Genomic DNA, 57,671 nt, shown 5'->3' on the forward strand with positions numbered 1-57,671 from the left:
TTTTCTTTGCTACAAATCAGGTCGGCACAATTTTCATGGTTGCGGATGAAAGGGGTAATGAGGTAAAGCGAATTATAAATGATTCGTTTGGAAATCTATTGCTCGATAGCGGAGTCAGTTTGGATATATGCTTAGGGTTTGCCGCAGGACTGGCAGATAAAGATACCGGACTTGTACACCTTGGATATCGTGAATACGATCCCGCAATCGGAAGATTCACCACACCCGACCCGCTAGGATTTGCGGGTGGTGACGTAGATGTTTACGGGTACTGTCTCGATGACCCGATTAATTTTCATGATCGGACGGGGCTTGCGGGGAAGAGTGAAGGGAAAGAAGACAAAAAGAATACTCTAGATGAAGACTCTAAAATAAAAAATTTACAACATGATACCCCAAAAAAGACTGTTAAACATGCTGGATCAGGTATGGATTTAGAAAGCTCTGAAAAGATATCGCCAAAAGAAAAAACAAAACTTGAGCAAGATAATAAATCTAAATTTTCTCTCAAAGACCTTGGAAAAGGAGCTTTCAAAGGAATAAGATCCGGAATTCCAGCAGGAATGACTATTGGCAGCGCACTTGGGCCATTAGGAATAACAGCAGGAGCTATTACTGGCGGCTTTACGGGAGCATCAGTTGGCATGCTTTATTCAATAGGATCAAAAGCAATTTCTGACACATTCGGAATAGATGAAGATACTCAAAAAACTATTCGCAAGGCCATGGGGTATATGACCTCTAAAAAAGGGAAAAAATGATTAGTTATTTTATATCAGCAATATTAAGCGCTCTTATAATCACATGGTTATTTCGTTCTAAGAAATGTTTTTCATGCCCTAGATGTGGCGAGAGATTTGAAAGAATTCCCAATAGAGCTATGGGAATTACGTACTTGTTGTTAGCAGTTGTGATGATTGTAACGGGTATAGTAAATGGGAGGAATTACCCTTCTGTATTTGATTATCTAGTTGGTTCTTCTGGAATTTATTATCTTCTTAAAAAAGAAAAAAAGAAGTGCCCCAAATGTAAAAATGAAATTGTTTAATAGCATTAAATTATTTTTCCTTATTTTAAGAATAGCGAAGAATTATTTTTATAACTAGATTGCGTATAATTTATTAACAGCCTCGACTTCGGTCGGGGCTTTCTCGTATCAATCATTCCCACTCGGATTTGCTGGCGGAGACGTGGATGTTTACGGCAATTGTCTTGATGATCCGGTTAATTTTCATGATCGGACGGGGCTTGCTGGGAAGAGTGAGGAGAAAGAGGAAGGAACTTTTTCTAAGATAGTCTCAGGATTATATGAGGCTGCTACTGCAATACCTAAAGGACTTGAAAAAACTGCTGATAAAAGTAGCGAAGGTATTAAAAAAGCGACAATCGAAGGTGGAAAAGCGGCTTCCAAGGCTATAGTGAAAGGAAGTCATGTAGCCAAAGAAACAATTGAAAAGGCTGCCGACGAGTTTTAAAATAATAAAGAATTGCAAAAATATACCGGAATAGCTCTTGGGCTGGAGCAGTTCCTATTGCTTTAGCAGGAGGGGCGGCTGTAGCACCTGTAGTTGAAAGTATGATATCGCCTGTATGGGAGTACTGCGAATGGAATAACTCGCAACGCTGTCGCTAAAATACTTAGCACTGCAAGTGGTGAAAAAATTGCCAAAAACACCTACGATTTTGTAACCGCTTTCAATGCTGGAGAGCTACCCGCTCAAAGTTACGGAGGAGGCGCTGGAGGAATAATAGCTGGCTGGAAGGACCTACGAGATAATATAAAAAAAACGCATAACTATTTAATTAATAAAAATTGATAATAAGAATAATGAAAATAAAAAAAATCATTAAACATATTCAATGGCTTCCAATTTTTTTAGGGACAGTCATGGTGTTCGCAAGTAGAGCCTTTGATGGTTCCTTTATTGCACTCTTTCGAGGTGTTCCGCTTACAGGAATAACTCGATGGCTAATGACTATCACAGGAATATTTTTTATTTTTTATGGCCTTATATCTAAAGATGCCAGTAAAGAATTACAAGAAGCTACAGTCTGTCCTAAATGCCAAACGCCTTTCGGTGTTGGGCTTGGACTCGGCCTTGGTGTTAAGAAGGATTCCCAGCATGAATTTTGTCCTCAGTGTAAAGTTAAACTAGAACCGCTAAATGGTTTTTATAAAAGGCACCCAGAATTAAAAGAAACTGAAATTGATACCTCAATGGAAGAGACCAAAGAATAATTGAATCACAGCACCGACTTCTGTCGGGGCTTTCTCTTATCAATTAATTTTCATGATCGGACGGGGTTTGCTGGGAAGAGTGAGGGGGAAAGAGCAAGGAGTCCCTGCCAAAGTGATCAAAAGAACTGGGCGAGCCTTATGGGAAATAGGCAGTCTTGCTGGTAGATCCGGATTGAAACTAGCAGGGGATGCAGGCTACGAGGCTTTTAAAAAAATCAGCCCTCTGGCCCACCCTGAAACAAAGAATGAAGCTGCGAAGTATGCCAAAAAAGTAATCCTTGGCGAAACATCTTTGGGACAGGAGCTTGTTAAATCAGGTCCGAAAATAGCCAAATCAACTAAAGAAGCTTGGAATAGCATGGTTGAAAAAGAAAAAGACGCTGAAAAGCATCAGAATGAAATCAACCATAAAGTTTACTCAGGCAAATGGAGTGATCTATACAGTAAAAACTCAACCCTTCGCAAACAACGAGCAAAGGCTATTCAGGATGCTGTGAGTCCATCTTTAAAGGGAATAGCTAAAGCCTATTTAGACACTCCTGATGATAGGGTCACGCCACTCACTAAGTATCTAGATAAATTAGATCAAGTTAGGCGTAAGGATCGTAAATAAATTTAAAAAATCCTGCAGCAGCATTTTTGTGCTGTTGTAGGTATAACCTACTATTATGATTTATTTAAAAAATATTTTTCCTGATTTTAAAAATATCGTTGCAAAAAATTATATTACCTTATTAATTTTTTGCTTATATTTAGCAGCAAGTTACCTAAATAGAGACTCTGGATATGGCGAGTATTATTTTTCGTGTCTAGCAATCTCTCTAGTACTGGTTAGAATAGGCGTGAAAGAAATGGATATTAAATTTTTAAGATTTAATGCCTTGTTTAGAGTTGTACTGGTATATTTTATACTCTTATTAGTTACAAAATTATCAATCAAAATTACGACCTTAATGAACTATAATCTTATTAGTCTTAAAAGTTATATAGAGATTTTAATCCTTAAAATCAGACCTGAAATTGATTATAAATTTTATTTTGATGGTCCTTTCTTTGCCATAGCAGAAGCGTTTCTCTACTCGCTAATTTCACCTTTTATTTATTGCTTGGTGTGTCGGAGCTTTTCATTTAAAAAAATATTCTCAATATCAACTAAAGAATTTTTATTAGGCATTATGGTATTCGTTTTTATAGGAATGACACTTGCTGTCTTTATTTTATCCACATTCGGACTTTTCGATTCATACATATATATTCCTATTTTTTCATTATATTATGTAGTGCTTACGGTACTTTGCTATGTAGTTGGTAAGAATTCTTTTTCAGAAAATTATATAGAGCAAGATCTCGCACAATAAGTACTGACAATTAAATGTTAAAGATACTGATTGATGCAAGTGAACATTTGAGCTCTCAGCAGTATTTCATGACAAGAATCTCAGCCCAACTTTTTAAGCGTCCACGAATATTATCCTATTATCGGCAGATTCATCACACCCGATCCGCTTGGATTTGCGGGCGGAGACGTAGATGTTTACGGGTACTGTCTCGATGATCCTATTAATTTTCATGATCGGACTAGGCTTGCAGGGAAGAGTGAGGGGAAAGAGCAAGGAACTTATTCTAAAATCGCCTCAGGATTACATAAAGCTGCGACTGCAATACCTAAAGGACTTGAAAAGGCTGCTGATAAAAGTACTGAAGGTATTAAAAAAGCGACAACCGAAGGTGGAAAAGCTGCTTCCAAGGCTATTGTTAAGGGAAGTCATGCAGCCAAAGAAGCTGTAGGAAAGACTGCCGATGAGTTTAAAAATAATAAAGAATTGCAAAAATATACCGGAATAGCTCTTGGGTCTGGAGCAGTTCCTATTGCTTTAGCAGGAGGGGCGGCTATAGCTCCTGTAGTTTCAGATGCTGCAGCGTCTACTTTAACACAGATCGCAGAAGTTCCTATAGCGCAAACAGCGTTAAATTTTGCAAAGGGGCTCAACCCTTTTAGTGGAGAAGCTCCAAATCCTAAGACACCGAGTGAAGCGGCAGGAATCATTGCTCCATATTTAATTAAAGAATTTGATAAGTTAGGAGTTTGGGATAAAATTGGTGATCAGTATAATAAAAATTTAAAAACTAGATCAGACGAACATTTTAATTATGATAAAAATAAAATATTACCTTCTCGAACTAGTGTTGGCAACCATCGCTCTAAACATCACAATAAGTCTTCTAAAATTTAAGTAATTGATTTGTTAGTATTCGGAAAAAGAAAAAATGAAAAATAAAACAATTAAAAAAAAGAACTCTTCTGTTTTTATCAGGTTAGTTCTTTTCCTGGGTGGCATATATGGAATATTCGCAGCAGCTCCGTGGAATAAAGAAATAATTCTTTATCATCGGGGAGGATATCCAACTGACACAACCGCACGCTGGGCAATTACTGTTTTTTGCATCATCGCTATAGTATATGCAGTACTGGATAAATCCACTATAAAAGATAGGGGGCTTGGGCTTTATGAAGATCACATTTGCCCTAAATGTGAACGAGTCTTTCTTCGTGGTGAAAAGACAGAAGAAAATATATGTCCTGACTGCAAAGTTCTCTTGGAGCCTTTGGAAGGATTTTACGATCGCTATCCTGAATTAAAAAATGTTAAAGAAAAATTACCTAAAAATCTAAAAGATTTTAAATAAGTTACATCTGCCCCGACTTCGGTCGGGGCTTTCTCTTATCTATCACTCCCGTTCTGAGAGGTTTCGCAGGCTGAGATGTGGACGTTTATGGATACTTCCTTGATGATCCTATTAATTTTCATGATCGGACGGGGTTTGCTGGGAAGAGTGAGGGGAAAGAGCAAGGAACTTATTCTAAAATCGCCTCAGGATTACATAAAGCTGCTATTGCGATACCTAAAGGACTTGAGAAAACTGCTGATAAAAGTACTGAAGGTATTAAAAAAGCGACAATCGAAGATGGAAAAGCGGCTTCCAAGGCTATAGTGAAAGGAAGTCATGTAGCCAAAGAAGCAATTGAAAAGGCTGCCGATGAGTTTAAAAACAATAAGGAATTGCAAAAATATACCGGAATAGCTCTTGGGGCTGGAGCAGTTCCTATTGCTTTAGCAGGAGGGGCGGCTGTAGCTAGTACAGAAGCTGGAGCGGCTATTGGGGAAATGGCATATTCAACAGGGAAAAAAGCTCTTAAAGAATCAAAAACTATTTTTCGGGATGCAGAAAAAATTGGGAAAAAAGTTTTTAAGGCTTCTGATAAAAAACTGTATCATGGATTAGATAAAATAGAACAAAGCGTTGGCACCGAAAACGTAAAAGATTTTATCTCAGCTTTTAATGCAGGAGAATTACCATCGGTAACAAGTTGGGGAGGAGGTATTGGAGGAATCCTTGCCGGTAAAGATGAATTGCACGAAAATACGAATAAACTTATTAAATATCTTAAATCAAAAAAATAAATATGAAAAAATATCTTAAAAAATTTAAGTGGGGACCTATTTTATTTGGAATAGTTGCAATCGAGGAAAGTCACCCCTTTTCCATGTCTTTTCCGACTTATACAAGGGGAGTTTTGCTCAGCGAGAAAGCCCGTATAATAATGATTGTTGCAGGATTATTATGCATAATTTATGGTATTTTCTCCCAAAAGACCAATAATGAATTACAAGAAGCTACAATCTGTCCTAAATGCCAAACGCCTTTCGGTGTTGGACTTGGCCTTGGTGTTAAGAAGGATTTCCAGCATGAATTTTGTCCTCAGTGTAAAGTTAAGTTAGAACCGCTAAATGGTTTTTATAAAAGGCACCCAGAATTAAAAAATGCTGAAATTAATACCTCAATAGAAGAGACCAAAGAATAATTAATAGCCCCGACTTCGGTCGGGGCTTTCTCTTATCTATCACACCCGACCCGCTAGGATTTGCGGGTGGTGACGTAGATGTTTACGGGTACTGTCTCGATGATCCTATTAATTTTTATGATCGGACTGGGCTTGCAGGGAAGAGTGAGGGGAAAAACCACGAAGAAAGCAATCTAAATGTAGGTTCTGAAATAGACGATAAGCATCATGAAACGGCAAACAAGCCAGTTAAACCTGAGGAGAATAAACGGAATTACGAAGAGTCAAAAAAAGCATTAGCAAAAGAAAAGCCAAAACTTAAGCAAGATAATAAATCAAAATTTACTCTTAAAAACCTGAGAAAAAGTACTATCAAAGGGATTATGGCTGGAATTCCTATTGGTGCAACTGCAGGTATTCCATTGGGACCATTAGGTGTTGTTGCAGGTGGAATTACAGGAGCGATTACAGGACCTTCAGTTGAAATGCTTTATGAAGTTGGCTCAAAAGTAATATCTGACACTTTCGGTATAGATGAAGATATACAAGAACAAATTCGTGACGCAATGGGGAATATAATTACTAAAAGGGAAAAACGTGATTAGCGACTTTATATTTATACTATTTGCTTGTTTTTTAACTATAGGTTTAATGCATTATAAAAAAAACATTATCTGTAACAACTGCGGTGAACGGTTTAAAGTAATACCAAATAAATATATTGGAATAATGTGGGTGCTTTTATTTTGTGCAATGGCTCTAGATAATATTCTTAATTACAGCTGTAATTTCTCTATACTAGATTTTATAGTTGGCGCTTCTGGAGTTTATTACCTTCTTAAAAAAGATAAAAAGAAGTGCCCCAAATGTAAAAATGAAATTGTTTAATAGAATTAAATTATCTTTTCTTATTTTAAGAATAGCGAAGAATTGTTTTTATAACTAGATTGCGTATAATTTATTAACAGCCTCGACTTCTGTCGGGGCTTTCCATTATCTATCACACCAGCCCCTTTCGCAAAATCTCCAGTAAAATATTGAGTCCTTGTAACAGCTCATCTGTCGTACGCGTCCCGCTGAGTGAAATCCTTGCCATTGCAGGCACAACGCTATCACCCACTGCAAATTTCTCAGCACCGAATATATTAACTCCTGACTCACGGGCGCGAGCTTCAAAAGTATATCCACGCCATGGCTCAGGCAATTGAAGCCAGATGAAAAGCCCCGTGGGCTTACCAAAGTAAGTAAGTCCAGAAAGTAAATCTTTAATCACTGAAAACCTTTTCTCGGCTTCATTCTGCTTAAGTTTGATAACTCTGTCTGCGGTTCCGTCCTTTATCCATTCTGTAGCAAGCTCTGCATTAAGTGGTGGAGTCATCCAGACTGTATTTAAAATTGCATGGGACAGTTTGTCCCGCAGACTTTTAGGGGAAGACATAAAAGCCACCCGTAATCCAACAGCCAGTGACTTGGAAAGCCCTGCAATGTGGACACTGTTTTCAGGTGCCAAGGAAGAAACAGGCGACAGCGAACTCTGTACGGTCAAAGCATAGGCATCGTCTTCAATAATGATAAGACCGTGTTTGCGTGCGATTAAAGCAATTGTTTCACGACGGAAAGCAGACATACACGCCGTAGTCGGATTCTGGAATTCAGGCATAAGATAAAGCCCGGTAATTTTCTCTCTGCGACAGACAGCATCCAGCGCATCAGGGAGCATGCCTTCCTTATCCATTGCAACAGGAACTAACCGGATGCCGAGCATCGCTGCCAGAGTCTTCAAACCCGGGTAAATAAGTGAATCAGTAGCAATACGATCCCCGGCACGAAACAATCCCGTCAGGCAACAGGTAAGCGCGTGCTGCGCCCCTGAACAAATTAGAACATCGTCAGGAGTGACTTCAAACCTGTACCGCTTGCACCACTCAGCCCCAATCGCTCGATGTTCAGGCAACCCGCGCGGATCTGTATACCGCATAAATACATTTGAATTTTTCCTGCGGATAAGCCTTTTCATCCCTTCCTGAATATCAGGGTCCAGCTCATAAAAGCTGTTAGCAGGGCCGAGTTCAATTAGACCGGGAGCATGAGGTTCAAACGAAACCATGGATGAAGAAACCCGCGCGTCCGAAGCCACAAATGTTCCGCGCCCGACTGTTCCGGATATCAACCCGCGACGCTCAGCCTCTACATAACCGCGGGTAACCGTACTTACATTTATCTCAAGCTCATCAGCAAGTTCGCGATGCGTGGGGAGTTTATCACCCGGTTTAAGCTTACCGGAAAAAATATCACGCTCAATAGCATCAGCCAACGCGCGAAACTTCGGACCTTCTTCGCCTTCTAATATGGGATTCCATTTTGTCATGCATACAATAATTCCATTGACTGCATACAATGTCAAGAATACCTATACAATCATAAAAATTACACCACACAATTAATACAGGAAAATATTATGCATGATCACTATTGGCCTTTTTTACTCTTTGTCATTGTCATGACCGGAACACCCGGACCGGGCAATCTGGCGATGCTGGCACTCGGGCAAACCGTAGGTTTCAAGAAATCCATACCTTTCCTGATAGGAATGGTTACAGGCGCCACAGCCGTGGGATTGCTTGTTTCTTTGGGTCTTGGAGAACTATATATTAATTCACCGCGTACTGCCTCGGTTTTTAAAATTGTAAGTATCGCATATATCCTTTACCTTGCATTAAAAGTAATGCGAATGAACGTACAGCCGCCGGAACAGGTTAAACCGTTCACGATATACGACGGGCTTATGCTCCATCCGCTTAACCCTAAAGCATGGGCAATGAGCATCTCAGCATTCAGTCAGTTTGCAGACCCTACCGCCCCTCGCTTTTTTGAAATCAGCGTATTTGTGCTGACATTTACCTATATGGGTGTATTATCTCACAGCTTTTGGGGGCTGACCGGATCATCACTGCTTCGCATAATGCGCGCACCTAAACTCAGATTATGCCTTAACACTTCAATGGTGGTGCTTATGGTCGGGGCAACTTTATACGCTCTCTATAACTAAAATACATAACAGAACTTCTACATCAGAAGGTTTTAGTTTTATCATTATTAAGATATAAAATTCTGAATGCTTCCTTTCAGGGAAGTTTGAATCTAAGATTTATGTACAGTAGAAATACTAATTTATATGAGGATCATGATTATGAGTAAAAAAATCGGATGGATTGGAACAGGCGTGATGGGAAGCTCAATGTGCATGCATCTTGTAAAAGCAGGACACGAAGCTTTTATCTACAATCGTACAAAAGCCAAAGCTGCTGATCTTATTGAAGCAGGAGCAACATGGTGCGACTCCCCGGCAGCAGTCGCTAAAAAAGCGGATATTATCTTCACCATAGTTGGCTACCCAACCGATGTTGAGCAGACAATTCTCGGATCTGAAGGCGTGCTTGCCAATGCCGATGCCGGAAAAATTATAATCGATATGACAACTTCCGAGCCTGCATTAGCGGAACTTATCCACGCCGCAGCCGCCGATAAAAATGTCGGATCGCTTGATGCTCCGGTTTCCGGTGGCGATCTGGGTGCGCGCAATGCAACGCTTGCAATCATGGTCGGCGGGGAAGAAAAAGTTTTTAATAAGGTCAAAGATCTTTTCGATATAATGGGGCAAAATGTTCAGCTCATGGGTAAAGCAGGAGCCGGGCAGCATACCAAAATGTGCAATCAGATTCTAATCGCCGGAACTATGATCGGAGTTGTGGAATCACTGCTTTATGCTCAAAAAGCAAACATGAATCTTGATGAAGTAATTGATGTTATCGGATCAGGCGCAGCAGGGTCATGGTCCATAAACAACTTAGGCCGCAGAATTGCCTCCAGCGATTTCAACCCCGGCTTTTTCATCAAACATTTTGTAAAAGACATGGGCATTGCTCTTGATGAAGCAAAACGTATGAAGCTGGCTCTACCAGGACTGGCACTCGTAAACCAATTCTATATTGCTGCAATGGCAATGGGATATGAAGAGCTTGGAACGCAGGGCCTTTATAAAGTTCTCGAAAAAATGAATGCTATTTAAATTTGCTTTCAACTGAAGCTGCGAAAAAAGCAGCTTCAGTTGTTTTTAAGGTCTCTTAAACCCGAACCTTTCAAGAAATCTCTGAGCAGAATCACTCTGCAATCCCTTGAAAAGATCATCTCCGGAACTGTTTTTATCTATTACTACACCATAGTATTGTGCTTTTACGCTGAGATTATCAGGTAAATCCATAATCTGAATATCTTCCATCCTGTCTGCAAGATCCATTGCAGTTGTCCGGTAACCCAGAAACAGATCAACTTTATCTTCAGCAAACAAGCCATACACCGGAGAATGAGGCCCAGCCGATTTGGGAGATTTTTTACCCCCCACCAAAGTCATGGCCTTACTTCTCAAAAGATCACGGCTTCCGTCCTGAACACTCTCTGCCCTGTCGAACACGGAAAAAGCATAATCCCCTCCCGGGTCATCAATGGGCGTTGATGTTCCAAGTCTGTTTTCAGGATTAAGCATATTTTGCAAAACATCACCGCCTTGCAGAGCAGCCGGACGCCCGAATAAACATAGTGAATTTTCGGCAAAAATTTTCGGTGCAGAGCAAAGTCCCATATCCGCAAGAATCTGACCATGCTTTAAATTAGCAGAAAGAAACAACGCAGGTCTTTCTCCCTGTGCTATCCGCTCTCTTAAAACCCCGGAAGGACCAAAGACAGGATTTATTGAAATACCAACCAGTTCCGCCATAGCCGGCAAAACTTTACGCAAACTTCCGGCAGCAAAAACAAGTGTTGTCTCAGTCATTTCACACCGTTCCACCTTTTAATTTATGCGTTTTATGTATTTTTCCAGATTACGTTGCCCGTGCAATACAAACTTTCTCCCCGGCTTCAAGAGTAAAGACATCAACAGGCAGCCCATACAAATTGCTGAGCTTTTCAGAGCTGAGAATATTTTCAGTCATACCGTACCCTTGCATTTTACCGTCTGCAATCAACACAGTCCTTTCTGAAAAGCCGAGAGCATGGTCCGGATAATGAGTAGTCATTACAACAGCCAATCCCTGATCTGCCAGCTTGCGGACTAACATTAATGTTCTGGCCTGATTGCCGAAATCCAGATGCGAAGTCGGTTCATCTAGTAAAAGTATTCTGGCTTCCTGCGCAAGTGCTCTGGCAAAAAGAATTAACTGACGCTCCCCGCCGCTGGTTTCATCATAAGACTTATGCGCAAGCGATAAAATACCGAGAGTTCTCATCGCATCTTCTGCTATGGCGTAATCCTTGGCTGACGGCGAAGCAAAAACCCCTATATGCGCGGTGCGCCCCATCACAACAACCTCAAGAGCCGAAAACGAAAACACAGGAGTATGCATCTGCGGTACAAAAGCGATTGCCTGAGCCACTTCCCTGCGCGTCATCTTTTGCACCTGCCGATCTTCTATCATAACCTGACCGGCCGAAGGAACATGCAGTCCGGCCATACATCTGAGCAAGGTAGACTTGCCTGTTCCATTAGGCCCGAGGATAGAGAGCACTTCTCCGGCATGAACTTCAAGTGAAATATCTGTCCAGACCGATTTTACGCCGTCATAAGCGAAAGCAAGATCTGAAACTGTTAAGACTACGCCCAACCTGTCCTCCCTCTTCCCAGAAGCCATGCAAAAAATGGAGCTCCCACTGTGGCAGTAAGAATTCCAAGGGGAATTTCAGCTGAGCTTATATTTCGGGCAATGCCGTCAATCAAAACAAGATAACATGCGCCTAATGCAAGGCTGGCCGGAATCAGTTTTCTGTAATCGGGGCCGACTATCATTCTGGCAAGATGCGGCACAACCAGACCTACCCAGCCGATAATACCGCTGACGGAAACAGCACTGGCTGTAATAATAGTAACAGCTACAACGATACCGAAACGCAGCCGTCCGGCTTCCACTCCGAGAGTTCTGGCTTCCTCATCTCCGAACGAAAGAACATTAAGCCGCCAACGCACCATTAAGAGCCCTATAATGCAAACTCCCAAAGGTAAAAGAATTGTATAGAGATCTTCCATTGAAATGGAGGAGAGAGAACCCATGAGCCAATAAACAATCATCGGAAGTTTATCATCAGGGTCAGCGAGAAACTTAATAAGCGAAAGAAGCGATTGGAAAAATGCGCCGACGATAACACCCGCAAGGACAATAATCATGGACCCGCTGGCTTTATAAAGGCGACTCATCAGCCATGCGCAGATTACGGCAGTCATTCCGAAAATGAATGCACAGCCTTGAATCATCACAGGTTGATTCCAGATAATAATACCAAGGGCCGCTCCGAAACCTGCCCCGGAAGCAACTCCGAGAACATACGGAGATACCAGCGGGTTACGGAAAAGTCCTTGAAAAGCAGCTCCCGAAACCGACAAACCGCCACCGATAAGCATGGCGGCAAGAACGCGCGGCAGACGGACGTTCAGCACCACGGTCTGCGCAACGGATGACCATTCTCCGCCGACAGGAAGCCCTATCGCATTGCCTAAAATTAATATCACATCAGACAAACTGACTTGATAGCGTCCCCATGCAAGTCCAAGACATAAAGCGGCGGCAGGAGCCACCCAGAGCAGAATATTCCATCTGCTCCGGACATTCCTGCCGCCTTTAGTTTTGTAATTATTTATATTCTGCGCCATAGAATTCTTTGTAGTAGGACTTAACAAGGGCTGACAGATTTACATCTTTAAACTTTTCTGGATAAAGAGTCTTAGCCATCCACAGTTCGCCTAAAGCCATGGATTCAGGCAGTGGATGTCCCCAAGGTTTTACGTACTCTGGACAAACGAAAACACGATTGTTTTTAACAGCATCAACCTGTTTCCAGATTGGATCATTAATTAAATCTTTTTCTATTTTACGATGACGCCACTGAATGAACACAACTTCAGGATTCCAACGCAATATATCTTCCATAGTTACTTGTTTAAACCCGACTAGATCTTTTGCAGTAACGTTCACTCCGCCTGCACGTTCCATAATGACGCTTGTATATTTACCGCTACCGTATGTTCCAAGATTGGAGTGAGCCATGTAGCACTTTACACGCTTATCTTCCGGAATATTACCGAGGTGACTTTTTAATATTTTCTGATTTGCTGTAATAACAGAGATAAGTTTATCGGCCTTTTTCTGCTTACCGAAAAGATTTCCAAGAATCTGAATACCCTCTGTCAAACCTTCATTATAGGCTTTGTCCGCATCCTTAAGCTCCGGATTTAAAACAGAAGCCTGTTCATACCCGGCATTGTAAAGTGATATGGCCACAACTGGTATTCCGGCATTTGTAATCTGATCGATCATATCCTTCGAGGCGTAATGAGTAACAATTACCAGATCAGCTTTTAGGGCTAACAGACTTTCCATATTCACATTTTTGAGCCCGCCGGGGGTAGGCATGTTGTCGATATTTTTTATGCTTTTACGAGCTTCCGGCAGATATTCATTCCATTTATCAAGAATACCGACAACGGAATCAACCGCGCCGAGCTGAATAACAATGTCTAAAGCCTGATGCTGTAAGATAACTGCACGATGACTTACATCGGGAACTGTAACAGTTCTTCCAAGCTGATCAGTTATAGTCTTCTGCGCCATTGCAGGAAGAGCAAATAAAACTGAAAAAACCATAATTAAACTACAGACCACACCTAAAAACCGGTTACTTTTCATAAATTTATCTCACTTTTTGTAAATATTATTCAACTTTTTTGTCCAAATGGTCTAAAACTTGCCTTAACAACATTATGTTTTAAAAAGCATAACAAAGGTTGTTCTGCATAACAATAAACATTATATTAGTTGTAAAATGGAACTAGAACAGATGTGACAATATTCACAGGTTAATAAATTGGATATGTTTCCGTTATATTATATATTATTTAAATAAATACCTAATATTAAATGTAACTTATAAATAATTACATTTAAAAAATTATGTACTGTTATTAAATTAATCAGCATATTTTAAATAATACATTTTCAACATAAAATACAAACTGCTTATTTTAGTAAAAAAATAAATTCTACTGACTTTCTACAGCAAAAACTAAATATGATGTGTAATAATTGATTTTTGAAACATCTTTCGCGATTCGTGACGGGATAACAATGCATAAACGGGAATCGGGAATCGGCAATCCACTCTTCGCAAATTCCATTATCTCCTGATTTTCCGAACCTGAAACCGACATCAAGCACCTCTCCGTTCAAAAGACTGGTGGTTGCAAGGGTCTGTGAAGGTAAAAATTCAAGATCTACCAGCGGAAACTTAGCTCCCATGCGTGAATCAAGATCTGCAATACGTAAAAAAGACGGGTCCGTATTCAGTCCCACGCTGAGTCTGCCGGAGAGATTATCACCAAGACCGCGAGCTGCTGTGCCGAAATCCTCCATAGCTCTAACGGCTGTTTCTGCGTGTGAAAGCAGTTTACGCCCGGCAAAAGAAAGTTCCATCCCTCTGGGCATGCGTTGAAACAAATCTGTCCCGACTTCTCCCTCAAGAGATTTAATCTGGTTACTTAAAGCAGACTGACTGAGATGAAGAAGACCTGCCGCCTTAGTCAAGTTGCCTTCTCTTGCTACTGTCAAAAAGGATTGGAGTTGGTAAAATTCCATGGATAAGCCTTATGCAATCGATTTAAGTGAACGGTCCGATCAAAAAAAACCGCTGGTTATCTACGGCTAAAATCATAAAAACTGCATTAAGCGTAAAACCCAAGGAGATAATATGCAAGCTGGGAAACTCGGTCCCGCTCTTTTTTGCGGACTCATAATAGGTCCTATACTCGGCTCCGGAATCTTTATACTTCCACCGCTGGTTATTGAAAAAGCCGGACAGTGGGCTTTCCCTGCATGGCTGGCTATCATTCTCATCAACGCAGCGTTTGCATATGTACTCAGCTGGCTCTCGGTAATGCATCCCGGAGAAAGCGGAGTGACCAAAGCGGTGGAAAAAGCTTTCGGAGCGCGAATAAAAATGCTCACTTCATTTTACCTGATTGCTTCGGTCTGCATAGGCCCGGCAGCAGTGCTGCTTACACTCGGCGAATATCTGCCCAGCGTTGCTGTTGCATCATACTCCAATGGCCCAAACCGGCACGTCGTGGCTAAGCTCGTTTTCGGGGGGCGATCCGACCGCTATTCCCGGTTGAAGCGTACGACTTTGCCGCTTTTGAAACACAGCACCAACTGGTCGTTTTCAAAGGAAAATTTCGCCTTTTTCCCATCCCGAATCGCCTCTGAGCTAATGGTGTCGCCATGCACTGAAAATGCCGCTTTGAGATCTCGGACCTGGCCGACAAACGGAATATCGGACCACGCCAAGAAAGTTGCATCCTTTTCTCGGCGGAAGGTGAGCCGAATCTTGACCTCGCCCATTTTTGCGTCCACGTCTTTAGCCGTCCAAGTGCCGTAGAGTCGCTTGGGTGGATGAGAGGGCTTCTCGTCTTTTCCGACCTCAGTGGCATGAACGCTTGATGGAGACTTTATTGTCTCATCTGGAGCTCCATGAGCAAGTGGGTCGCCCAATACAGCGACCTCGGTGATGAGCCATGCGTCAGTGCCAGGAGCAGGTGTTTTGTCATTCATGGTCAACTTGTTCTTAACGCTTTTCACGCCGGGCAGTACCGCAACGGTGTCATTGGCCAGAGACAGGTGGGATTGCTCGCCAACGGTTCCGGTCAACGTCACAATATCATCATTGGAATTCACTTTGATACTATCGTCCTTGAGATAGGTCTTGAAGACATAGGACTCGTTGGCGGCGGACTCGACCCGGGTATCCATCGCGGCAGCGTACTCGTTGGCAGTACTCAAAACAGTAAACGATACGGCCAGAATCAGGCTCAGAAGATACAGTGATCTTTTCATATAAAACTCCTATTACGGTTATAAATACAGGTAGATACGGTTAACAGACACACCATAATTCGAGGCTTAAGGAACATTGTAAATTTGAGGAAGGCCCCCCATGGTATAGGAAGAAATCAGACCGAGACCCCAAAGAACCAGAAGCACTATCGCAATGACTTCAAACATGTTTTACCCCTCTCTACCGCTGGGAAGACTCCTTTATGATACAAGCTTTACCCCGGTTCATGGAATCGGTCTGTGCGATAGTGCACGTAGGAACATTATTTTAAACTTAATCTGACGGGAAAAAACCTCGAATATTCTTTGATTAACTCGACTGATTTTGCTGCTGTCATACTGATAGCCATGTGGGTCTACTGGCCGGAACTTAAAACACGCATAACTAGAAGAAGAAAAACCGTAAGCGGTAGTGCTTAATTAACCACACATACAACAACTTATAAAAAAATAATTCATCTTTCGAAAGCAAACTAATTGACATTAGTAAGCCACCTTACTATACGGCGGCTTATGAACAACTATTTACATCCCAAATACACATCTGTCTTAAACAAAATCAGGAAGGAAGGACATCCTCAGCTAAACGCCATTACCATATGCTTTCAGTTTCTAAGCGCAAGCGCAGCTATGGATGGAGCTTGCGAAAGCAGACTACAAGCCCTTGGATTTTCAGAAGGTAGATTTGTCTTGCTAATGCTGCTTCATGAAGAAACGGAAGGACTTTTCCCTCATCAACTGGCAAAGCAAGCTGGAGTAACACGAGCGACGATCACAGGACTACTAGACAATCTTGAACGTGATCAAATCATCGAACGACATGCATATGAAGATGACAGAAGAAAAATACGCATATTCCTGACCCAAAAAGGAGCTGATATGGCCACAAAGCTGTTTCAAATTCACACGGATTGGGTTGCGACACTATTCGCCGACATTTCACAGGAAGAAGAGCACATGCTGACTAATATTTTTGAGCGTCTTTCCAGAAAACTACAAAACAAAGCAATCGACGAAACAACAGTTTAGGAGCAGTTAAAATGAAAGTTCTTATTTTGACGAGTAGTCATCGAAAGAATGGTAATTCAAATATTCTTGCACAAGAAGTAAACAAAGGAGCGTCTGAAAAAGGACATAGCACCACAACGATCGATCTTGCACGGCTGACAATAAACGGCTGTAGAGATTGTGGTTGCTGTGAAGCTCCAAAATACAACGGCTGTATTATCAAAGATGACATGGTCTCAATTTACCCTCAACTTATTGCAGCTGATACTATCATTCTTGCTTCACCAATCTACTGGTGCAATATAAACGGGCAATTAAAACAATGTATTGATCGCTGGAAAGGAATTGCACCTGATAGGGAACACAATCCTTTTCAGGGTAAAAATATTGGAGCGATCTTTTCCTATGGCGATACTGACGTATTAACTTCTGGCTGCGTTAATGCGATAAAATCCTTACAGGATCTATGTGAATACGCACAGGCTAAATGGCTGGGAGCCGTTTACGGAACAGCATTCAAAGCAGGGGATGTCCTAGAAAATAAAGAACTTTTGCAACAGGCTAAACAATTCGGCAATGACTTATAAAAACATATTAAAATCCGGCCCGTTCAGTTAACTGACAGGACCGGATTTTAATTAATAATTATAAAGAATGACTAACCGCGCGGAGTTTCACGAATTTTCTTCTCAAACTCATTGCGGTCCTTACCGACATAGAAAATAAATATGCAGAGCATTACAATCATGCATCCGGCCAATGCGCCTTTTGCCGCGCCTGAAAGAGCAACCATGCAGAATCCGCAAGCCAGAAGCGCTGAACAGATTTTAAGCCATGCTCCTTTCGCTTTAAATCCATAACGGCGCAAAAGGTTAAGCGCTGAATAGAAATACGGAGGCAAAGTCAGCAACACGGCAATCTTTATAATATTTCCGAACATACTTTGCGTGCTTCCTCCGTTAGACATAATCATCAAGGCAACAAGCAGCAAACTCATCATTATTGATGAAAAGATCAGACCCTCAACGGGGATACCATGCTGACTCCGCTTGCCGAAAGCTTTGGGAAGCGTGCCGTCATTTGAAGCCCTGCATCCGGCCTGTGAAACAAGCATCATCCACGAACCAAGTGAGGCCAGACAGGCAAAAGCAGTAACGGCGGAAACAAGTTTCGGAACATAAGCAGCAAACGGCATACTTGCACAGATATGCCCCATTACCATGGAAAAAGGTGCGCCGGAGGCTACAACCTCACTTGCTGGAAACATTCCGGAAATGGCGGTACATGAAAGAATATAAACAAGTCCCGCAATAGCCGTTCCTACCATAGTTGAAATTGGGATTGTCCGTTTAGGATTCCTTACAACTGCGGTGTTAACAGAGGCACTTTCAACCCCGATAAAGCTCCAGATGCATAAAATAATCGCCGCAAGAATTGCTGACTCAGAAGTTTTACCTGATGCAAGCCAGTTACTGTTGAACTGTGCCACATCAAAGAAAGCCCAGCCCACTGTACCCGTTATCACAACAGGAATTAAAAGCAGTACAACCCCTACAGAAACAAGACGACCTATCCAGTCAGCACCCAGAATATTAATTCCGGTAAATATCCAGATAATTATTATGGATGTTATGCCGGCATAAAGCGGGTTTTGCAGAACTGGAAAGAAAATTGATAAATAATCCACACCTGTTATAGCAATCGCAATGTTACCAATCCAGTTGGCGTGGTAGTAGAGCAGGCCGGCTTGATAGCCAAGAATAGGAGCGACTTCGCCGGAATATGCGATGGGTCCCCCCTCTTGCGGGTCTTCCATGCCGAGCCTTGCAAATACATATGCCAGAGCCAAGGCTCCAAGAAGCGCAACTCCCCAGCCTATCAAAGAAATACTACCGATAGCGGCGAGATTAGCCGGAAGAAGAGCAATTCCCGACCCCATCATATTTCCGGCAACAACAGCGGTACACGCTATCACGCCCATTTTTTTGTGCTCAGCAGCCATGTCGCATCTCCTTATCTCAGTTAAATTGAAAATATTAATCGCTATATCTAACTACGCATTAACTTTATCCGTTGCAGCAACTCCAACTTTTATTTCACCTTCAAGTGAAGTTCTGTGCACTGACCGATGGTAAAAAATCAAAGGTACTGATGTAAAAACAATAACCCCGGTTAACAGAAATCCGACATAATAAATTGAAGACCAGATTCCTTCTGAACGGACTGCATGTGGAGGAATAAAACCGAACACAATTACGAACATGCACGTTACCATTGCAACCAGCGAAACAATCCATATCCCCGGCTTTCCACCCGGAATAGTGTAGCCGCGTTTTACGTCAGGGTGTGTGTAGCGAAGCCGGATCGCCGCGGCGAACATCAGCAAATACATAATCAGATAAAGCTGGGCCGCCAGAGCACTCATCAGCATAAAGGCACTGCTCACTGTCGGCATAAACAGGATCGCACAGGAAAGAACTGCTGAAAGACTAGTCTGAATGATCAAAATATTTGTAGGAATTCCGTACTGATTAGTCTTCTGCCACGATTTAGGAAGATAACCTTCTTTTGCAACTTCCCGAATCCCTTTAGAAGGTCCTACCATCCACGTTACTACCATTGTCAGTGCGCCATATGCCAGAAGAAAACATATGATCGGGGTCATAAACGGCATTTTGTGAATTTGAAAAAGCTTATCAAAAGCCTGACAGACTCCTGCACTGAGACTTACTCCGTCAGCCGGAAGAACCATTGCAATTGCAAGTGAACCGAAAGTTGAAAGCGAAATGATAATAATACAAGCCGCAAAAATTGCGCGAGGGTAATTTTTAGAAGGATTATCCACTTCGTTAACGTGAACCGCTGACATCTCAATTCCAAGAAAGGAAACAAGCATTGCCGCAAGGAGCATAAGCTGTTGTAAACTGTCGATATCAGGAATCAGCCCATCCCATGAAAAACTGATCTCCGAAGGCTTTCCAGAAAACACGTGGATAAGTCCTAAGACTATAATCAAAATTCCTGGAATAATGGTTCCGACAATCGCACCGGATGAACTGAAAAAGGCTGAAAGCTTCATATCCCTGAAATTAAGAAAAGTCGTAACCCAAAGCGTTACCTGAATAACTCCCACGATAAACCATTTGTTCTCGGCAAGAGCAGGATCAAAAGTATAAGCTATGGCAGACGCGCCAAAAGCAAGCACTGCTGGAAACCACGGCAGATTTTCAACCCACTGCATGAAAATCGCTACAAACCCCCACTTTGCACCGAAAGCTTCTTTCACCCACAAGTATACACCGCCCTCGCCCTGCCAGCCGGAAGCGAGTTCCGCTGAGACCAGTGCCGAAGGAATAAAAAAACAAACTGACGCTAAAGTAAGATAAAAAATCAGTGACCAGCCGTATTCAGCCAGTCCCGGCAAAGCACGCAGCGACATAATAGCCGCAACGTTGATCATCATCAGGGTGAATACGCTTAGTTTGCTTGATTTTTGTGGATTGTTTATTTCAGACATTTACTGATTAGACCTTATTTCAATCACAATAGATAAGCCCTCCGTTCATTACAAAGGGCTTATCTTATTGATTATTATTTCTTTACACACATGGTTCTAAAGAATTTCTTCCCGCCGCGCTCTATACGCTCAACTCCATGAATATCGCTTTCATAGCCCGGGAACACATTTTCAAAGTTTTGACGTGTTTCCAGATATTCATAAATAGCGTCAGCCTTTTCATTAAGAATTTCACCACCCATAATTACCGGAATACCCGGAGGATAAGGAACAATCATTACTGCAGGAATACGGCCTTTCATATCTTTAAGTTCTACGTATTCTACATTTTTTCTGACAACATTATGGTAAGCTTCAGACGGCTTCATAGCCTGATCCGGAATCACCTGAAATGCGGCCTGCATTTTATCAAGCAGCTTGTGCTCCTTGTAGTACTTGTGGATGGCATTACAATGATCTTTGATACCCACTTTCTCGTAAGCCTGCGGAAAACGTTTTACCAGATCCGGCTGCACTACGCTCAAAAGAGCATTAGCATCATAAACTTCTTTAAACTTAAGCAGCCCGGCTAAAAGCGAACCCTGTTTAGCCTTGGTTGTTCCCATGGAATTGAGCAGCAGGAAAGAATAGTAATCTGTTTTCTCGCAAACAATACCGTGATTGATAAGGTAGTTAGTGACGATAGCAGCAGGTATACCTTCCTCAAACATTTCACCGTTTTCTTTCAAACCGGGTGTTGTGAAAGTAAGCTTGATGGGATCGAGCATGGCATAATTATCTTCAATGTCATCAAATCCATGCCAGTCATCTTTTGAACTTAAAACCCATGGTTTCTGATTTTCACAAAGATATTCTGTATCTACATCTTCAAAGTTCTTAATCTCTCCGTCCTGATCAACCTTGGCAGGTTGCCACATTTCAAAGAACCAATCGTTATCGTCCTTCATTTCTTTAGCAATTTTAGAAACTTTTTTGCGAAGATTGACAGCTGCAAAAATAGTATCGTTCATCAGGACTTCACCACTATCTTCCATCATCTTAGTTGCAACATCGAGCGAAGCAATCATGCTGTACTGCGGTGATGTAGAACTATGCATCATGTAAGACTCATTCATCTCGTCAGGATCAATCTTTACATGGCTTCCGTTTCTGACATGCAGCATTGAAGCCTGTGAAAATGCCATGAGCAGTTTATGAGTCGACTGTGAACAAAAGATCGGAGGATGGTTTTCATTGAGGTCATCATCCGCCATGCCGAAATGATCTTTGTAAATCGGGTGGAAACGGGCGTATGCATACCAGGCTTCATCAAAATGAAGGTTCTCAACGCTTTTCTGCAACTGCTTTTTAATATTGATAACGTTATAGCAAATGCCGTCATAAGTAGAATTTGTCAGGGCCGACATCTTAACGCTTGACGCTTTAATATCGGCAGGAATCATTTTATTCTCTTTAACCTTTTTCAGAATAGATTCCTTGGAAAATTCTGACAGACGGCAAGGACCGATAATTCCGCGTTTATTGCGGCGGGGAACCATGTAAATAGGATAGGCATCCGTTATGACCATGGCGTAGTTGAGCGATTTATGGCAGTTGCGATCCACAAAAGCGATGTCGTCACGCACAAGCTGACTGCGCCAGATAATCTGATTTACGTTAGATGTTCCGTTAAGGACGTAATAGGTCTGATCAGCTCCGAATACCCGCGCAGAATTCTTTTCAGCATCTCCGACAACTCCCTCATGGTCCAGCAGAGAGCCTAGCTCAGGGACCGAAATAGACAAATCGGAGCGGAAAACATTTTCACCGTAAAATTTATGCATTGCAACGCCGGCTGGACTTTTGAGAAAACCTTCTCCGCCCATATGTCCCGGCGTGTGCCACGCGTACTTGTACGCCTCAGAATACTTGACCAATTCTCCAAAAAATACAGGATATACACCTTTAACATACTTAATTATCAGAGTTTCAATACGACCTGCCAAAAACTCTGAGGTGTCAGCAGTTTTCCACAGGCATTCATTTATTTTTTGCAAAACACTGGTTGATAAATCTGACACGGCAGTGCGGTCTGTCAGCAAGATAACTGGAATTTTTTTGTTGCGTTTGCGGATTTCATCAAGAAGAAATTCAGGAGAACCTTTTCCATCGTTAAATTTTTCATCAATATCCCAATCTATAACAACTGCCCCAAGGTCCGAGCGGGACATAAAAATTTCAACAGCATCTTCATAGCTGTATGACGGGATGACAGAACATTCCTGAATTTCAATAAGTTCTTCTTCTAACTCACGTAGGCGAAGTCCTTCATCATTAGCCGCTTCAAACTGACCTGAAACAATCAAGACAGGCCAAGAATGCTTTGTTATTTTCATCCGTCAAACTCCTTTCTAGCATTTTATATTTACATACATATAAAAATAATAACACTTGTAATATTTGATCCTTACTACACATACATTAAACTGTTTAGAATATCCATACTGTTTGGTTAAGATGCTCCTTACAGACATAAAAAACCGTCCTAATGATCTCTCCTCAGGACGGCCTTTTAAAATAAAAGTATATTATAAACAGTTAAGTATTACGTATGTGTTCTACAAAACGATAAAGTTCATCGGCTAACTCGGCCACCTGATTTGTAGCGGTAGTTACAAGCGTATGAATGCCTTCCGAATATACACCATTTACAACTTGATTCGGCTATAGGATAAACCTGCTACGGCACAATTAGACAGTCAACATCTTTTCATTATTTTTAAGAAGATCAGTAAGCGGTACTCCCCAATAAATAACCTCAACATTTTGTGCTTCGATGTCTCCGACTAAGCCGTACATTTCGGCGCAGGAACGGCACGCGCTCATATTTACTCCTGCGTCTAATGCCGTTGAAATAAGCTTTTTTACAGTATCATTCTCAGTTGCCAGCTTAACCGTCGGCCCCCACAGAATAATGGTAACATCCTCCCACCACCCTTTCAGCAAAGAATTTATTCCGTACATAAATACCATTTTTTCTGCGACTTCAGCGTCGGCATTGGTCCATAAGATATAAAGATTTGTTTTATCGCTCATTGTGTACCTCTCGGTTATTTTTGCGTTAAAGTAGCAGCCCCCTAACCACCTGTCTTGACAAAAAAACATTCGGCGTGAAATCATTGCACTGCGTTCTTTATAAATTTTAACTCCAACCTAAATACAAGTAAGGAAAATCATAATGTTCAATTATGACTTATCCCATTGGTCCACATTCTTTTTGGCTTTTCTGCTGCAATTCGTCGTAAAAGGAGCAGGCCCCGTCTGGGCACAGCTCATGCTTCACGGAACACTCATCATCGCTGCGGCCGCACTTGTAGAACCGCCTTTGATACTTGTAGGTGATAAAATGACCGACCGCCTGCGCCAAAGCCGCTCTCTTCGTGTCTGGCTGGATAGAACATTAGGCGGAGTGCTTATCGGACTCGGCCTGCGTCTTGCTGTGACAGAACGCTAAAGTACAAAAAATTTGATTAGTTCATCTCTCTAACACACCAAAAATCAAAATAAAAAAGGGTTAAGCTGATTTAGCTTAACCCTTAAATATTCAAGTGGTGCCGAGGGAGAGAATTGAACTCCCGACACGAGGATTTTCAGTCCTCTGCTCTACCGACTGAGCTACCTCGGCGCCGATTGGTAATTCCTATCATAACACCAAGTTATGTCAACTGTGAAAATTTGCTTTAAATTTGGGCATGAGCATGTGGATAACAAGGGCTAAACAGCTTAAAATAGAAAAAGCCCTCATAATTAAAATTATGAGGGCTATTCTTAACAGATGGTGCCGAGGGAGAGAATTGAACTCCCGACACGAGGATTTTCAGTCCTCTGCTCTACCGACTGAGCTACCTCGGCGCCGCTGAGGAGAGATAACTAACGAAACAAGCTCGCCTTGGCAAGCACTTTTTTAATTTTTTTCTAATTTTTCTTAATTTTATCTAATCCGAGCTTAGTCAGGGCATCTTTTGAAACTAAATCACGTATTCTATTGCCATATTCCTGTTTCAATTCGGCCAGAAACTTCGGATCTGTTTTACCTTTCCAAGTGGTCACTTCATGATATCTTTTGGGGATGGATATAGCATCAGGATCATAACCGGTATCAAAGCGCACCTTCCAACGCAAAGCCCTGACCCTTTCCCCGATTGTATCCATATTTTCCGCAATTTCATCATACCCGACAGATTTTAAACATGCGGAAAGCTGTTCATCATTATAAACACCGCGCCCGAACAAACATGCAACCATTGAGGTAATAAAAGCCCGCCCAGTTTCATCCTTGATGAGAAAGTCGCAGATGGCTTTAACATCCTTTTTATCATTTTTCTGGTCCCAGGAGTATCCTCCTGAGTCCAGATGTGAATGTCTGAACCCGAGACTCTCGGCAACATAGAAAGTCTCTCCTGTGGCATATCCTGCCATTTCCTGTCCAAGTACACATGCAAAGTCCTCTCCGCCATATTTCTTGGCGGCTACAAGAGTCCCTTTGGTAAGAGCGGAGTAGAATTCATTCTCTGCCTGACCAAGATAATAAACTGCTTTTTTATATCCTTCGGCATCCCCGAAAACGAGCGGTACAATTGTTTCCTTTTCAGTAATAAGACCTTTTTCAAAAGCTTCGGTAGCCCATGCAAGGGCAACCCCGCCGGACATAACATCCAGCCCGGCTTTTTCAATCTCATCCATTATAGCAAGCACATGAAATGCATCCGTCACACCAAGCATGGAACCGGTTGAAAATATAGGTTCGTAATCGTAGGCGACCTGACGGTACAGATACTGATTCTGTTCCATAAATTTTTCGCGCACAAAACCTAAATGGATACAGCCTACAGGACAACCGGCGCAGGCCGCGTTTCTGAGCAAAGTGTCATCCGCAAATTTTTCTCCGCTGATTCCTCCGATACCTTCATCATTACTGGCCTGAAGGTTGCGCCACGGCAGAGATTTAAGCTCGTTCAGGACGTCAAGATTGGCGGCAGTTCCTAGATTATGATATTTGCTCATCATATCAGTGTCTGTCATTTTCTTGTATACTTCGTTGAAAACCTTCGGATATTCATTATTATCCGGCAACGCAAAAGAGCCGTCACCCTGTATAACAATACCTTTCAGATTTTTAGATCCCATCACACTTCCGGAACCGAGCCTACCGAAATGACGGTATGAATCAGCATTAATACAAGCCATACCTGATAGATTTTCACCAGCAGGGCCTATGCGTAAAATTGAGCGATGCCCCGAACCGGAAAACATGCTGCGAAGTATTTTACCAGTTGCAAAAACATCCTTTCCAGCCAGAAACTGAACATCTTTAACTTCAAGGTGGTTCATCCCGATGGAAACACAAGATAAACGAGGGGCACGCCCCTTCATGACAATCGCGTCATAATCAGCGAAACGTAAGGCCAGAGCTGAACGCCCTCCGGCATGACTTTCAGCAAACTGATCGTGATACGGAGATTTAAAAGAACAGACAGTTTTGCTCATTAGCGGAAAAAGTCCGGTCAAAGCACCTATTGAAAAAATCAGCGGTTGATCAGGATCATCCCAAGGACGCTGTGTATATCCGTAGAGACTGAATAAAAGCGCGCCTAAACCGCTGCCGCCGACAAATTCGTTACGCCCCTCGACGTTGACAACATTGCCCTTTCCGGTAGCAAGATCAACAATGAGAACTCTGAAATAATCCCGAATCATGATGCGTCCTCCTTCTTTGCTCTTTTTGTGCTCTCAGATTCACGCATCTCAAGACATTCATGAGGACAAAAATCTACACATCTTCCGCAATGAATACAGACAAACGGGCGTCCTTTGAGATCTAAATAAATAGCATCGACAGGACAGGCTTCAGCGCATTTTCCGCAGCGTATGCACAGATCTTTTTTATGCAACACTCCGCCGCCTTTTTTGCGTCCCTTCATCGCTTCGGTAGGGCAGACGGCCGCGCAAGGAGCGGGGTCACAGGCAAGGCAGACTGTTGCGACAAATCCGGTAGACAGCCCGCCGGAAGAGGAAATTCTGATTCCCGCGGTATTCCATGACAACAGTTTATGTACTTGCCGCGCGCATGCAAAGGAGCAGGAGTGACATCCTATACATCTTTCCATACGGGCAGCGGTCAAAGTTTTCATAGTAAACTCCCAAAAATTTGGAAATAATATTGATGCTGAAACCAAAACAATCGCGACCACAACCGAACCCTAACAGTAAAAATCCCTTCATTCAAAGATTAACTAGATTAACCTTGACCTGTTGCCTCAATATTATATTATTGAAAATATAAAAATTATTTTGTGTGAGGCGTACGCCTTGCATTCACAGGTAACGAAATGGAGGAAGACATGAATGTAGGTTCACAGATAACTGAAAAAATTATTGAGCTGTATCCTGAAATAAATAAATATAACATTAAAATTACTGCTAAATTCAATGATGAAGATGATGGATGGATCGTAACTCTGAGCAAAGGAGAACAAACACTCCAGACTCATATTGAAAATGCAGAAGCTTTACAGTGTATTGAAGGTGAGAAATGTATGTATTTCGGGAACCAGTTAATGGGCTTTATTGACGCATATTGTACCGGAAGTGATGCTTGTAACGTCTAACAAATCATAGAGATTAATAAAAATCGGATAACTGCCTGGCAGTTATCCGATTTTACTTTTAAAACTATTTAAATTCTTGAGCCTGCTCAAGATTACCGATTCCCTTACCTTCGTATTCTTTACCGCTAAGATTCGCTGCGAGAAGTTTGGTAAGAACTCCTTTAGGACCGAGTTCAAAGAAAGTTTTTACGCCTGCTTCATACTGGTTAGCTATAATTTCAATCCAGCGAACTGATGATGTCATCTGCGCGCACATGATTTTTTTAATTTCTGCTGGATTCTTTTCAGGAGATGCAGTTGCATTAAAATACACAGGAAAAGCAGGAATATTCCAATCCATCTTTACAAGATATGCTGCAAACTCATCCGCCGCTTCCTGAATTAGCGGGCTATGAAATGCTCCGCTGACAGGAAGGGGTATAGCACGCCCTTTTTTTTCTTTTACAACGATTCCGGCAGCATCAAGAGCGGCTTTTTCACCGCTTATTACATACTGCGCAGGTGAATTGTAGTTGGCAACTCTAAGTTCTTTACCGGATTCACTTCTAGCTATTTCAACAGCTTCTTCAACATCGCTTTGCGTGAGTTTAAGAATAGCTGCCATGCCGTGATCCGGATTTCCAACCTGCGACATTAACTTACCGCGCAAAGAAACAGCTTTAATAGTGTCATTAATGCTGAGAATCCCTGATGCTCCGAGTGATGCAAATTCACCGAGACTGTGTCCAGCTGTTGCAACCGGTTTCAGGCTGTCTTTGAGGTACAGCCACAGTGACAGGTTAACAACTGTCAACGCAGGCTGAAGGGCATCTGTCTTAGACATATCGGCAGGAGAACCCTGCCAAAAGATTTCTCTTAAAGGGAGTCCGCTTTCGCTTTCGGCAAACTTCCACATATCCATTGCAACGGACCATTCTTCAGCAAGCTCGCGCCCCATTCCTGGTTCCTGTGAACCTTGCCCCGGAAAAAGTATTGATAAATCAGACATTATTTCTCCTTATTGTTTATTATTTCTATACGGCATTCACACCGCTATATGTAAATTGGATATAAAAAGACGTTTGTTTCGAAATGCACAGCAAAACAACAACTAAAAAGCAAATTAAATTTTAATTTTACCAATTCTACTTGAGAATATTTATTTGCCCAGAACTTCCGCAACCTTTGATTCAAGCTCTTCCTTATCAATAGGTTTTACGCAGTATTCGTCAGCGCCATGTTTAACCGATGCCCGGGCTGTTTCCAGTGTAGGATATCCGGTAAGCATAATAACTTTAATATCTGTTGATATCTCTTTGATTAATTCTAAGACTTCAACCCCGGTCATTTTTTTCAGTTTTATGTCCAGAATAGCCAAATCAATCTTATTCTTTGCAATATACTTAAGAGCCTCTTCTTCTTCAGAAAAAACAATGACATTATGTCCTTTCCGCTCAAGAATACGTTTAAGTAAAACTCCAGCGTCAATAACATCATCAAGAACCAAAATATTTGCCATGCTTAATGCTCCTTAAAACTACTGAAAAAACCATATTCCAATCATGGCCTGCAAGTCGACCTTCATGACCATAAAAAATCTTATTAAATTAATATCTCAATCAAATTACTTACTTTGTATCCACTGAAACCAGCTCATCGGCCGTCCGTCAGGATTCTCTTTTGCATATTCATAAAAATTCCGCAAAAAATTCTGCCTTTCGCGGGCCATATCTTCCTTCCACCCTTTCCCAAGTGATCCTTTATCCATCAAATCAGCTCCGCCTATAAGATACTGCCTTTTTACCAAGGTTTCAAAATCAAGGCGATTTGCGTTGCGGAGCATATCGTACATGAGCATAAAAGTCGTTGTCCGCCCTTTCCCGGCCCTGCAATGAAAATGCACCCATACATCCGGTTTTAATTCACGCATAAAATAAATAAACTGCTCAACAGCAGAATCAGACGGACGTAAATGATCAGTACAAGCTATACGCAGATACCCACATCCGCGACTTGCCATCAGTTCCTGTTCGGAAAAAACTGTTTCAGGCTTAATTGTAGAATTTCTCTTAACATAAAAGCCGCCGTCTTTATCTTTAACAATACTCACGGCGAGTTTAATTTCCGTCTGATTACGAATACCGCTTAAAACTTTTTCTTCACCGCCTGTAACCTTTGCAGACGAAAATCCTTTATTTGCTGCGTCACGATAACTGAACCAGCAAACCGCAGCATTATTAAGATACCCGTGGTATTCCTGCCGCAAATCCACCACAATAAGTGGATTTGGAAGATTGCGGTGCATCACATCAAACTGATCTACTGAAAATTGACCGCTGCCTGATATAGCAAGGTTATCAAGCCCGACACGTGAAGTGCCGTTAGTTATATTTTTAAACGGAAATGCTGTAGTACGAAAATTCCTTGGAATATTTTGTATAGCAGGACCGTCTAGAATTAAAACAGGTTGGGCTGCCAGCAAATTTGAACTTAAAACAATTACGTAAATAAAACTTAAAAAGACGGCTCTGCGCAGCAGCAAAAATATATCCCCACAACTCAAGATGTTAAGCATTACTAACCCCCTGCAGCAAAGGTACTAAAATATTATATTTAAGACTTTCAACAATTATTATTAAAAAAGCTGAATATATTTCTTTAGAGCTTGTCAGTATTTGAGCAAACTTCAAACAAAAAATATTTAGTACTTAGTAAACTTATATCGCCAGAACATTCAAAATGAAAATAGCCACACTAAATTATTTTTCAATATCTGTATAACTTGCTAAAAACATTATTTTTAACAAGATAACCTAAATTTATTTATTCATTTGAATTGATCACAGTATTACACTTAAATTTAAATATATTAGTTACTTCAATCTTAAATATTAACTTAACAATTTTGTCTCATTGATTACCTGCAAACAGGCATCTTCTAAGATAGACAATTATCAAAATGTATTTTATGCGGTTCAACGTTTGTGCGTTCAGCACATTAATATACATCTTTTTTCGGATTACGTATATTTTATACTAAATCCGTTGTCTTTTCTCGAAAGGAGTTCAAACAAAATGCATAAAAGAGAAACATGGGGTTCACGTTCCGGCTTTATTTTAGCCGCCGTAGGGTCTGCAATCGGGCTGGGTAACATATGGCGTTTTCCATACATAGTTTATGAAAATGGTGGCGGCGCTTTCCTTATTCCTTACTTTGTAGCTATGCTCGCTGCCGGTATTCCTTTCATGATTCTAGAGTTTGGACTCGGTCAGAAATTTAAAGGTTCAGCACCAAAAATTTTCTCATCTATTTCTAAGCGTTGGGAATGGCTTGGTTGGTGGCAGATCATGGTATCCTTCATTATCGACACATATTACGTTGTCGTCATTGCATGGGCCATCAACTATCTAATTCTTTCATTTACACAGGGATGGGGGATGAATCCGAAGGATTTCTTCTTCGCTGATTTCTTACATCTCAGTAAAACTCCTTTACAAACCGGAAGCATACAATGGCCGATTTTTGCAGCAACTGCTGCGGCATGGCTCTGCACTTTCCTTGCTGTTTTTACCGGAGTTAAAAAAGGTATTGAAAGAGCTAACAAAATATTCATGCCGCTCCTTTTTCTGCTGGTTTTCATTTTCATCGCCCGCGGCTTGATGCTTCCCGGTGCTGCAGACGGTCTTAACTGGCTCTTCAAGCCGGACTTTTCCGCACTTTTAAAAGGTAAAGTATGGGCTGACGCATTCGGACAGATTTTTTACAGCCTTTCAATCGGCTTTGCCATTATGCTGGCTTACTCAAGTTACCTTCCAAAGCAGTCAGACATTAATAATAACGCATGCATGACCGTTTTTATAAACTGCGGATTCAGCATGCTTTCAGGTATCATGATCTTCAGCGTTCTCGGTTACATGGCATTGCAGCAGGGAGTTCCTGTAAGTGAAGTGGTAAGCTCCGGCGTCGGTCTGGCTTTTATCACTCTGCCTACGGCTATCAACCTGATGCCTGTACCGGTACTCTTCGGCGTATTATTCTTCTTGGCTCTTGTTGTCGCAGGGCTCTCTTCTATGATTTCCATCACAGAAGCGGTTGTTTCATCAATTATTGATAAACTACATGTTACGCGCCAGAAAGCCTCTATAATATTCTGTGCTATAGGGTTTATTGTCAGCACAATATTCACCACAGGCAGCGGATTGTTACTCCTTGATATTGTTGACCATTTTGTTAACAACTTTGGGGTATTGATCGGTGGACTGGTAGAAATAGTATTTATTTCATGGTTCTGCGATCTGGAAGGACTTCGCCAGCATATCAACAGCACTTCTGAATTCAAAGTCGGAGCTATGTGGAAAGCATGCCTGCGCTTCATAGTTCCAATAATGCTCGGCTTCATGGTTATTTCCAACTTTATCGGAGATATCGAAGCAAACTACGGCGGCTACTCGAACAAAGCGATTATCCTTTTCGGATGGGCAACACTGTTAATATGCACAATATTCTCAATGACCATTGCTCACAAAGACTTTGCTTTTGTGAAATATGCTGAAAACAACAGCTTCCTCAGAAGGAGATAGATTATGACAACCGGCGCAATAATTATGATGGTTTTCGGACTTGGAATTACTTGGGGCGGAGCATTTTTATGCCTTCGCATTGCTCTTAAAAACCAATAAAATCAGTCAATATACAACAAAAGAGCCGCTCCAGCTGGAGCGGCTCTTTTTAATTTAACTCTGACTTACTTAAGATCTGCACTCACATCTTTAGCAAATTGACCAGTCATGGAAATAGATTTTATTTTATCTCCGCTGAAATCAACTTTGCTCATGTCAACAGACATCCATGTTAATCCTTCGTAATCGGTAAAATAGAACACTTTATTAGCAAGGTCAGATATAGTCATCCACAAGGTATGATCATATAATGTTTTACCGTCTTGCACGTCTTTAGAAAATCCTTCTACGATATAAAATGCATCTAAGATACGGGCAGCCTGCTTGGCAGCTTCTTTCCCATTAGCAGTTTTAACAGCGGTGGCAGTATAAACCGCTGCGCGTACAAATCTTGAAGGCGGTGTTATATCACCTGGCAGTCCATGCATCCCCGATCCCTGACCGGCTGGAGCAATAACTTTATTATTTATGCTTATAGGGTGAACACTTGTTGCCGAGAGGTTTACGTAATTTGAAAGATTAATCTGCTGCCAGTCAAAAGTAGGTGAATTTGTAATAACTCCTATTGAATTTTCATAAACATTCATTTTACCTTTTACAAACTCAACAACAACATTTCCGCCTGCTGCGTCAGTAATTGACATATGATAAGTCGGTGTAGAATTGAACCCTGCAAGCGGTGCGCCCCATACCTGCACCTTCTTAAGAGCCGCTACAGCTTCATCAACTGTTGCATATGATGTTAAGAGCCATGTGGGTAATTCCCATGAAGCGACTGCAGGTACGCCTGACTTTGATTTCTGATACTCAGTGTATTCAGGAAGAAAAAAAAGCCCTACGTGAAGACCTTTTTCATTCATTCCATCGCCTATTATAGGTTTTCCGAAAACACTTACTCCTACAACACCATATTTGCTTTCCCAAGTGATTGCTTTTATTTTTTCAGGCGGAGTACTTTTAAACTTCATACCGCGCGGAATAGTTACTACTTTAGATTGGAGTGACTCAGCCCATTCCAGCGTACGGGCATAGACAACATCATTATTTTCAGCTTTTACTGTTATTCCTGTGCATGCCTGCGCCGCGTAAGCCGTTAAAATAACAGCTGTCATACTTAAGAAACAAATTTTAAATAGGAAAAAAGATTTACCCATAATACTTCCCCATAATTAATTAATTTAAATTGTTATAATTTTTTTAAATATATCTGTGTTTAATATTTTCGGAAAGATATTTATATACTTTCTAATCGCTTGCTAAGCGCAAACTTCAAATGGTAGTCAGGATTATCAGCTGTTATAAAATATTATTTTAACCTTTTCTAGGGCTTTAAAATTATGTCAGATTCTCCGCAAAAATATATTCGTTACTCAATTGCCGCTTCAATAATCACCCTAATCCTTAAATTCTGGGCATGGCACATTACCGATTCAGTCGGTCTGCTTTCAGATGCAATGGAAACACTTGTTAATCTTACAGCTGGATTATTTGCATTAGCTGCCTTGACGCTTGCCCTAAAACCTGCTGACCAATCTCACACTTACGGACACGGCAAAGCTGAATATTTTTCAAGCGGCGCAGAAGGAATGCTGATTCTAATCGCAGCCGTGGGCATTGTGTACGCCTCTATTGAAAGGTTTATGTCTCCGTCTGTTCCAAGTAATTTACTGGCTGGTCTACTAATAGCTCTGCTATCTTCAGCGGTTAACTTTGTTACCGCCAAAGTGATGCTTAAAGGATCACAGATTCATGATTCAATCACGCTCGAAGCAGATGCTAAACATCTGTTAACAGATGTGTGGACCTCAGTAGGGCTGGTGCTCGGTCTGGGTGTTATGCTCTTCACTCCTCCGTCCTGGGCTATTCTTGACCCGATCATCGCAATAATAATGGCCATAAATATTATCTTCACAGGATTTTACCTGATTAAAAAATCATACTCAGGACTTATGGATAATACCCTGCCGGAACCTGAACTTTCGCTTATTGATAAATCCATCAGACTATGTGCAGGAGAAGAGGTTCTTTACCATGGTCTCAGAACGCGTAAGGCAGGTTCTCAGAGATTTATTGACTTCCATCTGCTTCTACCCGGCAAATCAACCATTAAAAGCTCTCATACACTATGCAGTAAAATTGAAACATGCATTCAAGATGAGCTTAATAACTGCCACGTTACCATTCATGTAGAGCCTGAAGAAGATAAAAGTTCTTATGATTGCGAAGAAACAGGCGGGCTTTGCGGATCTGTTTTAAAAGCAAATGAGAAGTAAAAGTTTTCCACAGTGCTAAAAGAAAAAATAATTATACACACTCATCAAGAAGATCAGCTTGAAAGTGTACTTGTTATACCTGACGGTTCAGGTCCATTCCCTGCAGTTTTGCTTATCCACGAATATACGGGGCTGAATAAGGTAACTTTGGATCACGCACGGCGGCTTGCCACCGCAGGATATGTTGTTCTTGCGGCAGATTTTTATGGCCCTGCCAAGAGACCAAAAAATATTAATGAAGCACGCACTGTTCATAGAATTTTCCGTGATAACCGTGTCTTAATGCGGAGCCGCGCTAAATCCTGTCTTGAAACGCTTATCAATCAGCCTGAAACAGATTCCGCAAAACTTGCGGCATTAGGATTTTCATTTGGCGGCGGGGCTGTACTTGAGATAGCCCGTATCTGTGATCTGAAACAAGTAATCAGCGTTTATGGATACTTAGATACAACACACCCAGCCTCATTCGGACAAATTAAAGCAAAAATATTTGCTGTTCATGTAGAAGATGACCCTGTGGTGCCGGAAAGCCATGCTGAAATGTTCACAAAAGAAATGAATGATGCGGAAGCTGATTGGTCTATTAAATATCTTAAAAACACAAAACATGGATTCATGAGTCCTGACGACAAAGCTTTTGATCAGGTTCTGGCTGAAAAAACATGGGATATTATTTTAGAGAATCTTAATAAATAGATATAAAAAGAAAAGCCCCGCAATATGCGGGGCTTTAAACAATATCAATTTCTTAAATTTTCTACCAAGTATTCTTATGAACACGTTCTTCTTTATAGCGATCTTTGTATTTCTGTTCCTGATCAGGCCAGCCGATAATGACAAAGCTAAGCGGTATTACATTCTCCGGTAAATTAAAGTGCTCAGTAAATCCTTTAATTCTGTCTTCCTTAGGATAAATTCCAGTCCAGACTGCACCCAAACCTTTACCTCGTACAGCCAATAATAAAGTCTGGGTAGCGGAAGCGCAGTCCTGAATCCAATATCCGGGGTACTTTTCAAGACTTAAATCACCGCAAATAATAATTCCTAAAGGTGCATGAGCTGCCATTCCTGCAAACTCACTATACTCTTTAACTCCGGCTAATTTTTCGCGGTCATCAACCACAATAAAATGCCATGGCTGCGCATTACCTGCACTTGGTGCAACCATTGCCGCACTGAGAAGTTCTTTAATCAATTCATCAGATATAGGTTTATCCTGATATTTTCTAACACTTCTTCTGGTATGAATAGCTTCTAATACTTCCATTTCAATTCTGCTCCGAATTTTACGGTATAATAACCTGATTTAAAATATAAAATACATTCAATATTTAGAAGTGCAACCCAATACCTTCTGATTTTTTATCACTTCAATACTAACAATAATTATTTATATTTAAATTACTATTGTTAAAAAGTATAATTTATTTTTTTAGCTTTAAAAAAAATTATTCTCTTGATTTTAGCAAAATTTATTATATAACAGAAATAACCAGCAAGAGATTACTTATTCTGATTTGCTGTTACACCCCCTTGTGGCGGCGTCGAGACTCCACCCTCACCAACTCGGCGTCGCCAATCTTTTTTCTATTCCACATTTATAACCCTTGACGAAGTGCTCGTCCGATATGATTCTTAACAGATCTTGAATCATAAACAGGGCAGTCATTTGAACCAGCAAGACAAAGTAAAAGAGTATATAGCTTCACTTCTAGCTTCTCCTGTAATGGGTGATCAGGTCGTTCACCACAGGATAATTGGCGGTAACAATGCTGTGTATGGTGAGCCGCGTCATAAATGGCCGGATTCACTTAAGTCAGTCTTAAACTTTCGTGAAATAGAAAAACTATACTCACATCAGGCAAAAGCCACAGATTACGCCCGTGCCGGAAGAAATGTTGTAATCGCTACCCCTACTGCAAGCGGCAAAACTCTTACCTACAATCTGCCTGTACTTGAGCAGTGTCTGCGTAATCCTGACAACCATGCTCTTTACCTTTTCCCGCTTAAAGCTCTTGCGCAGGATCAGCTTAAAACTTTCAACGAAATGACCGGACTTCTGCCTTCAGGAATCAGACCGGAAGCAGAAATTTATGACGGGGATACAACTCCGTATAAACGAAAAAAAATACGCGATAATCCACCGTCAGTAATTCTTACTAATCCTGAAATGATCCACTTATCCATTCTGCCGCATCATGAAAGATGGGCCTCATTTATCTCAGGACTTACGCATATTGTTGTGGATGAAGTCCACACCTACCGCGGGGTAATGGGTTCACACATGGCTATGGTTTTCCGCAGATTACTGAGAATTTGTAAATTTTACGGTGCGGAACCTTCCTTTATTTTTTCATCAGCAACAGTCGGTAATCCTGCTCAGCTTTGTAAATCTCTAACAGGTCTTGATGTTACAGCAATTACTGAAAGCGGAGCTGCATCAGGAAAACGTAATTTTGTTTTCTTTAATCCTTTGGTCAGCCCTTCAAGCGCAGCTATTCAGCTGCTTAAAGCTGCTCTAGCCAGAGGTCTAAGGACAATTGTTTATACACAGTCTCGCAAAATGACTGAGCTGATAGCAATGTGGGTAAGCGAAAAAGCCGGAAAATATAAAGATAAAATAAGTGCGTACAGAGCAGGATTTTTACCAGAGGAAAGAAGAGAAATTGAATCAAGAATGTCATCAGGTGATCTGCTGGCTGTAATATCAACAAGCGCGCTTGAACTCGGAATTGATATAGGAGGCTTAGACCTCTGCATTATGGTCGGTTATCCCGGATCAGTTATGGCTACGTTGCAACGAGGTGGTCGCGTCGGCCGCAGTAATCAGGAATCAGCTGTTATTCTCATCGGCCAGGAAGATGCACTTGATCAATATTTTATGCGCCATCCTGATAATTTTTTCTCACGACCGCCTGAAAACGCAGTGCTTAATCCGTATAATCCTGTCATCATGGAGAAACATCTCATCTGCGCTGTTTCAGAACTTACTCTGCGGGAAAATGACTATTTGTTAAAAGATGAAAAAATCAAAAATAAAGTTCTTGAGATGGAACATGATGGAATACTGCTCCGAAACAAACGCGGTGATGAAATTTATTCCAAACGCAAAAGACCGCACCGTGAAATTTCTCTGCGCGGTGCCGGAGGAACAATTCATATTGAAGACTCTGAAACATCAGAACCTATCGGTACAATTGATGAAGTCAGGGCATACTCTGAAGCGCACGAAGGGGCAGTATATATTCACCGCGGTAATACATACTGTATTAAAGAACTTGATCTGGCTTCCAGAAAAATTTCAGCAGTAAAACAGCGGGTAGGATATTACACCCGCGCGCGCAAGAATAAATCAACAGAAATACTTGAGATATACTCGCAAAAAACTGTATTCGGAATTGTTATGCGCTTCGGTAAACTGAAAGTAACTGAACAAGTCACAGGATATGAAAAGCGAGCTACACGCGGCGGGCAGCTACTTGGAATTGTGCCGTTAGATCTTCCTCCGGTCATTTTTGAAACTCAAGGTTTGTGGATGGAAATTTCCTCTGATATAAAACGTAGAGCAGAGGATGAATTTGTTCATTTTATGGGCGGAATTCATGCTGTGGAGCATGCTGCAATCGGAATCATGCCATTGATGGTTTTAACCGATAGAAACGATTTAGGCGGCATTTCAACTCCTATGCATGAGCAGGTGGATGGACCTGCCGTATTCATTTATGACGGAATGCCCGGCGGTGCAGGACTTACTATGCAAGCTTTTGAACAGGCGGAAGAATTGCTTGAGAGAACCTTGCAAACAGTTCTAGAATGTGAATGCGAGCTTGGCTGCCCTACCTGCGTACATTCTCCAAAATGCGGATCAGGCAACCGGCCTATTGATAAAAGTGCCGCAATTTTTGTTCTGCAAAATATGATACATGGTGAAACACCTAAAAATATAGAGGATATCAATATGCTTCTTAGACCTTTCGGCGAAGAAATTAAAAAAGAAGTGACAGAACCTAAAAACTTCGGAGTTCTCGATGTTGAAACCAGACGCTCAGCTCAGGAAGTAGGCGGCTGGAATAAAGCCGAGCGCATGGGGATTTCAATTGCAGTCCTTTACGATTCAAATGAAGATAAATTCTTTAATTATGAAGAGCACCAGATACCTGAAATGGTAGAACATCTTAAGAAACTTGATCTTATCATCGGATTTAATATCGACAGATTTGATTACAAAGTGCTCTCAGGAATCCATGCCTTTAATTACAAAGGTTTACCAACGCTTGATCTGCTTATAAAAGTGCATGAAAAGTTAGGATACAGACTCAAACTGGATAACCTTGCTCAGGCAACTTTAGATACTGCTAAAAGTGCTGATGGATTACAGGCACTTGAATGGTGGAAAGAAGGAAAACTTGATCTTATAACTGAATACTGCCAGCAGGATGTTGCTGTTACCAGAGATGTTTATCTGTTCGGAAAAGAGCACGGTTATGTGCTTTTTACTAACAAAGATAAGAAGAAAGTTCGGTTGCCTGTTGATTGGTAGAAAGCAATTAAGCTTATCAAATTTAACATTTTTTTTAACTTTCTTATTGTTTATATTTTTTACTTTTAATTAAACAGTTATGCACATTATTGACAGTTGACTATATGATTTAGCATAAGTATGCCCTGTTTTGCAGATTTTTCCGGGGGAAAATATAGGAGATAAATGTGTCTGATTCAATTAAGAGTAAGTGCCGTCTGTGTGGATCTGAAAAAAGTTTTGTAAAATATACAATTGAAAATTCTGAAATTAGAAGATGTTCTGACTGTACACTAATGTGGCTGAACCCTATGCCGACTGATGAAGATCTGGAAAAAGTTTACAGTAAGAATTACTATGAAAATAAAGAGCTTGCTTCTGATGATGCTCAAAAAACATATGGCTATTCTGATTACCTTTCTGAAAAATTATACAAGCAGATAGGTTTTCAAAAAATCGTAAAGCAAATCAAATCAATGCTCCAGGCTAATGATCAAGAACTTAGTCTTCTTGAGCTTGGGTGCGGATTAGGTTTTTTTCTTGATGTAGCGCAAGACGCAGGATTTGCAGTAGAAGGGACTGAGTTTAATAAATATGCTGTTAAATGGATTGCTAATAAATATCGTTTTCCTGTCTCCAGCAAAAAATTAGACGTTTTTGAAGACCAATCATATGATGCTATATGCATGATGGATGTAATTGAACATCTTCGAGATCCTTTTGATGTTATAAATGAAAGCCATAGAGTTTTACGAAACGGCGGTATTCTTACATTTACAACAATGGAATGTGACAGCTTTATATCAAGACTATTAGGCGAACGTCTTGAAGATATCAGAAAGATACACGAACACTTATTTTTCTTTACAAAAAGATCTATCAAAAAATCGTTAAAACAAGCTGGTTTTGCTGTAGAAAAAATTCATTACACAGGGCATACTTTCAGCTGTGGGGATCTTGTAGAAAGAATAGCTGCTATGGTTCCGCTTATCGGAAGACCGTGTTTACATTTAGTTAATTTTTTTCATTTAAGAAATTTAAAATTATATGTGAATCCTAGAACTAAAGTTACGGTATATGCTCGTAAGATTTAATAAGATTAGACTAATCATTTAACCGCTTTTCACTATATTAATTTTAATTTGAAAAGCGGTTATTCTATTACTCTAAATAAAATCAGCCACCCGTTAAAATCTAAATAGCCCCATCAGATTCATCATCACCATCGTTATCATTGTCATCTTTTCCGGTATCTTTGACTTTTATATTACGCTCCACAGGCTCTACTATTTCTTTTCCACCTGACAACTCAAGTTTTTCTAGGTAGTTAAGTTTATATTGAGCTGCTTGCGGGTTAGGATATGTATTAACAATCTCTTTAAGCAGCTCTACGGCTTTTTTATACTCATGTTTTTGTTCATAAATATCAGCGAGCATAAAAGCGGCTTCTGCATGAATATTTTGCGGAGCATCTTTCATTACTATCAATTTTTTAAGTTCTGATTCAGCCCTTTCCCATGCATGTATAAGGGTCAAAGTATTAGCCATTTCATACAAAGCCTTAGCTTTTACATCAGGATCAGAAGTATTTTCTGCAAGGTCGTTGTAGGTGTAAATTGCCAGATCGTAATTTCTTAAAGAACAGAATGTTTTTGCGAGCAGTGCTCTTGTTGTATCAATCTGCTTAGGTTGTTGATCTGGAAATTCTAAACTTTTTTCAAGAGCTTCAACGGCTAATTTGTATTGCCCGTTTCGTATATACATCTCAGCAAGTTTACGCTTCAACCCCGGCGCAAGGTCACTTCTATGACCGAATTCAAGATACATAGCTTCAAGCAGAGAAGCCCCTTTTTCACTGTCCTGACGAACTTCTGAATAAATTTTTACAAGATAATTCCATGCTTCAAGTCTATCTTTCCCTTGTGGATTATCTTCAAGGTATCTTTCAAAACCTTTTTCGGATTCTACATAAAATCCGCTTATAAAATTTTTGCGTGCTTTTTCAATTACTCCGGAATCAGTACCTGATGTTTTTTCGCACCCCTGAACCAAAAGGATCAGGGATACGAAAATTAATATCAACCATTGTCTCATGATTCGGTTTCTTCCTCACCAAGATCATCAACTTCAATACCGTCATCCATTACAAGGTCAAACCCTACAGCATTATCATTATCATCCATTCTCACAAGCCTTACGCCTTGTGTTGCTCTTCCGACAAGACTTACGTCTTTAACTCCGAGACGGATAATTTTGTTACCGGAAGTAAGAATAACAACTTCATCTTCAGGTGAAACCATAATGGAACCTAAAACTTTACCTGTTTTAGCAGTTACACGCATACTGATTATGCCTTTACCGCCTCTGGTCTGCAGACGATGCTGTTCAATATTTGTGCGTTTACCGTAACCGCCTTCAGATATTGTGAGTAACTGGGTACGCTCTTCATCACCGGTGACAACACCTGAAACAACGTCATCTTTAGGGCGGAGGGCAATACCCTTTACACCGCTTGCTACTCTGCCCATTGCGCGGGCATCCTGACAGCTGAATCTGATAGAAGTACCGTCTTTGGTTACAAGAATTGCTTCAGAATTAGCATAGACCTCTTTTACCGTTATAAGCTGATCGTCTTCTCTCATGCTGACGGCCCTGATTCCGGACTGTCTGCAATTGCGGTAAAGCGCGATGCTGGAACGTTTTATCATTCCCTTCTTAGTCACGAACAGGAAGAAGCGATCTTCTTCGAATTCGCGCAGGGTAAGAGCTGTTGCTATAGCTTCATCTTTTTCCAGCGGCAGCAGGTTGGCGATATGTGCGCCTCTTGCTATGCGGCTTGATTCAGGGACCTGATGAACTTTAATTTTGAACATCTTCCCTTTGGTCGTAAACAATACAAGGTATTGATGATTAGAAGTTGTCAGGAAAGTATGGATAAAGTCTCCATCTTTAGTCTGAACTCCTGCAATACCCTTTCCGCCTCTCTTCTGCTGCTGATAATTTGAGAGAGGTGTACGTTTAATATAACCGCGTCTTGAAAGAGTAATAACAGCGTCATCATCAGGAATCAGATCTTCGATATCAATATCGTCAGGATTCTGGTCCATAAGCACTGTTTTACGGTCAGTAGAATAAGAAGTTTTAACTTCAATCAATTCTTCTTTGATTACTGATTTCAAAACTTCTTCGTTTTCCAAAATACTTTTAAAATATTCAATTTTTTTCAGAATTTCAGCATATTCTTCAAGAATTTTTTCATGTTCAAGGTTGGTAAGTCTCTGCAATCTCATATCGAGAATAGCCTGAGCCTGAACTTTTGAAAATTCAAAACGATCCATGAGTCCTTGTCTGGCTTCATCTCCTGTGCTTGATGCTCTGATGATTTTTACAACTTCATCAATATTATCAAGCGCAATTTTTAAACCTTCAAGGATATGGGCGCGTTTTTCACATTTATCGAGATCAAACCTTGTACGCCTGATAATAACTTCACGGCGATGTTCCAGAAAGAAGCTGAGAACCTGTTTAAGGTTCATAAGCATCGGTCTGTTACCTGAAACAGCCATCATGTTTATACCGAAGCTGGTTTCAAGCTGAGTGAATTTGTAAAGTGAATTGATGATGATATCAGGTATTGATCCTCTTTTTAGGTCAATAACAATGCGGATACCTTTACGGTCCGATTCATCACGAAGGTCGGAAACACCTTCAATTCTGCCTTCACCGACAAGAAGAGCTATCTTTTCAACAAGTGTTGATTTGTTAAGGGCATATGGAATTTCTGTTATAACGATACTTTGCTTACCGCTTTTATGTTCTTCAACTCCTAAAACACCCCTTATCTTAATACTTCCGCGACCTGTTTTATAAGCTTCTTCAAGCCCTTTACCGCCGAAGCATAAGCCTGCGGTAGGAAAGTCAGGCCCTTTGATAAACTTCCTCAGATCATCAATTTCACAGTCAGGGTAATCCAGAAGATGAAGCGTTCCATCTAATAATTCACCTAAGTTGTGCGGCGGAATATTAGTGGCCATACCGACTGCGATACCTGAAGTACCGTTCAGCAGAAGGTTAGGAACTTTTGTAGGTAGTACAGTAGGTTCCTGCAGAGAGTTATCATAGTTGTCTCTGAAATCGACTGTATTTTTTTCAAGATCAGCTAAGAACTCAGAACTGAGTTTTGACATTCTAGATTCAGTATAACGCATCGCTGCTGCTGCGTCGCCGTCAATGGAACCGAAGTTACCCTGACCGTCAACGAGCGGATCGCGCATAGCAAAACTCTGAGCCATACGTACCAAGGCATCGTATACAGCTGTATCACCATGAGGATGATATTTACCGATTACATCACCGACGATACGGGCAGACTTCTTGTAGGATCTGTTATAGCTGTTTCCAAGCTCATGCATGGCGTAGAGAATACGCCTGTGAACCGGCTTTAGACCATCTCTTACGTCAGGGATAGCTCGCCCTACAATAACGCTTAGAGAGTATTCTAAGTACGATTTTTGAATTTCTTCTTCGATAGTAATCTGACCCACTGTTTCCTCCGATTGAAAACGGAAATAATCCGCTTAAGCAAATAATCCGGAAATTGCCGGAACTAAATATCAAGCTCCTGAACTGCAAGAGCATTTCTTTCAATAAATTCTCTACGCGGCTCAACGTTATCTCCCATCAGATCCATGAAGATTTCATTGGCTGTTACAGCATCATTGATTGTAACCTGCAACATGGACCGTTTATCAGGATCCATGGTGGTTTCCCACAGCTGTTCAGGGTTCATTTCACCCAGACCTTTATAACGCTGGAGATTAATACCTTTGTATGCTTCTTCAAGAACTGCATCCAGAAGATTGAATATTCCGGTAACAGGCGTATCTACTTCACCGCGTTCAAGAATAAACTCATTACCTTCGCATTCTTCTACAATACTGCGGTTTTTTTCATATGAGTATCTGAACAGTTTGGAATTAAAAAATTCAACGGCCAGTCTTGTACGTTTACCGTTTTCATTTTCAAAAGTTATATAAACACGTTTTTCGCCTTCATCATCTTCACGTTCAATGAAAACTTTAAAACCTGATTTAACTATTTTATTTACAAAATCTTCAGGATCACTTTCCGCAAAATCAGCTGGGTAAATTTTGCCTTCGTAACTGATTAAAGCCGCAAAAAGTTTATCTGAAATACCCATATTCATTGCTTCATAAACTTTATTTTTAATAAAGCGGATATCATCAAGCAAATTTGCCAATCTTTCATTGGTATATTCTGTGCCATTACTACTTTTTATAATAATCTCTTTGGAAACTCTATCGATAAGCAGACTGTAAAGCTCTACATCGTCTTTAATGAATTTTTCAAATTTGCCTTTGGCAATTCTGTAAAGAGGAGGCTGGGCAATATATAAATGACCTCTCTGGATGAGTTCTTCATACTGTCTGAAAAAGAAAGTAAGCAAAAGTGTACGGATATGAGAACCGTCAACATCAGCATCAGTCATAATTACGACTTTGTGATATCTTAGCTTGTTAAAATCTTTTTCACCTTCTTCCTGCCCTATGCCGATACCCATTGCAGTGATAAGTGCGCGGATTTCTTTATTGCCGAGCATTTTATCAAAACGGGTTTTTTCAACATTTAAAATTTTACCTCGAAGTGGCAGAATTGCCTGATGCTTAGGATTACGCCCCTGCTTGGCAGAACCGCCCGCAGAGTCCCCTTCAACTATGAAAAGTTCACATTCTGAAGGATCTTTACTCTGGCAGTCAGCAAGTTTACCAGGAAGTGAATGGTCGGATAAAGCACCTTTTCTGCGCACAAGTTCACGCGCTTTTCTGGCAGCGTCTCTAGCTCTTGCGGCATCAACAACTTTTTCGACAATCGCTTTAGCATCTTTGGGATTTTCCTGAAAATAAGATGAAAGTTTGTCGTAAACCATTGTTGCGACAATACCCATCATTTCAGAGTTACCAAGTTTAGTCTTGGTCTGCCCTTCAAACTGAGGATCACAAAGCTTAACACTCACGACAGCTGTCAAACCTTCGCGGACATCATCACCGGAAAGTTTCTGTTTCAGCTTTTTAGGCAGATCAGAATTTTGAATGTAAGTGTTGATCGCTCTAGTAAGTGCAGTTTTAAAACCTGCCAGATGTGTTCCGCCTTCAACAGTACGGATATTATTGGCAAAAGTATGAGTATTTTCTTTGTAGGCTGTATTATACTGCAATGCCAGTTCGGTAACAACGTTATCGATATCTGAATAAGCATAAACAACTTCACTTACAGCTGTCTGACCTTTGTTAAGATCTTTGACAAACTCAACAATACCGCCTTCTGCCTTAAAGTTTGCTTTTTCGTTGGTTCTTTCATCAAGAAATTCAATTTCCAGTCCCTTGTTAAGATATGCAAGTTCTTGAAAGCGTTTTCTTAAGGTATTGAAATCATATTGATTAGTTTCAAAAATCTGCTCATCAGGTCTGAAACGTATGGTTGTTCCTGTCGTAACGGCGTCACCGATGCATTCAACAGGTCCTGTCGGTACACCCCTCTCATACGACTGACGATACATTTTACCGTCTCTCCTTACCGTCGCCTCAAGTTGTTCTGAAAGTGCGTTTACACACGATACTCCGACCCCGTGAAGGCCACCTGAAACTTTATAGGCATCGTTATCGAACTTACCACCGGCATGAAGAACGGTCATAACTATTTCAAGAGCCGGTTTTTTTTCTTTCGGATGCATATCAACAGGAATACCGCGGCCGTCATCTGAAACGGTTACGCTGTTATCCATATGCAGTTTAACTTTAATCTTCGAACAATAGCCACCCATGGCTTCATCGATAGAGTTGTCCACCACTTCGTATACAAGGTGATGAAGACCTCTTGTATCGGTAGAACCGATATACATAGCAGGTCTTTTTCTTACAGCTGCCAATCCCTCAAGGACGGTAATCGAATCTGCTGTATAAGTATCTTTATTTTGAGCCATTAAACATCTTCCTCACTGTAGTAAGTCTCTTCCTGAACCTTCATAGGCATAACAATTACGAGGTATTCGTTGTCCTCATCTCCGGTTAAACCGCAAGGAGCTTCAGATCCTGTCAGAGTAAAGCTGATTTTTCCAGATTGAAAATGACCGAGGATCTCGATCAGATTCTTTGTAGGAAATGCAATACGTTCCATCTCGCCGCTAAACTCAACTTCTATGGATTCTGTAGCCGTTCCGACTTCCTGCCCCTGACTGAACAGAATAAGTTCACCGGGGTTAAACATGAAGGACGCACAACGATTTGAATCTGTATTAAAAATAGAAATACGATCCAGAGCAGTAGAAAGCTCTGATTTCTGTACTTTCATACGGGAAACATCATCGTCATTAAGCTTCGCCAGAAAATTCTTGTAATTCGGGTACTGATAATAACTTAAAGGCAAGCTGAATGTTTCTTTTCCATCAGCAGTCTTAAAGAATAATCTTTTTTCTATAAGGCTCATTTCGATTTCATCGTTAGTGAGCCATTTTTTAAGTTCAGAAAGATATTTTTTCTGAATGAGAATTCCCTCTTCAGGGAGAAGAGCATGAATATCGTCATTGATAAATTTAAGTCTTGCGAATTGATGACCATTAAGACCGCATGCTTCAACATATTTTCCGTTTTCATCAGAAGAAGGAACTATGTTCATACATGCAATTGCTTCCATGCTGTCTTCATCGCTGATGCAGAATGCAATGCGTTCGATGATTTCAAGAAGAAGATCTCCTGACCAGTAAACAGCTCCTTCAGCAGGAAAAGTTGAAAACTTCTGAAACCATGTAGGATCATTAACTGGAAGTTTATATTTTCTAGCACCCTGTTCTACCAGAATACTTGATCCGTCAGGATCACTCTTGATGACAAGTTCCCCTGAAGGAAGTTTGCGTACCAAATCATAAAAAGCACGACCTTGAACTCCTGCAAGGCCTTCTTCGATGATTTCAGCCGGATAGGTTCCGCAAAATTCAAGATTGGAATCAGTGGACATAATCCTCAGATTTCCTTCATCGCTCTTCAACCAGATCGTGCGCAGATATGCAGCTCCGGTTTTTGCGGGGATGATGCTGGCAGACTTATGCAATCCTTCAATGACTTCGTCCCTATTCACCTTTAAATACATATATATTCTCCTTGTAGATTTAGTAAGGTTGGTTCCTATGTTTCTTATTAACTTAAGTTGTTAAAAACATTTAACTTTTTATATACATTCAGTGTCATTCAATGTGAACAAACAAACAATGTTTATGAACTTGTTCAGTTAGAAACACGTAACAGACAAGTATTCTTCAAATTTATTAACAGTCTTTTCAAAACTGCATCATCCTTCTGTAATAATTGTATTTTTTTTACTGAATATAAGACTGTACTATGGTCTTTACCTCCAAATATCCTTCCGAGCGCAGGGTATGATAATCCTAAAAGATCTCTGCAAAGGTACATGGCTACCTGTCTGGCATGTGCTGTCATTTTATGCCGTTTAGTGCCGGTAAGGTCAGTTGGTTTGAGGTTAAAGTGAGTTGAAACAGATTTAATCACGTACTCTGGAGTAAGTGTTATATCTGTCTTTTCCTCAGTGTTGTTCAAAATGTTTTCAAAGTCTTTTTCATCCATGTTCTTGCGGACAAGTTCCCTGAATGCTGAAAGTTTGATTATTATTCCCTGAAGGTATCTGAAATCCTGAAATCTTTGTGAAAGTGTCAGGATTTGATCCTTGGTTAACGGCAGCTTTTTAAGTTTACACTGCTTCTGGATGTAGAGTGCTCTTATTTCGAGGTCAGGGCGTTTCAGATTAACAATCAGTCCCCATTCCAGCCTGGACTTCAGGTTCAGGTCTAAAAAGTTGTAGGAGGCTAATTTGTCTGTGCAACTGAAAACCATCTGTTTCCCATTTTCATAAAAATTATTAAAAATAGAAATTAACTCCTGCTGGAGGTTTTCGTATTTTTGAATTTGTTTAAGATCATCGAGAAAGAAATATTCAAAATCAAAAAAATAATTTCTTGCACGCATCATATCCCCGCCGAAGCGGACGGAATAAATATTTTGAATATCGTCAATATTTCCGAGGAATATCTTACCCGGGTCAATTTTCTTACTTATCTCGTTTGCAATAGCTTTTAACAAATGGCTTTTACCTGAACCGCTTTTACCGCAGATAACAAATGGATTAAATGCAATATTGTCTGCATGGGTTACTTCTTTTGCGGAAGCCAGAGGGAAATAGTTGCTTTTGCTGACCAGAAAATTTTCAAAAGTAAATTTCTGCCCGAAAGGGAAATCTATTTTTTTAGTGTCGGAAATCTGCCCGGGCTTATTTGTGCCTGATGTTCCGTTGTTGCAGTATGAAACTGAAAAACCTCCGCCAAGGAATAAGCCTAATTGTTCTTCAAATTTATCTTGTATACTTGATTTGAACCATTGACCGAAAAAAGCATGCGGAAAAGTTACAATTACATCTCCATTCTCGTCAGAAATAGATATATTTATCGGATCAAACCAGCGTATTAAGTCTGAATCTGAGCATGTGGTCAGAAGGTGATTTCTAAGTGCATTTTTCAAGTGATTAATTTTTTTTTACCAAGACTCTAAATTGTTGAAATTAAAGGGTAATAAATAAAATATTTTTCCCCTCGAAAACCAATGTTTCTTATACATTAAAAGAAAGCTTTAGCCAAGGCGGATATGCCCTTAAAACACTTTTTAGCTTCCGTCCTAGGTATAAATAACATTTTAAAATTAAAATTGCATTCAAGGGCCTTTTAAGCCACAATCTTGATTCTTCTAAAAACTTAATCCCACTGGAGTCTTTTCAATGGCAAAAACCTTTGAAGTCAATAAGACTATAAAAGAAATAAACGAACGTATAAAAAAAGGTAAAGCTGTAGTAGTTAATGCCGCGGAAATGGTCGAAATCGTCCGCTCCAAAGGTAAAGTTGAAGCAGCTAAAGAAATTGATGTAGTAACAACCGGAACATTTTCTCCGATGTGTTCTTCAGGTATGCTGTTCAATACCGGGCAGGAATCTCCTGTAATCAAGACTTCACAGGTTTGGCTTAACAATGTTCCATGTTATGCGGGCCTTGCTGCTGTAGACGCTTATCTCGGTGCAACAGAGCCTGCTGAGGATGATCCGCTTAATAAAGTTTACCCCGGTAGATTTGCTTACGGCGGAGCACATGTCATCGAAGACTTGCTAGCAGGTAAAACTGTTCATCTTAAAGCAAAAGCTTATGGAACAGACTGTTATCCGCGTCGTGAAGTTGAAAAAGATATCACGCTCAAGGATTTAAAAGATGCTGTTATGTTAAACCCACGTAATTGTTACCAAAATTACAATTGCGCAGTTAATATGACAAGTCGCACAATTTATACTTACATGGGACCTCTTAAGGCTAATCAGCGTAATGCAAACTATGCCACAGCCGGAGAGCTTTCTCCGCTTTTCAATGACCCGTATTTAAAAACCATAGGTCTTGGAACGCGAATCTTTCTTGCAGGCGGTAAAGGTTATGTAATCGGTGCCGGAACTCAGCATGTTAAAAAACCTGGTCGTAATGAAAGAGGTATTCCTCTGGGCGGCTCAGGAACTCTGATGGTTAAGGGTGACATGAAAGGAATGGATCCGCGTTATTTCCGCGGTTTGAGTTTCCCGGGTTATGGATGTACCGCTGCGGTCGGCATAGGTATTCCAATTCCTATGCTTAACGAAGAAATGGCATGGTTCACCGGTGTAAGTGACGCGGATATTCAGGTGCCTGTAAAAGATTACGGTTATGACTATCCGATCGGCGTAAGCAGGGTTCTTGCCCATGTTACCTACGAAGAATTAAAATCAGGTGAAATAACAGTAAACGGCAAGGTTATCCCGACTGTTCCGTTAACAAGTCTGTCGATGTCACTTGAAGTTGCTGATAAGCTTAAATCATGGATTCAGAAAGGAGATTTCCTCTTAACTGAAGCTGTTGAAGAGATTGAATCTGAATAGTTTTTAAGACTGTTTTTAAAAAATATAATTTGTTTTTATTATTAAAAGTTCCGTAGAAATTATTATTTCTACGGAACTTTTTTTCCTTGCGAAATTAAATAATTATAGCCATTCTGCCGGTTGGTTTAAAAATCTAACCAAATTAAAAATATATGCAGTCTAAAAATTTAAAAGCTGATGTGCTCTTACTGATTACAGCAATGATCTGGGGAGCTGCATTTGTGGCGCAACGGGTGGGGATGGATTTTGTCGGCCCGCTCACATTCAATGCTGTCCGTTTCGCGCTTGGAGCAGTTGCGCTTCTTCCACTTATCCACAGGCTGGATAGAGAGAAAAAGAAAGACGGTACTTATAAAAAACTTGATATCAAACAGTTTTTTATAGGCGGTATTATCGCAGGATCGGCTTTATTTTTAGGTGCGACATTGCAGCAGTGGGGACTTGTTTATACTACTGCCGGAAATGCCGGATTTATTACAGGGTTATATGTTGTGTTCGTTCCGATAATGGGCCTTTTCTTTAAACAGAAGACAGGGGTGCCTACGTGGGTAGGGGCTGTTCTGGCCGTGGTTGGAATGTACCTTTTGAGTGTAAACGAAGGATTTAGTATAGGGCTTGGAGATCTGCTGGTTTTAGTAAGTGCCGTTTTCTGGGCCGGACATGTAATTGTAATTTCGCTTTTATCTTCCAAAATTGATCCGGTTAAATTTGCCAGCGGCCAGTTTGCAGTTTGTTCAATATTCAGTTTTATAGGTGCATTCATTCTGGAAGATATGTCTTTCAGTGGTATTTATGCCTGCGCAATTCCGATTCTTTACGGAGGGTTAATGTCTGTTGGGGTTGCGTATACTTTGCAGGTAATAGCCCAGCAGGATGCCAAGCCAGCTCACGCCGCGATAATTTTAAGTTTAGAATCAGTTTTTGCTGCATTAGCTGGGTGGTTGCTCTTAGGTGAAACATTAACCACACAGGGGCTTTTCGGTTGCGGACTTATGCTGTGCGGGATGTTGTTATCTCAGCTCAGGCCGGATTAATCCCACTTCTTTTTCAGCAAAAACTTGTAAGACCGAATTCCGTGAATCATTTCCGCCAGTTTTGTCGGCAGTGATTTAAAAGCTATTTTAAATGACACGTGTTTAAGCAACCTTTGCGAATAAAAAAGAGTCCAGCGCAATCTGTTGGAATAAATAATCTCAGGGAAGATGTACTGTTGCAAACGCGGCAGATAAAATTGAGCTGGGTTTTTATTTTCTGTGATACCCTTGGCTATAGCTTCCGCAGCGTACCTTCCTGTCTGTAATGCGTAGAATATTCCTTCTCCGAAAAGAGGTTCCACAAGACCAGCGGCATCTCCTGCGAGTATGGTTCTGCCGTAGCAAGGGTTCTTGATGTAATTCCCATATGGAAGTGGAAAACCATGCAATGGAATTGTTTCAGGATTTTTTACGCCCTGACTTGTAAGAAAATTTATGAAAGTAGCTTTGAAATTTGTTGTACAGCGATTTAAACTGCCGATTCCTACTACAACCTTGTCTTTTGCAGGAAAAACCCAAATATAACCGGCTTTAAGGCATCCTATGTATAATTCAGGCCACTTTACTTCTCTAGGATAATCTTTAGCATCAAAAGTTATCTCAATGGTGGAGGCCATGTTCTCTTTCCATGCTTTTTTATCATACGGAACAGATTTTCGTATTGTGGAATTAACTCCGTCAGTTCCCAGAAGATATTTACCTTTAAATATTTTGTTACTTTTGGTTTTTATTTCAGCATCTTGATAGTTGCAGTGGACTATTTCTTCCGAGGTAAATATCTGTGCTCCGGCATTTGCAGCTTTTTTAAGAAGAAAGTAATCAAAGATTTCCCGGTTGACGAAGCGGAAAGGAATCGGGGATGCGCCGTCCTGTATTTTGTAATCACGGTAGAAAACGGAATATTCGGCTGCTTCATATTCAATAAGTCCATTTTCAATTATTGCTTTTTCACTGTATCCATAAATTTTTTCGAGAGTTTTCATTGTTTTGTCAGTAATAAGTCCACCGCAAAGTTTTTTTCTGGGGAATTTTGCTTTGTCGATAACAGCGACTTTAAAACCTTTTGTTGCGAGGATATATGCGGCCGCTGATCCTGCCGGGCCTGCTCCTGCAATAATTACGTCAAATTTACCTGACACGAGAACTCCTGATAACAGCATTTATTAATTCTGAATATGTTTAAACAAGTTTAGCAGTCATAACCTTTAGAAACATGCTTTCGCAAGCAACTACTTGGAAAATTTTGGACTATGAATAAAATTGAAGGAATAATTTTTGATTTTGATGGAACTCTTGCAGAATTAACCATTGATTTCAATGATATGAAACGACGCTTAAAGGCACTTGGTGAAGCTTTTTTAGAACCTCTGCCTGAAATAGGTGCTCTTCCGGCTCTTGAGTGGGTTGATCATATTGCCGCATGCCTTGAAACAGACGATCCTGATCTGGGGAAAGAGTTTCATACCAGATGCAGGTTCTTAATAATTTCAATGGAAATAGAAGCTGCAAAACGTGGAAAGCTGTTTCCGTTTACCTATTCTATTTTACGCGGATTGCAACAAGACAGCATAAAAACAGGTATTATTACACGCAATACCGCGGCAGCTGTAAAAACTGTACTGCCTGATGTTGAAAAATTATGCGGATGCTTTTTGTCCAGAGAAGATGTAAAAAACGTAAAACCGCATCCTGAACATATCTTAAAAGCTTTAGATTTTATAAATATTTGTCCTGAGCATGCCTTAATGGTCGGGGATCATCCGCTTGATATTGAAACAGGTAAAAGGGCAGGAACAATGACAGCAGCAGTTGCATCGGGTAGAATGTCGATATCGGAACTTAACGAAGCAAAGCCTGATTTTGTCGCAGCTAATTGTCAGGAATTGATTGATATGCTGCGGGAAAATAAACTTCTTTAGGCTTAATAATTTAGATAAGTTTGAAGGACTTAATAAAAAAATCGAAAAATAATCCAGAGGAGATCATCCAATGATGATCCCCTCTGAACTTGTATTATTTCTTAAAGATTGCGCCGGTAGACGCCGAAGTAACATTTTCTCTGTATCTTCTAAGGAATGCTGAATGTACTTCTTTTTCAATAGGTTTAAATGTTTTCATTCTTTCTGCAATTTCTTCGTCAGTAAGAACAACATTCAGTGAACGGGCGGGGATATCAATTTCAATTATATCTCCGGTCTGAACAATACCTATGGTTCCGTTTGATGCAGCTTCAGGAGATACGTGGCCGATTGCTGCGCCGCGTGTTCCGCCGCTGAAACGTCCGTCAGTGATAAGAGCAACGTCAGCTCCAAGTCCCATTCCGGCAATTGCGGATGTTGGTGTGAGCATTTCGCGCATACCCGGTCCGCCTTTAGGACCTTCGTATAAAATAACAATAGCGTCACCTTTGACAATTTTACCGCCGAGAATAGCTTCAACAGCTTCTTCTTCGGAGTTGTAAACTTTGGCGAGGCATGTCCTTTTCATCATTTCCGGTGCAACTGCTGACTGTTTAACAACACATCCGTCTTTGGCAATGTTGCCGAACAGAACTGCGATTCCGCCTTCGTTGCTGTAAGGTTTATCAATAGGATGGATTATTTCGTAATTTTTAACGGAAGCATTAAGTTCTTTGAGATTTTCACCGACAGTTTTTCCGGTTGAGGTCAACGCATCAAGTTCGATGCGTCCTGATTTTGCCAGTTCGGAAAACACTGCTTGAATTCCGCCTGCTTCATGCAGATCCTGAATATGATGAGGTCCGGCAGGTGCGAGTTTGCACAGATTAGGAGTCTTGCGGCTTATTTCATCAAAGATAGTCAGGTCCAGCTTGAGTCCTGCTTCATCAAATATGGCAGGCAGATGCAATACTGTGTTGGTTGAACAGCCGAGAGCCATATCCATTGTAACAGCATTTTTTAGACTCTTTTCAGTTACAATATCGCGAGGTTTGATGTCTTTTTTCAGCAGATCCATTATCTGTGTACCTGCGCGTTTGGCAAGGCGGATACGATCAGACATTACAGCCGGAATAGTTCCGTTACCCGGCAGTGCAAGTCCGATTGTTTCGGACAGGCAGTTCATGGAGTTTGCTGTGAACATTCCTGAACATGACCCGCAAGTAGGGCAGGCGCTTTGCTCAAGGATTGTAAGTTCATCTTCGGTCATACTTCCGGTTTTAACCTGACCGACTCCTTCGAAAACAGTGATAAGGTCAACTTTTTTACCGTCTTTTTTACCGGCAAGCATTGCTCCGCCGCTGACGATAATTGTCGGAATATTAAGTCTCAGAGCTGCCATGAGCATGCCTGGAACAATTTTATCACAGTTAGGAACAAGAACCAGAGCATCAAAAGGATGAGCAGTCGCCATTATTTCAATGGAATCCGCAATCATTTCTCTGCTTGGCAGAGAATAACGCATTCCTGCATGGTTCATAGCCAGACCGTCACAAACTCCGATGGATGGGAATTCCATCGGAACGCCGCCGGCAAGACGGACACCGTCTTTAACAGCTTTGACAATTGTATCCAGATGAATGTGACCGGGAATAATTTCATTTTTAGAGTTGCATACACCGATAAGCGGTCTATCCATTTCTTCTTTTGAAAAACCGAGTGCGTACAACAAAGAACGGTGAGGGGCTTTTTCCAGCCCGCCTGTCATTTTTTTACTTCTCATAAAATCCTCAAGTCAAATTATTAAAATTAGCCGCGTACTGCGACAAAGCTGCTCAGCATTCCGATTAACGTAACAGCCCCTACAAGAGCTACGCATTGGTCAGGAGGCAGGAATGTCAGTTTCATAAACAGCGGCGGAAAATTTAAGACATCCTCAAAAAATCTTTGCGCACCGTAAAGCGTTCCCAGTGCAATGGAGCTGCCGAGGAATCCGAGTAATGCTCCTCCGGTAAGAAGGGGCAGACGGATAAACCATTGTTTTGCTCCGACTAAATAAAGAATTTCTATTTCATCTTTACGGGTCATGAGGGAAAGACGGATGGTGTTACCAACTACCAATGCAACTACAAGTCCCAGAAATCCTATTATGGGCCATATTATGGACTGTGTAAGGCTTATCCAGCCTCGTGCTAAATCAATCTGCAAGGGATTGTAATGAACCTTATCAACAAAAGGAAGAGCTTTTAACTGCTTAAGAAGGTTAGCTGCCCACATCTGATCTTTAATCCCCGGTTCAACTGAAAATGATAGCAATGCAGTCGGTTGAAGTGGATTGTTGCCTTCTTTAAGCCATGAAAAATCATCTGCCCCGCCTAATGCTGCGGAAAGCTGTTTTAATGCATCGTCCGGAGTAAATGTCCGTATTTCCTTTAAACCGGCAATTTTAGAGATCTTTTCCCATTGTTTGCTGTATTCATCAGGTGTTGTGTCTGCCTGCCAGAAAATCTGAATCTGGACTTGCCCTCTGCTTTTGAGCAGTTCTTTGTTGACATTGTGCAAGGTGAACATGAAAAGTCCGGCAAGCAGGGAAACCATTGTAACAGCAATGAGAGTAAAGATGTTAGCCCACGGGTGCAGCCCTAAATCTCTGACTCCACGTCCTATCAGCCTGAAAAGAAGAGAAATCATATGGCTAACTCCGAAAGAATATAATCCGGAGGCTCGCATACCATTCCGCCTTCAAGGTGAATAACTTTGGCATCCGGTACTGTACGGAGTATTTCGCGGCTGTGGGTGGCCATGATTATGGTTGTTCCATGGGTGTGAAATTGTTTGAAAACATCCATCAAATGCATGGAGAGTTCAAAGTCGAGGTTTCCTGTAGGTTCATCCGCAAGAATCAGTTTGGGGTTGACGACCATTGATCTTGCTATTGCCACGCGTTGCTGTTCGCCGCCGGACAGCTTATGACAGTTATTGTATGTTTTCTTTTCAAGCCCCAGAGCTCGGATGATAGCCCTGACTCTTTTATCAATTGTAGCTTTCGGCATACTTCTGACTGTAAGAGCCAGTGCAATATTTTCGTAAACTGAACGGTTCGGCAGAATTTTAAAATCCTGAAAAACGACTCCAAGTTCACGCCGCAGGTTCGGAATATGTTTGCGTTTAATGTTGTGCAGTTCATATCCGGCTACGGTTGCCTGTCCTCTTTTTACAGGAAGGGCTCCATAAAGCAGTCGCATAAGAGTAGTCTTTCCTGCACCGGAATGTCCGGTAAGGAATATGAATTCTCCCTTTTCAACGTGCAAAGAAATATCTTTGAGTGCCCAGTTGGAGCCGAAGCTGTACGACAGGTGATTAAGTAGGATCATGTTGAGTTTTGCCTTGTTTAATGAAAGGCTAGAATTTTACGTTTAATTCCTGTCCTTCGGATGTTGTGCAAAATCCTGTTCCCCCTGATTCAAATCCTTTTTTTGTATTATTAATTTCAAAGTTGCATTTCATGCTTCTTCCGTCATTGCTGAACATGGTGACAGATTTCTGGTCGCTTTGCAGATCGCCTCTGAATATTGAGCCGTCTGGAAGTTCAGAAACGATGGAGTAGGTTGCATGTGATTTAATACCGACATTTCTTGTTGCTGACATTTCAGTAGGCCCGAGATCATTGCCCTTAAGGGTAACATCTCCTTTCATCGGCACAGCGGAACATGCAGCAAGGCCCATAAGTAGTGTGATTAAAAATATTATTCTGTATTTCATTTTAAGCTCCTGATTTGTGATTGTAGCAGGGGTGAACATGATTTGCAAAAAGGTTTGTTTCAGTCAATTAGTATAAAATCGATGTAGAAATTTTGAAATATGCCACAGAGAGATTTACGTTTATCATATTTTGAATTAGATTTCATGCTTGATAAGCGCAATGTAAATTTGAGAATTATAACCTAAATTTCTTTTATAAAAAAGAGTGGTAAGCGGTCATCGGTCATTATTTTGCAATTTATCCCAGATGTGAGGGGAGGAAAATTGCTTAGTTTCGATCGGGGAATAACATATAACTGAAGCAGCAGGAAAGCGATATGAAAATTTCTGAAAGACTTATGAGAGCAAAGCCGTCCGCAACATTGGCGGTCAATGCAAAAGCACAGGAACTGCGCGCACAGGGCAAGGAAATTGTCAGCCTGGCAGTCGGCGAACCTGATTTCCCGACTCCGCAGCATGTTTGTGATGCTATGAAGAAAGCTGTCGATGAAGGGTTTACCCGTTATACTCCGGTTCCGGGTATGCCGCAGTTGCGCACAGCTGTTGCCGATTATTACCAGAAATTTTATAATGTTACCGCTAAAGCAGAAAACACGATTATTACAAACGGCGGAAAGCATGCCCTGTATAATCTGTTCATGGCCTTGATTGATCCGGGCGATGAAGTTCTCATTCCTGCTCCTTACTGGGTAAGCTATCCTCCAATGGTTGAGCTTGCAGAAGGTAAGCCGGTAATAGTCCCGACACGCGCAAAGGCCGGATTTCTTGCCAGTATCGAAGATTTGGAAGCAGCTTGTACTTCCAGAACAAAACTTCTTGTTTTAAACACTCCTTCAAACCCGACCGGTGCTCATTATCCTCAGGATCAACTGACTGAAATTGCTGAGTGGGCAAGAAAAAAAGGTATATTCATCGTTTCAGACGAAGTTTATGACAGACTTGTTTACAAACCTGCTTCATATTCAACTCTTTCTAATTTTTGGGAAAAATACCCAGAAGATGTTGCAATTGTAGGCGCATTATCTAAAAGTTTCAGTATGACTGGCTGGCGCATCGGTTCTGCTCTTGCACATCCTGATTTAGTAAAAGCAATGGTTAAAATTCAAGGACAGTCCACATCAAACGTAAACTCCATGGCTCAGAAAGCCGCTATAGCTGCGTTTGAAGGTCCATGGGATTTAATTGAGAAAATGACAACAGCTTTCCAGAGACGCAGGGATTTTGCTCATGCAATAATTTCTTCATGGCCCGGCGTTGTCTGTCCCAAGCCGGACGGGGCTTTTTATATGTTCCCTGTTTTAAATGGTTTTT

56 protein-coding genes, 2 tRNA genes and 1 pseudogene (1 of these 59 running past the window's edge) are annotated in these 57,671 nt (G+C 41.0%); 28 read left to right on the top strand and 31 right to left on the bottom strand.

Annotated elements, in window-relative coordinates:
- From B9N78_RS11430 to B9N78_RS11485, 11 genes are all read left to right on the top strand, one after another.
- The coding region (locus tag B9N78_RS11430; RefSeq protein WP_137982529.1) for an RHS repeat domain-containing protein at positions 1-761 on the top strand (761 nt) is incomplete at its 5' end.
- A 429-nt stretch (positions 762-1,190) separates the two neighbouring features.
- On the top strand, positions 1,191-1,475 hold the full coding sequence (locus B9N78_RS11440) for a hypothetical protein (RefSeq protein ID WP_085102386.1): 285 nt from the start codon (positions 1,191-1,193) through the stop codon (positions 1,473-1,475).
- A 353-nt stretch (positions 1,476-1,828) separates the two neighbouring features.
- Entirely contained in the window at positions 1,829-2,239 is a 411-nt protein-coding gene (locus tag B9N78_RS11445; RefSeq protein WP_085102388.1) for a hypothetical protein, read from the top strand.
- Positions 2,240-2,351: 112 nt separating this feature from the next.
- The gene (locus B9N78_RS11450; protein WP_137982530.1) at positions 2,352-2,852 is read left to right on the top strand and encodes a hypothetical protein; all 501 of its coding nucleotides are present in this window, start codon (positions 2,352-2,354) and stop codon (positions 2,850-2,852) included.
- A gap of 55 nt (positions 2,853-2,907) precedes the next feature.
- The gene (locus tag B9N78_RS11455; RefSeq protein ID WP_085102392.1) at positions 2,908-3,597 is read left to right on the top strand and encodes a hypothetical protein; all 690 of its coding nucleotides are present in this window, start codon (positions 2,908-2,910) and stop codon (positions 3,595-3,597) included.
- Between the two features lie 172 nt (positions 3,598-3,769).
- Positions 3,770-4,027: a hypothetical protein gene (locus B9N78_RS18350; protein WP_085102394.1), complete on the top strand. Its 258-nt coding sequence runs from the start codon at positions 3,770-3,772 to the stop codon at positions 4,025-4,027.
- Positions 4,028-4,062: 35 nt separating this feature from the next.
- Entirely contained in the window at positions 4,063-4,473 is a 411-nt protein-coding gene (locus B9N78_RS18355) for a hypothetical protein (RefSeq protein ID WP_085102396.1), read from the top strand.
- A 34-nt stretch (positions 4,474-4,507) separates the two neighbouring features.
- Positions 4,508-4,927 carry a hypothetical protein gene (locus B9N78_RS11470; protein WP_085102398.1) on the top strand — a complete coding sequence of 140 codons (420 nt, stop codon included), beginning with the start codon at positions 4,508-4,510 and terminating at the stop codon, positions 4,925-4,927.
- Positions 4,928-5,004: 77 nt separating this feature from the next.
- Positions 5,005-5,703, top strand: coding sequence for a hypothetical protein (locus B9N78_RS11475; RefSeq protein WP_085102400.1), 699 nt, complete (start codon positions 5,005-5,007; stop codon positions 5,701-5,703).
- Between the two features lie 2 nt (positions 5,704-5,705).
- Positions 5,706-6,104, top strand: a complete 399-nt coding sequence (locus B9N78_RS11480) for a hypothetical protein (RefSeq protein ID WP_085102402.1) — start codon at positions 5,706-5,708, stop codon at positions 6,102-6,104.
- A gap of 362 nt (positions 6,105-6,466) precedes the next feature.
- The gene (locus tag B9N78_RS11485; RefSeq protein WP_085102404.1) at positions 6,467-6,688 is read left to right on the top strand and encodes a hypothetical protein; all 222 of its coding nucleotides are present in this window, start codon (positions 6,467-6,469) and stop codon (positions 6,686-6,688) included.
- A gap of 395 nt (positions 6,689-7,083) precedes the next feature.
- Here the strand turns inward: B9N78_RS11485 and B9N78_RS11495 are convergent, their stop codons facing one another.
- On the bottom strand, positions 7,084-8,451 hold the full coding sequence (locus tag B9N78_RS11495; protein WP_085102408.1) for an aminotransferase-like domain-containing protein: 1,368 nt from the start codon (positions 8,449-8,451) through the stop codon (positions 7,084-7,086).
- Between the two features lie 90 nt (positions 8,452-8,541).
- Here B9N78_RS11495 and B9N78_RS11500 point away from each other — a divergent pair, with 90 nt between their 5' ends.
- Positions 8,542-9,132, top strand: coding sequence for a LysE family translocator (locus B9N78_RS11500; RefSeq protein WP_085102410.1), 591 nt, complete (start codon positions 8,542-8,544; stop codon positions 9,130-9,132).
- 141 nt (positions 9,133-9,273) lie between these two features.
- On the top strand, positions 9,274-10,152 hold the full coding sequence (locus tag B9N78_RS11505; RefSeq protein ID WP_085102412.1) for an NAD(P)-dependent oxidoreductase: 879 nt from the start codon (positions 9,274-9,276) through the stop codon (positions 10,150-10,152).
- A 45-nt stretch (positions 10,153-10,197) separates the two neighbouring features.
- Here the strand turns inward: B9N78_RS11505 and B9N78_RS11510 are convergent, their stop codons facing one another.
- The 5 genes from B9N78_RS11510 to B9N78_RS11530 form a co-directional block, all read right to left on the bottom strand.
- Complete coding sequence (locus tag B9N78_RS11510; protein ID WP_085102414.1) at positions 10,198-10,914, bottom strand: substrate-binding domain-containing protein; 717 nt, start codon at positions 10,912-10,914, stop codon at positions 10,198-10,200.
- A 49-nt stretch (positions 10,915-10,963) separates the two neighbouring features.
- On the bottom strand, positions 10,964-11,743 hold the full coding sequence (locus B9N78_RS11515; RefSeq protein WP_170921417.1) for an ABC transporter ATP-binding protein: 780 nt from the start codon (positions 11,741-11,743) through the stop codon (positions 10,964-10,966).
- Positions 11,734-12,783, bottom strand: a complete 1,050-nt coding sequence (locus B9N78_RS11520; protein ID WP_085102418.1) for a FecCD family ABC transporter permease — start codon at positions 12,781-12,783, stop codon at positions 11,734-11,736. The genes B9N78_RS11515 and B9N78_RS11520 overlap by 10 nt, the downstream gene beginning before the upstream one ends.
- Positions 12,764-13,816, bottom strand: coding sequence for an ABC transporter substrate-binding protein (locus tag B9N78_RS11525; protein ID WP_245805539.1), 1,053 nt, complete (start codon positions 13,814-13,816; stop codon positions 12,764-12,766). The genes B9N78_RS11520 and B9N78_RS11525 overlap by 20 nt, the downstream gene beginning before the upstream one ends.
- A gap of 330 nt (positions 13,817-14,146) precedes the next feature.
- Positions 14,147-14,761 (bottom strand): LysR family transcriptional regulator, encoded by a 615-nt coding sequence (locus tag B9N78_RS11530; protein ID WP_085102420.1) that lies wholly within the window; start codon positions 14,759-14,761, stop codon positions 14,147-14,149.
- Positions 14,762-14,873: 112 nt separating this feature from the next.
- Between B9N78_RS11530 and B9N78_RS18020 the strand changes: the two genes are divergently transcribed.
- The gene (locus tag B9N78_RS18020; protein WP_137982531.1) at positions 14,874-15,560 is read left to right on the top strand and encodes an amino acid permease; all 687 of its coding nucleotides are present in this window, start codon (positions 14,874-14,876) and stop codon (positions 15,558-15,560) included.
- A gap of 230 nt (positions 15,561-15,790) precedes the next feature.
- Here B9N78_RS18020 and B9N78_RS18565 read toward each other — a convergent pair.
- Both B9N78_RS18565 and B9N78_RS18360 read right to left on the bottom strand, forming a co-directional pair.
- Positions 15,791-16,015 (bottom strand): annotated as a pseudogene (locus tag B9N78_RS18565) (hypothetical protein); the annotation flags it as partial.
- A 66-nt stretch (positions 16,016-16,081) separates the two neighbouring features.
- Positions 16,082-16,183: a DUF5670 family protein gene (locus B9N78_RS18360; RefSeq protein ID WP_245805540.1), complete on the bottom strand. Its 102-nt coding sequence runs from the start codon at positions 16,181-16,183 to the stop codon at positions 16,082-16,084.
- Between the two features lie 345 nt (positions 16,184-16,528).
- Between B9N78_RS18360 and B9N78_RS11545 the strand changes: the two genes are divergently transcribed.
- On the top strand, positions 16,529-17,044 hold the full coding sequence (locus B9N78_RS11545; RefSeq protein WP_085102427.1) for a MarR family winged helix-turn-helix transcriptional regulator: 516 nt from the start codon (positions 16,529-16,531) through the stop codon (positions 17,042-17,044).
- 11 nt (positions 17,045-17,055) lie between these two features.
- The gene (locus B9N78_RS11550; RefSeq protein ID WP_085102429.1) at positions 17,056-17,610 is read left to right on the top strand and encodes a flavodoxin family protein; all 555 of its coding nucleotides are present in this window, start codon (positions 17,056-17,058) and stop codon (positions 17,608-17,610) included.
- Between the two features lie 71 nt (positions 17,611-17,681).
- Here B9N78_RS11550 and B9N78_RS11555 read toward each other — a convergent pair whose 3' ends face one another.
- The 4 genes from B9N78_RS11555 to B9N78_RS11570 all read right to left on the bottom strand — a co-directional run bounded on the left by B9N78_RS11555 (position 17,682) and on the right by B9N78_RS11570 (position 23,615).
- Positions 17,682-19,025, bottom strand: a complete 1,344-nt coding sequence (locus B9N78_RS11555; RefSeq protein ID WP_085102431.1) for an amino acid permease — start codon at positions 19,023-19,025, stop codon at positions 17,682-17,684.
- A gap of 51 nt (positions 19,026-19,076) precedes the next feature.
- Positions 19,077-20,540, bottom strand: coding sequence for an amino acid permease (locus B9N78_RS11560; RefSeq protein WP_085102433.1), 1,464 nt, complete (start codon positions 20,538-20,540; stop codon positions 19,077-19,079).
- A 74-nt stretch (positions 20,541-20,614) separates the two neighbouring features.
- Positions 20,615-22,915, bottom strand: a complete 2,301-nt coding sequence (locus B9N78_RS11565) for an Orn/Lys/Arg family decarboxylase (RefSeq protein ID WP_085102435.1) — start codon at positions 22,913-22,915, stop codon at positions 20,615-20,617.
- A gap of 355 nt (positions 22,916-23,270) precedes the next feature.
- A complete protein-coding gene (locus tag B9N78_RS11570) occupies positions 23,271-23,615 on the bottom strand; it encodes a DsrE family protein (protein WP_085102437.1) in 345 nt (114 codons plus the stop codon).
- A 142-nt stretch (positions 23,616-23,757) separates the two neighbouring features.
- On the opposite strand from B9N78_RS11570, the gene B9N78_RS11575 reads away from it, so the two are divergent.
- Positions 23,758-24,033 (top strand): hypothetical protein, encoded by a 276-nt coding sequence (locus B9N78_RS11575; protein WP_212637021.1) that lies wholly within the window; start codon positions 23,758-23,760, stop codon positions 24,031-24,033.
- 95 nt (positions 24,034-24,128) lie between these two features.
- Here B9N78_RS11575 and B9N78_RS11580 read toward each other — a convergent pair.
- The 4 genes from B9N78_RS11580 to B9N78_RS11595 form a co-directional block, all read right to left on the bottom strand.
- Positions 24,129-24,204 (bottom strand) — tRNA-Phe (locus tag B9N78_RS11580).
- Positions 24,205-24,355: 151 nt separating this feature from the next.
- A tRNA-Phe gene (locus tag B9N78_RS11585) sits at positions 24,356-24,431 on the bottom strand.
- A gap of 63 nt (positions 24,432-24,494) precedes the next feature.
- Positions 24,495-26,276 (bottom strand): aldehyde ferredoxin oxidoreductase N-terminal domain-containing protein, encoded by a 1,782-nt coding sequence (locus B9N78_RS11590; protein ID WP_085102439.1) that lies wholly within the window; start codon positions 26,274-26,276, stop codon positions 24,495-24,497.
- Positions 26,273-26,710: a 4Fe-4S binding protein gene (locus B9N78_RS11595; RefSeq protein ID WP_085102441.1), complete on the bottom strand. Its 438-nt coding sequence runs from the start codon at positions 26,708-26,710 to the stop codon at positions 26,273-26,275. The genes B9N78_RS11590 and B9N78_RS11595 overlap by 4 nt, the downstream gene beginning before the upstream one ends.
- Positions 26,711-26,920: 210 nt before the next feature.
- Between B9N78_RS11595 and B9N78_RS11600 the strand changes: the two genes are divergently transcribed.
- Positions 26,921-27,187: a hypothetical protein gene (locus B9N78_RS11600; RefSeq protein ID WP_085102443.1), complete on the top strand. Its 267-nt coding sequence runs from the start codon at positions 26,921-26,923 to the stop codon at positions 27,185-27,187.
- Between the two features lie 64 nt (positions 27,188-27,251).
- On the opposite strand, the gene B9N78_RS11605 is transcribed toward B9N78_RS11600, so the two are convergent.
- From B9N78_RS11605 to B9N78_RS11615, 3 genes are all read right to left on the bottom strand, one after another.
- Positions 27,252-28,175, bottom strand: coding sequence for an ACP S-malonyltransferase (locus B9N78_RS11605; protein ID WP_085102445.1), 924 nt, complete (start codon positions 28,173-28,175; stop codon positions 27,252-27,254).
- A 150-nt stretch (positions 28,176-28,325) separates the two neighbouring features.
- Complete coding sequence (locus B9N78_RS11610; protein ID WP_085102446.1) at positions 28,326-28,685, bottom strand: response regulator; 360 nt, start codon at positions 28,683-28,685, stop codon at positions 28,326-28,328.
- 105 nt (positions 28,686-28,790) lie between these two features.
- On the bottom strand, positions 28,791-29,741 hold the full coding sequence (locus tag B9N78_RS11615; protein ID WP_085102448.1) for a phosphatase domain-containing putative toxin: 951 nt from the start codon (positions 29,739-29,741) through the stop codon (positions 28,791-28,793).
- Between the two features lie 500 nt (positions 29,742-30,241).
- Between B9N78_RS11615 and B9N78_RS11620 the strand changes: the two genes are divergently transcribed.
- Both B9N78_RS11620 and B9N78_RS18025 read left to right on the top strand, forming a co-directional pair.
- Positions 30,242-31,747: a sodium-dependent transporter gene (locus B9N78_RS11620; RefSeq protein ID WP_085102450.1), complete on the top strand. Its 1,506-nt coding sequence runs from the start codon at positions 30,242-30,244 to the stop codon at positions 31,745-31,747.
- 3 nt (positions 31,748-31,750) lie between these two features.
- Entirely contained in the window at positions 31,751-31,846 is a 96-nt protein-coding gene (locus B9N78_RS18025; RefSeq protein WP_137982532.1) for a MetS family NSS transporter small subunit, read from the top strand.
- A 65-nt stretch (positions 31,847-31,911) separates the two neighbouring features.
- On the opposite strand, the gene B9N78_RS11625 is transcribed toward B9N78_RS18025, so the two are convergent.
- Complete coding sequence (locus tag B9N78_RS11625) at positions 31,912-33,000, bottom strand: linear amide C-N hydrolase (RefSeq protein WP_085102452.1); 1,089 nt, start codon at positions 32,998-33,000, stop codon at positions 31,912-31,914.
- Positions 33,001-33,183: 183 nt separating this feature from the next.
- Between B9N78_RS11625 and B9N78_RS11630 the strand changes: the two genes are divergently transcribed.
- On the top strand, positions 33,184-34,119 hold the full coding sequence (locus tag B9N78_RS11630) for a cation diffusion facilitator family transporter (protein ID WP_085102453.1): 936 nt from the start codon (positions 33,184-33,186) through the stop codon (positions 34,117-34,119).
- Positions 34,120-34,131: 12 nt separating this feature from the next.
- A complete protein-coding gene (locus B9N78_RS11635; protein WP_085102455.1) occupies positions 34,132-34,815 on the top strand; it encodes a dienelactone hydrolase family protein in 684 nt (227 codons plus the stop codon).
- Positions 34,816-34,876: 61 nt separating this feature from the next.
- Here B9N78_RS11635 and B9N78_RS11640 read toward each other — a convergent pair whose 3' ends face one another.
- Positions 34,877-35,386, bottom strand: a complete 510-nt coding sequence (locus tag B9N78_RS11640) for a nitroreductase family protein (protein ID WP_085102457.1) — start codon at positions 35,384-35,386, stop codon at positions 34,877-34,879.
- A gap of 459 nt (positions 35,387-35,845) precedes the next feature.
- Here B9N78_RS11640 and B9N78_RS11645 point away from each other — a divergent pair, with 459 nt between their 5' ends.
- Both B9N78_RS11645 and B9N78_RS11650 read left to right on the top strand, forming a co-directional pair.
- Positions 35,846-38,659 carry a DEAD/DEAH box helicase gene (locus B9N78_RS11645; RefSeq protein WP_085103319.1) on the top strand — a complete coding sequence of 938 codons (2,814 nt, stop codon included), beginning with the start codon at positions 35,846-35,848 and terminating at the stop codon, positions 38,657-38,659.
- Between the two features lie 167 nt (positions 38,660-38,826).
- The gene (locus B9N78_RS11650) at positions 38,827-39,732 is read left to right on the top strand and encodes a class I SAM-dependent methyltransferase (protein WP_085102459.1); all 906 of its coding nucleotides are present in this window, start codon (positions 38,827-38,829) and stop codon (positions 39,730-39,732) included.
- A gap of 100 nt (positions 39,733-39,832) precedes the next feature.
- On the opposite strand, the gene B9N78_RS11655 is transcribed toward B9N78_RS11650, so the two are convergent.
- From B9N78_RS11655 to B9N78_RS11675, 5 genes are all read right to left on the bottom strand, one after another.
- Positions 39,833-40,732, bottom strand: coding sequence for a tetratricopeptide repeat protein (locus B9N78_RS11655; RefSeq protein ID WP_085102461.1), 900 nt, complete (start codon positions 40,730-40,732; stop codon positions 39,833-39,835).
- The gene (gene gyrA / locus B9N78_RS11660) at positions 40,729-43,182 is read right to left on the bottom strand and encodes a DNA gyrase subunit A (protein WP_085102462.1); all 2,454 of its coding nucleotides are present in this window, start codon (positions 43,180-43,182) and stop codon (positions 40,729-40,731) included. Before gyrA ends, B9N78_RS11655 begins: the two co-directional genes overlap by 4 nt.
- 62 nt (positions 43,183-43,244) lie before the next feature.
- Positions 43,245-45,638, bottom strand: coding sequence for a DNA topoisomerase (ATP-hydrolyzing) subunit B (gene gyrB, locus B9N78_RS11665; RefSeq protein WP_085102464.1), 2,394 nt, complete (start codon positions 45,636-45,638; stop codon positions 43,245-43,247).
- A complete protein-coding gene (gene dnaN / locus B9N78_RS11670; RefSeq protein ID WP_085102465.1) occupies positions 45,638-46,801 on the bottom strand; it encodes a DNA polymerase III subunit beta in 1,164 nt (387 codons plus the stop codon). Before dnaN ends, gyrB begins: the two co-directional genes overlap by 1 nt.
- Before the next feature lie 134 nt (positions 46,802-46,935).
- A complete protein-coding gene (locus B9N78_RS11675; RefSeq protein ID WP_085102467.1) occupies positions 46,936-48,240 on the bottom strand; it encodes a DnaA ATPase domain-containing protein in 1,305 nt (434 codons plus the stop codon).
- Positions 48,241-48,493: 253 nt separating this feature from the next.
- On the opposite strand from B9N78_RS11675, the gene B9N78_RS11680 reads away from it, so the two are divergent.
- A complete protein-coding gene (locus B9N78_RS11680) occupies positions 48,494-49,666 on the top strand; it encodes a homocysteine biosynthesis protein (protein ID WP_085102468.1) in 1,173 nt (390 codons plus the stop codon).
- A 152-nt stretch (positions 49,667-49,818) separates the two neighbouring features.
- Positions 49,819-50,700, top strand: coding sequence for a DMT family transporter (locus tag B9N78_RS11685; RefSeq protein ID WP_085102470.1), 882 nt, complete (start codon positions 49,819-49,821; stop codon positions 50,698-50,700).
- Here the strand turns inward: B9N78_RS11685 and B9N78_RS11690 are convergent.
- On the bottom strand, positions 50,697-51,839 hold the full coding sequence (locus B9N78_RS11690; protein WP_085102472.1) for a geranylgeranyl reductase family protein: 1,143 nt from the start codon (positions 51,837-51,839) through the stop codon (positions 50,697-50,699). The two genes, B9N78_RS11685 and B9N78_RS11690, sit on opposite strands and share 4 nt — an antisense overlap.
- A 111-nt stretch (positions 51,840-51,950) precedes the next feature.
- Here B9N78_RS11690 and B9N78_RS11695 point away from each other — a divergent pair, with 111 nt between their 5' ends.
- Positions 51,951-52,619 carry an HAD family hydrolase gene (locus B9N78_RS11695; protein WP_085102474.1) on the top strand — a complete coding sequence of 223 codons (669 nt, stop codon included), beginning with the start codon at positions 51,951-51,953 and terminating at the stop codon, positions 52,617-52,619.
- Between the two features lie 94 nt (positions 52,620-52,713).
- On the opposite strand, the gene ilvD is transcribed toward B9N78_RS11695, so the two are convergent.
- The 4 genes from ilvD to B9N78_RS11715 are packed head-to-tail and all read right to left on the bottom strand — an operon-like array spanning position 52,714 to position 56,360.
- Positions 52,714-54,381 (bottom strand): dihydroxy-acid dehydratase, encoded by a 1,668-nt coding sequence (gene ilvD, locus B9N78_RS11700; RefSeq protein ID WP_085102476.1) that lies wholly within the window; start codon positions 54,379-54,381, stop codon positions 52,714-52,716.
- Between the two features lie 26 nt (positions 54,382-54,407).
- Entirely contained in the window at positions 54,408-55,289 is an 882-nt protein-coding gene (locus tag B9N78_RS11705) for a cell division protein FtsX (RefSeq protein WP_085102478.1), read from the bottom strand.
- Positions 55,286-55,972, bottom strand: a complete 687-nt coding sequence (gene ftsE, locus B9N78_RS11710) for a cell division ATP-binding protein FtsE (protein WP_085102480.1) — start codon at positions 55,970-55,972, stop codon at positions 55,286-55,288. The genes B9N78_RS11705 and ftsE overlap by 4 nt, the downstream gene beginning before the upstream one ends.
- Before the next feature lie 28 nt (positions 55,973-56,000).
- The gene (locus tag B9N78_RS11715) at positions 56,001-56,360 is read right to left on the bottom strand and encodes a hypothetical protein (protein ID WP_085102482.1); all 360 of its coding nucleotides are present in this window, start codon (positions 56,358-56,360) and stop codon (positions 56,001-56,003) included.
- Between the two features lie 317 nt (positions 56,361-56,677).
- On the opposite strand from B9N78_RS11715, the gene B9N78_RS11720 reads away from it, so the two are divergent.
- Positions 56,678-57,671 carry the 5' portion of a pyridoxal phosphate-dependent aminotransferase gene (locus tag B9N78_RS11720; RefSeq protein WP_085102484.1) on the top strand. The gene runs 182 nt beyond the window's last position, so the window shows 994 of its 1,176 coding nt (coding positions 1-994); the start codon lies at positions 56,678-56,680; its stop codon lies beyond the right edge, outside the window.

This window comes from Desulfovibrio gilichinskyi, assembly GCF_900177375.1.
Classification (GTDB): domain Bacteria; phylum Desulfobacterota; class Desulfovibrionia; order Desulfovibrionales; family Desulfovibrionaceae; genus Maridesulfovibrio; species Maridesulfovibrio gilichinskyi.

Bases quoted from the DNA above. Each gene is read 5' to 3' on its own strand.
- B9N78_RS11590 (WP_085102439.1), bottom strand. From the start codon at position 26,276: ATGATTCGGGATTATTTCAGAGTTCTCATTGTTGATCTTGCTACCGGA.
- B9N78_RS11625 (WP_085102452.1), bottom strand. From the start codon at position 33,000: ATGGGTAAATCTTTTTTCCTATTTAAAATTTGTTTCTTAAGTATGACA.
- B9N78_RS11510 (WP_085102414.1), bottom strand. From the start codon at position 10,914: ATGACTGAGACAACACTTGTTTTTGCTGCCGGAAGTTTGCGTAAAGTT.
- B9N78_RS11470 (WP_085102398.1), top strand. From the start codon at position 4,508: ATGAAAAATAAAACAATTAAAAAAAAGAACTCTTCTGTTTTTATCAGG.
- B9N78_RS11565 (WP_085102435.1), bottom strand. From the start codon at position 22,915: ATGAAAATAACAAAGCATTCTTGGCCTGTCTTGATTGTTTCAGGTCAG.
- B9N78_RS11705 (WP_085102478.1), bottom strand. From the start codon at position 55,289: ATGATTTCTCTTCTTTTCAGGCTGATAGGACGTGGAGTCAGAGATTTA.
- B9N78_RS11595 (WP_085102441.1), bottom strand. From the start codon at position 26,710: ATGAAAACTTTGACCGCTGCCCGTATGGAAAGATGTATAGGATGTCAC.
- dnaN (WP_085102465.1), bottom strand. From the start codon at position 46,801: ATGTATTTAAAGGTGAATAGGGACGAAGTCATTGAAGGATTGCATAAG.
- B9N78_RS11680 (WP_085102468.1), top strand. From the start codon at position 48,494: ATGGCAAAAACCTTTGAAGTCAATAAGACTATAAAAGAAATAAACGAA.
- B9N78_RS11640 (WP_085102457.1), bottom strand. From the start codon at position 35,386: ATGGAAGTATTAGAAGCTATTCATACCAGAAGAAGTGTTAGAAAATAT.
- B9N78_RS11645 (WP_085103319.1), top strand. From the start codon at position 35,846: ATGGGTGATCAGGTCGTTCACCACAGGATAATTGGCGGTAACAATGCT.
- B9N78_RS11610 (WP_085102446.1), bottom strand. From the start codon at position 28,685: ATGGCAAATATTTTGGTTCTTGATGATGTTATTGACGCTGGAGTTTTA.
- B9N78_RS18025 (WP_137982532.1), top strand. From the start codon at position 31,751: ATGACAACCGGCGCAATAATTATGATGGTTTTCGGACTTGGAATTACT.
- B9N78_RS11575 (WP_212637021.1), top strand. From the start codon at position 23,758: ATGTTCAATTATGACTTATCCCATTGGTCCACATTCTTTTTGGCTTTT.
- B9N78_RS11455 (WP_085102392.1), top strand. From the start codon at position 2,908: ATGATTTATTTAAAAAATATTTTTCCTGATTTTAAAAATATCGTTGCA.
- B9N78_RS11485 (WP_085102404.1), top strand. From the start codon at position 6,467: ATGGCTGGAATTCCTATTGGTGCAACTGCAGGTATTCCATTGGGACCA.
- B9N78_RS11505 (WP_085102412.1), top strand. From the start codon at position 9,274: ATGAGTAAAAAAATCGGATGGATTGGAACAGGCGTGATGGGAAGCTCA.
- B9N78_RS18350 (WP_085102394.1), top strand. From the start codon at position 3,770: ATGTTTACGGGTACTGTCTCGATGATCCTATTAATTTTCATGATCGGA.
- B9N78_RS11530 (WP_085102420.1), bottom strand. From the start codon at position 14,761: ATGGAATTTTACCAACTCCAATCCTTTTTGACAGTAGCAAGAGAAGGC.
- B9N78_RS11600 (WP_085102443.1), top strand. From the start codon at position 26,921: ATGAATGTAGGTTCACAGATAACTGAAAAAATTATTGAGCTGTATCCT.
- B9N78_RS11615 (WP_085102448.1), bottom strand. From the start codon at position 29,741: ATGCTTAACATCTTGAGTTGTGGGGATATATTTTTGCTGCTGCGCAGA.
- B9N78_RS11685 (WP_085102470.1), top strand. From the start codon at position 49,819: ATGCAGTCTAAAAATTTAAAAGCTGATGTGCTCTTACTGATTACAGCA.
- ilvD (WP_085102476.1), bottom strand. From the start codon at position 54,381: ATGAGAAGTAAAAAAATGACAGGCGGGCTGGAAAAAGCCCCTCACCGT.
- B9N78_RS11695 (WP_085102474.1), top strand. From the start codon at position 51,951: ATGAATAAAATTGAAGGAATAATTTTTGATTTTGATGGAACTCTTGCA.
- B9N78_RS11555 (WP_085102431.1), bottom strand. From the start codon at position 19,025: ATGGCTGCTGAGCACAAAAAAATGGGCGTGATAGCGTGTACCGCTGTT.
- B9N78_RS11495 (WP_085102408.1), bottom strand. From the start codon at position 8,451: ATGACAAAATGGAATCCCATATTAGAAGGCGAAGAAGGTCCGAAGTTT.
- ftsE (WP_085102480.1), bottom strand. From the start codon at position 55,972: ATGATCCTACTTAATCACCTGTCGTACAGCTTCGGCTCCAACTGGGCA.
- B9N78_RS11525 (WP_245805539.1), bottom strand. From the start codon at position 13,816: ATGAAAAGTAACCGGTTTTTAGGTGTGGTCTGTAGTTTAATTATGGTT.
- B9N78_RS11500 (WP_085102410.1), top strand. From the start codon at position 8,542: ATGCATGATCACTATTGGCCTTTTTTACTCTTTGTCATTGTCATGACC.
- B9N78_RS11715 (WP_085102482.1), bottom strand. From the start codon at position 56,360: ATGAAATACAGAATAATATTTTTAATCACACTACTTATGGGCCTTGCT.
- gyrB (WP_085102464.1), bottom strand. From the start codon at position 45,638: ATGGCTCAAAATAAAGATACTTATACAGCAGATTCGATTACCGTCCTT.
- B9N78_RS11550 (WP_085102429.1), top strand. From the start codon at position 17,056: ATGAAAGTTCTTATTTTGACGAGTAGTCATCGAAAGAATGGTAATTCA.
- B9N78_RS18360 (WP_245805540.1), bottom strand. From the start codon at position 16,183: ATGTTTGAAGTCATTGCGATAGTGCTTCTGGTTCTTTGGGGTCTCGGT.
- B9N78_RS18020 (WP_137982531.1), top strand. From the start codon at position 14,874: ATGCAAGCTGGGAAACTCGGTCCCGCTCTTTTTTGCGGACTCATAATA.
- B9N78_RS11520 (WP_085102418.1), bottom strand. From the start codon at position 12,783: ATGGCGCAGAATATAAATAATTACAAAACTAAAGGCGGCAGGAATGTC.
- B9N78_RS11560 (WP_085102433.1), bottom strand. From the start codon at position 20,540: ATGTCTGAAATAAACAATCCACAAAAATCAAGCAAACTAAGCGTATTC.
- B9N78_RS11570 (WP_085102437.1), bottom strand. From the start codon at position 23,615: ATGAGCGATAAAACAAATCTTTATATCTTATGGACCAATGCCGACGCT.
- B9N78_RS11620 (WP_085102450.1), top strand. From the start codon at position 30,242: ATGCATAAAAGAGAAACATGGGGTTCACGTTCCGGCTTTATTTTAGCC.
- B9N78_RS11655 (WP_085102461.1), bottom strand. From the start codon at position 40,732: ATGAGACAATGGTTGATATTAATTTTCGTATCCCTGATCCTTTTGGTT.
- B9N78_RS11480 (WP_085102402.1), top strand. From the start codon at position 5,706: ATGAAAAAATATCTTAAAAAATTTAAGTGGGGACCTATTTTATTTGGA.
- B9N78_RS11605 (WP_085102445.1), bottom strand. From the start codon at position 28,175: ATGTCTGATTTATCAATACTTTTTCCGGGGCAAGGTTCACAGGAACCA.
- B9N78_RS11630 (WP_085102453.1), top strand. From the start codon at position 33,184: ATGTCAGATTCTCCGCAAAAATATATTCGTTACTCAATTGCCGCTTCA.
- B9N78_RS11445 (WP_085102388.1), top strand. From the start codon at position 1,829: ATGAAAATAAAAAAAATCATTAAACATATTCAATGGCTTCCAATTTTT.
- B9N78_RS11545 (WP_085102427.1), top strand. From the start codon at position 16,529: ATGAACAACTATTTACATCCCAAATACACATCTGTCTTAAACAAAATC.